General features: G+C 57.9%; 45 protein-coding genes and 1 pseudogene (1 of these 46 running past the window's edge). 21 read left to right on the forward strand and 25 right to left on the reverse strand.

Annotated features, from left to right (window positions below; translation table 11 throughout):
• The 13 genes and pseudogenes from PZA18_RS13435 to PZA18_RS13495 form a co-directional block, all read right to left on the reverse strand.
• A pseudogene (locus PZA18_RS13435) lies at positions 1-347 on the reverse strand (IS481 family transposase); the annotation flags it as partial.
• 69 nt (positions 348-416) lie between these two features.
• Positions 417-1,118, reverse strand: a complete 702-nt coding sequence (locus PZA18_RS13440; protein WP_284101366.1) for a hypothetical protein — start codon at positions 1,116-1,118, stop codon at positions 417-419.
• Between the two features lie 492 nt (positions 1,119-1,610).
• Positions 1,611-2,783 carry a ribonucleotide-diphosphate reductase subunit beta gene (locus PZA18_RS13445; RefSeq protein ID WP_284101367.1) on the reverse strand — a complete coding sequence of 391 codons (1,173 nt, stop codon included), beginning with the start codon at positions 2,781-2,783 and terminating at the stop codon, positions 1,611-1,613.
• Between the two features lie 70 nt (positions 2,784-2,853).
• The gene (locus PZA18_RS13450; protein ID WP_284101368.1) at positions 2,854-3,507 is read right to left on the reverse strand and encodes a methyltransferase domain-containing protein; all 654 of its coding nucleotides are present in this window, start codon (positions 3,505-3,507) and stop codon (positions 2,854-2,856) included.
• Positions 3,508-3,678: 171 nt separating this feature from the next.
• Positions 3,679-6,540, reverse strand: coding sequence for a ribonucleoside-diphosphate reductase subunit alpha (locus PZA18_RS13455; protein WP_284101369.1), 2,862 nt, complete (start codon positions 6,538-6,540; stop codon positions 3,679-3,681).
• Positions 6,541-7,145: 605 nt separating this feature from the next.
• Complete coding sequence (locus PZA18_RS13460) at positions 7,146-7,808, reverse strand: response regulator (protein WP_284101370.1); 663 nt, start codon at positions 7,806-7,808, stop codon at positions 7,146-7,148.
• Between the two features lie 2 nt (positions 7,809-7,810).
• Positions 7,811-9,250, reverse strand: a complete 1,440-nt coding sequence (locus PZA18_RS13465) for an ATP-binding protein (RefSeq protein WP_284101371.1) — start codon at positions 9,248-9,250, stop codon at positions 7,811-7,813.
• A gap of 173 nt (positions 9,251-9,423) precedes the next feature.
• Positions 9,424-10,506, reverse strand: a complete 1,083-nt coding sequence (locus PZA18_RS13470; RefSeq protein ID WP_284101372.1) for a Vps62-related protein — start codon at positions 10,504-10,506, stop codon at positions 9,424-9,426.
• Positions 10,507-10,796: 290 nt separating this feature from the next.
• On the reverse strand, positions 10,797-11,537 hold the full coding sequence (locus PZA18_RS13475) for a flagellar motor protein (RefSeq protein WP_284101373.1): 741 nt from the start codon (positions 11,535-11,537) through the stop codon (positions 10,797-10,799).
• A 64-nt stretch (positions 11,538-11,601) separates the two neighbouring features.
• Positions 11,602-12,345, reverse strand: a complete 744-nt coding sequence (locus PZA18_RS13480) for an RNA polymerase sigma factor FliA (protein WP_284101374.1) — start codon at positions 12,343-12,345, stop codon at positions 11,602-11,604.
• A 416-nt stretch (positions 12,346-12,761) separates the two neighbouring features.
• Positions 12,762-14,732, reverse strand: coding sequence for a hypothetical protein (locus tag PZA18_RS13485; RefSeq protein ID WP_284101375.1), 1,971 nt, complete (start codon positions 14,730-14,732; stop codon positions 12,762-12,764).
• 339 nt (positions 14,733-15,071) lie between these two features.
• Positions 15,072-15,758, reverse strand: a complete 687-nt coding sequence (locus PZA18_RS13490; RefSeq protein WP_284101376.1) for a phosphoadenylyl-sulfate reductase — start codon at positions 15,756-15,758, stop codon at positions 15,072-15,074.
• A gap of 47 nt (positions 15,759-15,805) precedes the next feature.
• Positions 15,806-16,582, reverse strand: coding sequence for a sulfite exporter TauE/SafE family protein (locus tag PZA18_RS13495; protein WP_284101377.1), 777 nt, complete (start codon positions 16,580-16,582; stop codon positions 15,806-15,808).
• Between the two features lie 121 nt (positions 16,583-16,703).
• Here PZA18_RS13495 and cysB point away from each other — a divergent pair, with 121 nt between their 5' ends.
• Positions 16,704-17,636, forward strand: a complete 933-nt coding sequence (gene cysB, locus PZA18_RS13500; protein WP_284101378.1) for an HTH-type transcriptional regulator CysB — start codon at positions 16,704-16,706, stop codon at positions 17,634-17,636.
• 139 nt (positions 17,637-17,775) lie between these two features.
• Here cysB and PZA18_RS13505 read toward each other — a convergent pair whose 3' ends face one another.
• Positions 17,776-18,270 carry a DUF523 domain-containing protein gene (locus PZA18_RS13505; protein WP_284101379.1) on the reverse strand — a complete coding sequence of 165 codons (495 nt, stop codon included), beginning with the start codon at positions 18,268-18,270 and terminating at the stop codon, positions 17,776-17,778.
• A 3-nt stretch (positions 18,271-18,273) separates the two neighbouring features.
• Entirely contained in the window at positions 18,274-18,906 is a 633-nt protein-coding gene (gene upp, locus PZA18_RS13510) for a uracil phosphoribosyltransferase (RefSeq protein ID WP_284101380.1), read from the reverse strand.
• 185 nt (positions 18,907-19,091) lie between these two features.
• On the opposite strand from upp, the gene PZA18_RS13515 reads away from it, so the two are divergent.
• From PZA18_RS13515 to uvrB, 3 genes are all read left to right on the forward strand, one after another.
• Positions 19,092-19,955 carry a head GIN domain-containing protein gene (locus PZA18_RS13515; protein WP_284101381.1) on the forward strand — a complete coding sequence of 288 codons (864 nt, stop codon included), beginning with the start codon at positions 19,092-19,094 and terminating at the stop codon, positions 19,953-19,955.
• A 77-nt stretch (positions 19,956-20,032) separates the two neighbouring features.
• The gene (locus PZA18_RS13520) at positions 20,033-21,250 is read left to right on the forward strand and encodes an MFS transporter (RefSeq protein WP_284101382.1); all 1,218 of its coding nucleotides are present in this window, start codon (positions 20,033-20,035) and stop codon (positions 21,248-21,250) included.
• Positions 21,251-21,543: 293 nt separating this feature from the next.
• Entirely contained in the window at positions 21,544-23,562 is a 2,019-nt protein-coding gene (gene uvrB, locus PZA18_RS13525) for an excinuclease ABC subunit UvrB (protein WP_284101384.1), read from the forward strand.
• A gap of 107 nt (positions 23,563-23,669) precedes the next feature.
• Here the strand turns inward: uvrB and ispH are convergent, their stop codons facing one another.
• The 5 genes from ispH to flgA all read right to left on the reverse strand — a co-directional run bounded on the left by ispH (position 23,670) and on the right by flgA (position 29,880).
• Positions 23,670-24,596 (reverse strand): 4-hydroxy-3-methylbut-2-enyl diphosphate reductase, encoded by a 927-nt coding sequence (gene ispH, locus PZA18_RS13530; RefSeq protein ID WP_284101385.1) that lies wholly within the window; start codon positions 24,594-24,596, stop codon positions 23,670-23,672.
• 20 nt (positions 24,597-24,616) lie between these two features.
• Entirely contained in the window at positions 24,617-25,123 is a 507-nt protein-coding gene (gene lspA / locus PZA18_RS13535) for a signal peptidase II (protein WP_284101468.1), read from the reverse strand.
• Positions 25,116-27,980, reverse strand: a complete 2,865-nt coding sequence (gene ileS / locus PZA18_RS13540; RefSeq protein ID WP_284101386.1) for an isoleucine--tRNA ligase — start codon at positions 27,978-27,980, stop codon at positions 25,116-25,118. Before ileS ends, lspA begins: the two co-directional genes overlap by 8 nt.
• Before the next feature lie 95 nt (positions 27,981-28,075).
• Positions 28,076-29,020, reverse strand: a complete 945-nt coding sequence (locus tag PZA18_RS13545; RefSeq protein ID WP_284101387.1) for a bifunctional riboflavin kinase/FAD synthetase — start codon at positions 29,018-29,020, stop codon at positions 28,076-28,078.
• Positions 29,021-29,181: 161 nt separating this feature from the next.
• Positions 29,182-29,880, reverse strand: coding sequence for a flagellar basal body P-ring formation chaperone FlgA (flgA, locus tag PZA18_RS13550; protein WP_284101388.1), 699 nt, complete (start codon positions 29,878-29,880; stop codon positions 29,182-29,184).
• Between the two features lie 138 nt (positions 29,881-30,018).
• Between flgA and rmuC the strand changes: the two genes are divergently transcribed.
• The gene (gene rmuC / locus PZA18_RS13555) at positions 30,019-31,530 is read left to right on the forward strand and encodes a DNA recombination protein RmuC (RefSeq protein ID WP_284101389.1); all 1,512 of its coding nucleotides are present in this window, start codon (positions 30,019-30,021) and stop codon (positions 31,528-31,530) included.
• A gap of 53 nt (positions 31,531-31,583) precedes the next feature.
• Positions 31,584-32,099, forward strand: a complete 516-nt coding sequence (locus PZA18_RS13560; protein WP_284101390.1) for a DUF4124 domain-containing protein — start codon at positions 31,584-31,586, stop codon at positions 32,097-32,099.
• Positions 32,100-32,592: 493 nt separating this feature from the next.
• Here PZA18_RS13560 and mfd read toward each other — a convergent pair whose 3' ends face one another.
• The gene (gene mfd / locus PZA18_RS13565; RefSeq protein ID WP_284101391.1) at positions 32,593-36,030 is read right to left on the reverse strand and encodes a transcription-repair coupling factor; all 3,438 of its coding nucleotides are present in this window, start codon (positions 36,028-36,030) and stop codon (positions 32,593-32,595) included.
• Between the two features lie 81 nt (positions 36,031-36,111).
• Positions 36,112-36,312: an oxidoreductase-like domain-containing protein gene (locus PZA18_RS13570; protein ID WP_284101392.1), complete on the reverse strand. Its 201-nt coding sequence runs from the start codon at positions 36,310-36,312 to the stop codon at positions 36,112-36,114.
• A 198-nt stretch (positions 36,313-36,510) separates the two neighbouring features.
• On the opposite strand from PZA18_RS13570, the gene PZA18_RS13575 reads away from it, so the two are divergent.
• Together PZA18_RS13575 and PZA18_RS13580 are read left to right on the forward strand one after the other, a co-directional pair.
• Positions 36,511-38,505, forward strand: coding sequence for a DUF1800 domain-containing protein (locus PZA18_RS13575; RefSeq protein ID WP_284101393.1), 1,995 nt, complete (start codon positions 36,511-36,513; stop codon positions 38,503-38,505).
• 7 nt (positions 38,506-38,512) lie between these two features.
• The gene (locus PZA18_RS13580) at positions 38,513-39,904 is read left to right on the forward strand and encodes a DUF1501 domain-containing protein (protein ID WP_284101394.1); all 1,392 of its coding nucleotides are present in this window, start codon (positions 38,513-38,515) and stop codon (positions 39,902-39,904) included.
• 52 nt (positions 39,905-39,956) lie between these two features.
• Here PZA18_RS13580 and PZA18_RS24975 read toward each other — a convergent pair whose 3' ends face one another.
• Positions 39,957-40,931 (reverse strand): GNAT family N-acetyltransferase, encoded by a 975-nt coding sequence (locus PZA18_RS24975; RefSeq protein WP_308447386.1) that lies wholly within the window; start codon positions 40,929-40,931, stop codon positions 39,957-39,959.
• A 250-nt stretch (positions 40,932-41,181) separates the two neighbouring features.
• On the opposite strand from PZA18_RS24975, the gene PZA18_RS13590 reads away from it, so the two are divergent.
• From PZA18_RS13590 to PZA18_RS13640, 11 genes are all read left to right on the forward strand, one after another.
• Positions 41,182-41,430, forward strand: coding sequence for a hypothetical protein (locus PZA18_RS13590; RefSeq protein ID WP_284101395.1), 249 nt, complete (start codon positions 41,182-41,184; stop codon positions 41,428-41,430).
• An 11-nt stretch (positions 41,431-41,441) separates the two neighbouring features.
• Positions 41,442-41,723, forward strand: coding sequence for a hypothetical protein (locus tag PZA18_RS13595; RefSeq protein ID WP_284101396.1), 282 nt, complete (start codon positions 41,442-41,444; stop codon positions 41,721-41,723).
• 500 nt (positions 41,724-42,223) lie between these two features.
• Positions 42,224-42,409: a hypothetical protein gene (locus tag PZA18_RS13600; protein ID WP_284101397.1), complete on the forward strand. Its 186-nt coding sequence runs from the start codon at positions 42,224-42,226 to the stop codon at positions 42,407-42,409.
• A gap of 12 nt (positions 42,410-42,421) precedes the next feature.
• Positions 42,422-43,201, forward strand: coding sequence for a prolipoprotein diacylglyceryl transferase (locus PZA18_RS13605; protein ID WP_284101398.1), 780 nt, complete (start codon positions 42,422-42,424; stop codon positions 43,199-43,201).
• Positions 43,198-44,658, forward strand: coding sequence for a radical SAM protein (locus PZA18_RS13610; RefSeq protein ID WP_284101399.1), 1,461 nt, complete (start codon positions 43,198-43,200; stop codon positions 44,656-44,658). Before PZA18_RS13605 ends, PZA18_RS13610 begins: the two co-directional genes overlap by 4 nt.
• A 120-nt stretch (positions 44,659-44,778) precedes the next feature.
• On the forward strand, positions 44,779-45,306 hold the full coding sequence (locus PZA18_RS13615; RefSeq protein ID WP_284101400.1) for a DcrB/PsbP domain-containing protein: 528 nt from the start codon (positions 44,779-44,781) through the stop codon (positions 45,304-45,306).
• On the forward strand, positions 45,303-46,214 hold the full coding sequence (locus PZA18_RS13620; RefSeq protein WP_284101401.1) for an ADP-ribosylglycohydrolase family protein: 912 nt from the start codon (positions 45,303-45,305) through the stop codon (positions 46,212-46,214). The genes PZA18_RS13615 and PZA18_RS13620 overlap by 4 nt, the downstream gene beginning before the upstream one ends.
• 13 nt (positions 46,215-46,227) lie before the next feature.
• Positions 46,228-49,320 (forward strand): HEAT repeat domain-containing protein, encoded by a 3,093-nt coding sequence (locus PZA18_RS13625; RefSeq protein WP_284101402.1) that lies wholly within the window; start codon positions 46,228-46,230, stop codon positions 49,318-49,320.
• On the forward strand, positions 49,320-50,972 hold the full coding sequence (locus tag PZA18_RS13630) for an SWIM zinc finger family protein (protein WP_284101403.1): 1,653 nt from the start codon (positions 49,320-49,322) through the stop codon (positions 50,970-50,972). Before PZA18_RS13625 ends, PZA18_RS13630 begins: the two co-directional genes overlap by 1 nt.
• Positions 50,973-51,332: 360 nt before the next feature.
• Entirely contained in the window at positions 51,333-53,207 is a 1,875-nt protein-coding gene (locus PZA18_RS13635; protein ID WP_284101404.1) for a reverse transcriptase domain-containing protein, read from the forward strand.
• Between the two features lie 146 nt (positions 53,208-53,353).
• Positions 53,354-53,833 (forward strand): hypothetical protein, encoded by a 480-nt coding sequence (locus PZA18_RS13640; protein WP_284101405.1) that lies wholly within the window; start codon positions 53,354-53,356, stop codon positions 53,831-53,833.
• Between the two features lie 289 nt (positions 53,834-54,122).
• On the opposite strand, the gene yidD is transcribed toward PZA18_RS13640, so the two are convergent.
• Positions 54,123-54,494 carry a membrane protein insertion efficiency factor YidD gene (gene yidD, locus PZA18_RS13645; protein ID WP_284101406.1) on the reverse strand — a complete coding sequence of 124 codons (372 nt, stop codon included), beginning with the start codon at positions 54,492-54,494 and terminating at the stop codon, positions 54,123-54,125.
• Positions 54,495-54,594: 100 nt separating this feature from the next.
• The gene (locus PZA18_RS13650; protein WP_284101407.1) at positions 54,595-55,182 is read right to left on the reverse strand and encodes a phospholipid scramblase-related protein; all 588 of its coding nucleotides are present in this window, start codon (positions 55,180-55,182) and stop codon (positions 54,595-54,597) included.
• A gap of 345 nt (positions 55,183-55,527) precedes the next feature.
• Between PZA18_RS13650 and PZA18_RS13655 the strand changes: the two genes are divergently transcribed.
• Both PZA18_RS13655 and PZA18_RS13660 read left to right on the forward strand, forming a co-directional pair.
• Positions 55,528-56,424, forward strand: coding sequence for a D-hexose-6-phosphate mutarotase (locus PZA18_RS13655; RefSeq protein ID WP_284101408.1), 897 nt, complete (start codon positions 55,528-55,530; stop codon positions 56,422-56,424).
• 25 nt (positions 56,425-56,449) lie between these two features.
• A protein-coding gene (locus PZA18_RS13660) for a sensor histidine kinase (RefSeq protein ID WP_284101409.1) crosses the window boundary here: on the forward strand, positions 56,450-57,671 show its 5' portion. 464 nt of this gene lie beyond the right edge of the window; only the first 1,222 of its 1,686 coding nucleotides appear in the window; the start codon lies at positions 56,450-56,452; the stop codon falls past the right edge of the window.

Genomic DNA, 57,671 nt, shown 5'->3' on the forward strand with positions numbered 1-57,671 from the left:
TGCTTGAGATTGCCGACACCCTCCCGCACCAGCAGCCGGTTGACGCCCGAGCGCGAGGCTTCGGCATGGATGAAACGCCGGGTCACGGCGAGCAGGTCATCCAGCGGCAGCAGCAAGGTGGTGCGCAACGCCAGCACAATGGCTTCCTGGGCGGGCGAGAGTGTGGTCTGCAGCTTATGAGGACGATGCGAACGATCAGCAAAGTCATCACGTTTCTGCCACTTGCGCACCGTATCCTTGCTGATGCTGTAACGCCGCATCAGCTCTACCTGCGGCAGGGTGGAATGACGGATTTCTTCCCGGGTAAGCGGGGTGGTGCGCGCATTGCTGTGCAGGCGGTAACTCATGATCAGGAAGGGTTCTCAAGTTGGGCGATCAGACTACGCAAAAGATCTCTGGCCCGATAGAGCGGCCAGCTACGTCTTGGAATGGAATCTGGTGGAACCCAACAGTTTGGTGAATCTGGCAGGCTTGCATGGCTGATCGATATTGTATTTCTCAGCCAAAATGGCGGCGTAATTGTTCAGCCGCTCCAGCTTCATATCCTGTATCTCCTCGCAAAATTTCCGATGTTTTGCGCTGATCTTGTCATATTGAATAACCAGATAATATAAAACCTGCTCATAAAACATAGCCGTGAATTGCACTTGGTCGCGCGGCGAATCTTCACTTTCCAGTAAATTCAGTATTTTATGGTCGTGAATCATCTGTCGGACCATTTCTTCATCTCGCAGAATAATTGCCGCCACCACGCCGTAGTACCAGATGTGATAATCAAATCGATTTTCTTTCTCGCCTTGCCTGACTTTGAATGTGGTGATTTTATCAAGCCAATGCCCAGAAAAAATTTCCTTTGGCTGAAAATGTAGCCGCATCATATACCAGGACGATTGCGCCATCAGACGTAAGTAATCCAAAGCCCCCTTTGTGTCATCGGGGTAGAGTACTAAATGATTTTCCAGATTTGACTTTGAATATTCATGCGTGATTTGCAGGGCGTAAGGATATTCCTCAACCCTACCCATTTGTTCCCATAGGAAAGCCACGTTCTTTTGATGCTCCTCCGCAGAGTCATCCATCATGGTTATCGGTGATATGTGACGTTTCAAGAAGTTCATGTCAATCCCGCCCTGTCGGACATTTTAAGAGCCCACGATTTTACGCGAGACTGGGTACGAAAGAAGCATGATCCTGCGACAGGATATATTCTGATGATGTAAATGGCTGGTCCGCACTGCCTGTCTTTGTGGGCCCGGAAACAATTAAAATAGAGAAGTAATGTGAAATAGAAACTTGGTGATGAATTATCTGCACTGAGTTGTTAAAGGTAATAATCGGAGATTGCCGGATTTGGGGTGATGACCTGAATCATTGAGAATTCTAATTTGCCATAGCGGCTTTTGTATCCCGGATTGCTTTTTTTGTTGCGCCGTATGAGGTTGCTAAAAGTCGATCCTTTCTGATAAATATAATTATCGCTTTGTCGTGCAATGGGGGTTGCGGGGATTCTCAGGTTTGATAAGAAGTAAAAGATTGGTGTGAGATGGAAAAGCGTGAAAGGTTGAAGGAAATAAAAAAGCCACTTCTTTTAAAAGTGGCTTTTTCTTTTTTTAATCCCAGCTCAATGCTCCGCCGGATTGGTATTCAATGACTCGGGTTTCGAAGAAATTCTTTTCTTTCTTCAGGTCGATCATTTCGCTCATCCACGGGAACGGGTTGGTCGCGCCGGGGAACATCGGCTCCAGGCCAATCTGCTGCATGCGGCGGTTGCAGATGAAGCGCAGGTAGTCTTTGAACATGCTGGCGTTCAGGCCCAGCACGCCACGTGGCATGGTGTCTTCGGCGTAGGCGTATTCAAGCTCCACCGCTTTCTGGAACAGCTCGTTCAGGCTTTGCTTGAATTCTTCGGTCCACAGCTGTGGGTTTTCAAGCTTGATGGTGTTGATGAGGTCGATGCCGAAATTGCAGTGCATTGACTCGTCACGCAGGATGTACTGGTATTGCTCGGCGGCGCCAGTCATTTTGTTTTGGCGGCCAAGACTCAGGATCTGCACGAAACCGACATAGAAGAAGATGCCTTCCATGATGCAGGCGAATACGATCAGGCTTTTGAGCAGGGCCTGGTCGGCCTCGGGGGTGCCGGTCTTGAAGTTGGGGTTGGTCAGCGTGTCGATGAACGGTATCAGGAAGTCGTCTTTGTCCCGAATCGACTTGATTTCGTGGTAGGCATTGAACACTTCGCCTTCGTCGAGGCCGAGGCTTTCGACGATGTATTGGTAGGCATGGGTATGAATGGCTTCTTCAAATGCCTGGCGCAGCAGAAATTGGCGGCATTCCGGTGCGGTGATGTGGCGATAGGTGCCAAGCACGATGTTGTTGGCAGCCAGACTGTCGGCGGTAACAAAGAAGCCAAGGTTACGTTTGACGATGCGGCGCTCGTCTTCGGTCAGGCCATTGGGGTTCTTCCACAGTTCGATGTCGCGCTGCATGTTGATTTCCTGCGGCATCCAGTGGTTGGCGCAGGTGGCGAGGTACTTTTCCCAGGCCCATTTGTATTTGAAGGGCACCAGTTGATTGACGTCGGTAGCGCCGTTGATGATGCGTTTGTCTACCGCTGAGATCCGGCCCTTGTTGGCGGAGCTCATGCTGTTGGGGTTGTAGTCAGCGCTGGCCGGTGCTGCCTCGAAGCTGTACTGCGGCTGAGGCGCGGCGGCTGTGGGGGCTGCTACGGGTGCAGGGCGGGCAGCGGGTTGGGGGGTGGGTTCGTCGTCCCAGTTCAACATATTGGTTTCCTTGCTTAATAGTCATTGCCAATCCGCTCGGGAGCACCTCCTGCTTGGAGGGCTGCCGGGCTTATTGGTTTAGTATTTGTATCTCGGGTGCTGAAGCCTTGAGTGCGGGCAGTTCGTCGCTGAAGGTGGGCCGCTTTTGCAGTACGAATTCAATCGCGCATTCCGCAACGGGCGTCAGCGTTTGGTCAAAATTGGCCTGGGCCAGCACTTTCCGGAAGAAGTTGTTTTGCAGGCAAACGCGTTCTACCCCAACCCGGTCGCCGACTTCGCGCAGCAGGTCGAGCACATTGATGGACTTGGGCATCGTGCTTTGTGGCTTGTAGATGGTAAAGCTCCACTTGTGGTCGCTATTACGCTGGCTGGGCCAGTCGCCCAGTTCGTAGTAGTCCTCATCCGGCACGGTGATGATCAGGAAGCCGCCGGGTTTTACCACGCGAATCCAGTTATCAAGTGCGACCCGCACATCAACCATGTGCTCAAGGCAATGGCTGGAGTGGATGAAGTCAACACAGTTGTCCGGCAGGGCTTCCAGATACTGGGCATCGCCCTGTTCCCTGTCCCAGGTCATGACTTCCTGCATCAGCGGGAAAACGCCTACATATTGGCCCAAAGGGTCCGGGCCTCCGCCAATATCAATGCCACGGCCTACAAAGTAACGATTCAGAAATGCACCATCCGAGTGACGACGTACAGCTGCCTTGCTTTGCTCGTTCATTGTTTGTCCTTGAGGCTTTGCTGGCCAATAGTCAACAGAGCCGGGCTAATGGGTATTTTGATAGGCGCCTGCTGGAGGGGCGTGGCCATGACCACGCCCGCTTTCAGTTTTCAGAGAGGCTCCAGCCTATTGCTTGGGTATAAGCAGGGGCCAGACCCGTGCCGTGCCAAATTACTGGCAGGCTTCGCACTCGGGGTTGTCGATCGAGCAGAACTTTGCTTCTTCTGCTGCGCCTGCGGCCACGATGCCACCGCCTACCGGTACTGCGTTCAGCTCGCCGCCACGGCCGGTTGATTTTTCGGCGCTGGTGGCTGCCAGGGTGCGCAGATAGTAGGTCGTCTTCAGGCCACGGGTCCAGGCGAGCTTGTACAGCTCGTCCAGGCGCTTGCCGCTGGCGCCGGCCATGTAGATGTTCAGACTCTGTGCCTGATCAATCCACTTCTGGCGGCGAGCGGCGGCTTCGACCAACCAGATCGGGTCAATCTCGAAGGCGGTGGCATAGGTTTCCTTCAGGTCTTGCGGAATGCGGTCGATGCGGGCCAGCGAGCCATCGAAATACTTGATGTCGCCGATCATTACGTCGTCCCACAGGCTGCGTGCCTTGAGGTCGTTGACCAGATGCTCGTTGATGACTGTGAACTCACCCGACAGGTTCGATTTGACGAAGATGTTCTGGTAGTTCGGCTCGATACTGGCAGATACCCCAACGATATTGGCGATGGTGGCGGTCGGTGCAATCGCCAGACAGTTCGAGTTGCGCATGCCATAGGTTGCAATGCGGGCGCGCAGTTCGGTCCAGTCCAGAGAGGCAGAACGATCCACATCCAGATAGTCGCCACGCTCTTGTGCCAGAAGGTCAATGCTGTCCTGCGGCAGAATACCCTTGGACCACAGGCTGCCGGCGTAGCTGGGGTAACGGCCGCGCTCTTCGGCCATTTCGGTCGAAGCGAAATAAGCGTGGTAGGCCACAGTTTCCATCGACTTGTCGGCAAACTCGACAGCAGCGGTCGAGGCGTAAGGTACGCGCAACAGGTGCAGGCAGTCCTGGAAGCCCATGATGCCCAAGCCAACCGGGCGGTGACGCAGGTTGGAGTTGCGGGCTTTCTTCACCGGGTAGAAGTTGATGTCGATCACGTTGTCGAGCATGCGCATCGCCGTTTTGACGGTACGTTTGACCTTGTTGCTATCCAGCGTGTACTGGCCGTCTTCACCCTTCACCATGTGGTTGACGAGGTTGACCGAGCCCAGATTGCAGACGGCGATTTCGCTCTCGTTGGTATTGAGGGTGATTTCGGTACACAGATTGGACGAGTGCACCACGCCCATGTGCTGCTGCGGGCTACGGATGTTGCAAGGATCCTTGAAGGTGATCCAGGGGTGGCCGGTTTCAAACAGCATGGTCAGGATCTTGCGCCAGAGCTGGGCAGCCGGCATGCGCTTCCAGACGCGCATTTCACCGCGATCTGCCTTGGCTTCGTATTTGACGTAAGCGGCTTCAAATGCTTTGCCATACAGATCGTGCAGATCCGGGCACTCGGAAGGCGAGAATAGTGTCCACTCGCCACCTTCCATCACCCGTTTCATGAACAGGTCGGGAATCCAGTTGGCGGTATTCATATCGTGGGCACGGCGGCGGTCATCGCCGGTGTTCTTGCGCAGTTCGAGGAACTCTTCGATGTCGGCATGCCAGGTTTCGAGGTAGGCGCAAACCGCCCCCTTGCGCTTGCCGCCCTGGTTGACCGCCACGGCTGTGTCGTTGACCACCTTCAGGAAAGGCACCACGCCTTGCGACTTGCCATTGGTGCCCTTGATATGCGAACCCAGTGCACGGACAGGCGTCCAGTCGTTGCCAAGGCCGCCGGCGAATTTCGACAGCAGGGCATTCTCCTTCAGCCCTTCGTAAATGCCATCCAGATCATCAGCGATCGTGGTCAGATAACACGATGATAGCTGGCTGCGCTGAGTGCCCGAATTGAACAGGGTTGGCGTGGAGGACATGAAGTCGAAGCTCGACAACACGTTGTAAAACTCGATGGCGCGGTTCTCGCGGTCGATTTCACGCATGGCCAGGCCCATGGCGACGCGCATGAAGAAAGCTTGCGGCAGCTCAATGCGCGAGCCGTGCACATGCAGGAAGTACCGGTCATACAGGGTTTGCAGGCCCAGGTAATCAAACTGGTAATCGCGCTCGTATTTCAGCGCTGCGCCAAGCTTTTCCAGATCGAAATTGGCAAGTTCGGCATCCAGCAACTCGGCTTCGATACCGCGCTTGATGAACTGCGGAAAGCTCTCGGCATAGCGGCTTGCCATGTCTTCGTGAGTGACTTCTTCGCCCAGCACCTCACGGCGCAGGCTGTGCAGCAACAGGCGGGCCGTTACGCGGCTGTAGGCAGGTTCCTTCTCGATCAGCTGGCGTGCCGACAGGATGGCGGACTTGCGTACTTCCTCGGCGGGAACGCCGTCGTACAGGTTCTTCAGGGTTTCTTCAACAATGTGCTTGGGTTCGGTAACCGCTTCGAGACCTTTACAGGCAGAGGCTACCAGCGCCTCAAGACGGGCAACATCCAGCGGCTTCATTACGCCGGCATCATCGATATTGATGCCTGCCTCGATATTGGCGGCCCGCACGGCCTCGTGCTTGGCGGCCCGCTCCTGCGAGCGCTTTTCGCGGTACAGCACATAGGCGCGGGCAACATCGTGCTCACCCGAACGCATCAGGGCCAGTTCAACCTGGTCTTGAATATCCTCGATATGGATGGCCCCGCCTTCCGGTTTGCGACGCATCAAGGCATTCACCACCGAGTCCGTCAGCGACTGCACTGTCTCGCGCACTGAAGCGGACTGCGCTGCAGCGGCACCATGCACGGCAAGAAACGCCTTGGTCATGGCAACAGAAATCTTCATCGGTTCGAACGATACGACAGCACCGTTGCGGCGGATGATCTTGTATTGGGCAATCACGGAAGCGGATGCCTCACCCTGGCTGGCAGCCGGGCTCAGGCTGGCGTGGTGAGAGCTGGTGGGGGTATCCATGGTTGTATGCATCGAGGATGGGTCCTTGTTCTCGGGTTGGACAGGAAAGTTCATTTTTTGTGCACGGGGTTCAGGTTGCCGGTGATATGCCTTGTCAGACGATCGGCAAGGCCGATTCCGACTGTGGATTACTCCGGGGGTAACTTGTGGAAAAACACTAGATGTTGTGTTCTTTCATCACCCAGACCACCGTATCTAGTAGATAGGTAACTGGTGCGACTTTATCAAGAAACACCCACAACGAGCTAGCCATTGACTTTTTTACGAATTGGGCATGCCCATTCCAGCTCCTTGTTTTGGCTGAACTTTCGCCGAAAATTGCCAGGTGCGTGTTGTGTCGCAAAAGTGGCCTGCTGCCAGCAAATAAAGGCTTTGGATGGACGTGAACTGGCCATTGCGCCGGTTATCTGCAGGCGACGAATGAGGCTTTTACAACGGTCGATAGGCTTTCGCGCGGACGAGCACGCCCATTGCTCGGCTGCCGGTCTGGTATCGGCCAGGGCAAATGGGTGTGCAGGATGAGGGGGACGTGGGCGGTTCCGAATCGAAACGGGCGGGTTCGGGGAGGAGGCTGGCTGGTGCTGAATGGTCTTACCGCAGGCCGCTCATTCGAATTTGTACCCCGCGCCGTAGACGGACTGGATGTATTCGTGATCCGGGTCTACATCGGCCATCTTGCGGCGCAGTTTCTTGACGTGGCTGTCTACCGTGCGATCTGCAACAACGCGGTTGTCTTCGTAGATCTTGTTCATCAGCATGTCGCGCGAGTAGATGCGGCCTGGGTGTCTGGCCAGGAGCCGCAGCAGTTGATACTCGATCTGGGTGAGATCCAGTGTCTGGCCCAGCAGCGTGGCGCGCAGCTTGTCGTCTTCGAACTGGAGCGGGGTGTCGGCTGGCGCTGGGCCGGGGCTGCGCCGACGCAGCACGGCTTTTACCCGTGCAACGGCCTCTCGCATGCTGTAGGGCTTGCAGATGTAGTCATCTGCGCCCAGCTCCAGGCCGAGCAGGCGGTCGATTTCTTCGACGCGTGCTGTGGTGATCAGGATCGGGATGTCGCTGTGGCGGCGCAGCTCCCGGCAGATACTGAGCCCGTCTACGCCGGGCAGCATCAGGTCCAGCATGATGGCGTCCGGCGTGTTGGCGGTAACCCAGGGCACGACAGCATTGCCATTATCCAGCCAGTGGGTGTCGTAGCCGGCTTGACGCAGGAAGTCCTGCAGAAGTCCGGCCAGACGTTCTTCGTCTTCAACGATCAATACGCGCTGCATGATCAGCTTTCCAGTGAGGGCAGGTCGATGGTGATGCAAAGTCCACCCAGCGGGCTGTGGCTGGCGGAGACTTTGCCATTATGGGCATGGACAATATTGGCGACGATGGCAAGCCCCAGGCCAGTGCCACCCGTGGCGCGCTGCCGGCTGGCATCGACGCGGTAAAAGCGCTCGAACAGGTGGGGCAGTGCGTCATCCGGTACGCCGGGGTTGCTGTCCTGCCAAAGCAGTCGCCAGCCATCGCTACTGCGACGCAGCTGGATGGAGACCTTGCCCGGTGCATCGGTATAACGCAGGCTGTTCTGGGCCAGATTGGTGGTCAGCTGGGCCAGCTTGTCGGCATCGCCTTGCAGGCGGGCATGGGCAGGGAGGTCGAAAGTGAATTCGATACCGGCCCGTTTGAAGCTGGTGCTGAAGCCTTCCAGCTCATCCTGCAGTAGCTCGGCCAGATCAACCGGACGGAATTCATAGCGCATGGCGGCGCGCTCGCTTAGCAGCAGTTCCTTGAGCTCATCGACGAGGCGGGACATGCGCCCAACCTGGCCCCCCAGCTGCAGGTTGGTGGATTGATCGTAGCTGCGTACCCCCTCGCGCAATGCTTCCAGCTCGCCCTGCAGGACGCTCAGCGGCGTGCGCAGCTCGTGGGCCAGATCGGTCAGCCATTGGCGTTGGGCATCGGAGTGTTCCTGCAAGGTGGCGGCGAGCAGATTGACGTTGACGGCCAGCCGGCCCAGATCGTCGTTGCTGCCGGTGGGCAGGCGCACGCTATTGTCGCGGGCGGCCAGGCGGGCCAGTGCTTCGTCGATTCGTTGTACCGGTTTGAGCAATATGCGCGAAAGCGGCCAGGACAGGACCACGGCCAGAATGGCGGCGACGCCACAGCCGACCAGCAGCAGCTGCTGCAGGCTGCGAAAGAAAATATTGTCGGCACTGTTGAAGGTCGCATCATTTCGTACTGGCAGACGCGCCAGATAGCCGAAAAGGCGGCCATCGGTGCCGTGAATCGGATATTTTTCCAGCAGATGCGGTGGCAAGCGTGGCCCGATGATGACTTGCCCCTGCTCGTTCAATAGCACGATCGGTATTTGTGGGCGACGGTCAACACTCATGCCGGGCGGTAGCGGGTCACGGTCCGGGCCGGCATCAGCTCCGGCGGGTGGCAGGTCGATGGTGGTGGTGGGCTGGGGGGGCAGCATGGTTTCCAGCGCCTTGTTCCAGACGGGCGGCGAGTCGATGAGTAAGCGCCATTTCTCCGGCGTGGCAAAGCGTGCCTGCACCAGATACTGCAAGCCCAGAACCATCTGTCGCTGGCCTTGATCGACAAAAGTGGTGAAACCCTGCTCAAAACCCAGTCTGACGGTCAGGTACAGGGCGGCGACAATCACCAGCCCGAAGCTGGTCAGGGCCAGCATCAGTTTTGTTCTCAGACCCAGTTGAAACATGCACTGCTCTCCGTGTCGATGCGTCGCAAAGCCCAATGGTAACCGCTGCGGGTTACCTCCGGGCTTGGCATCGGTTCAAGATCGGCCTGACAGCAGCTGAGGGCGGCGAGGTGGCTTGCCTCCCTCAGTGTGACCGGCCCGGCCTTGAACCGACTGCTTTCAGGTGCGATCGGTTAACGGTCTTCGCCTTTCCACCAAGGGTTTTGCCAGGGGCCGATCGGGCCGGTGCCCAGACGGTAGTCATCAAGCAGATTGGTGTATTTGAAGAGCGTGGTGGCCAGGTTGGCCAAGTCGGCATCTTCTACGTAATAAATGTTGCCTTCAGGGTCTTGAACCTTGGTGTTGTCAACATTGATCCGGCCCCAACGGCCCGGAAACTGGGTGATTGGATGGGTAGGGGTGCTGCCGTCTGTGGTGGCCAGTACACGAACGCGGCCGAAGGTGTCCCAGGTCTTGCCATGATTGTCCGTGACATCGCCGACATACAGTTCATAGAGACCGGCAGGGGTGACGATGCCGCGCGAAGTCCAGCTCCAGTCATCGTTGATGATGGTACTGCTGGAGTAGAACCGGTCCTCAGAGTGGGTGCCGTGTGAATTGCGTGCAACGTAAACCCTGGGTCGGTTGTAGGACCAGTCGATTTCATTGGGCGACAACTGACCTTGCTTGCCATGCGCATTCAGGAAAATATCGGTGACTTCACCGCTTTGGGCATCGATGCGCACGCTCATGTGCTCCCAGTCACCCGGATGGCGGCCGAAATTGCACCATTCAAAATTGGTCTTGGTCATGCTGTCCCACGTGTAGCGCTTGGTGTGGGCACGGAACATCTCGCAGCCGTTGTAGCCGAAGAGCATTGAGTAATGCACCTCGCGATAGGCGTGGCCATCTTTGGTGTAACTGACTACGTTGGCGTAGATCGGCGCATTGGCATCATAGGTGGTGCCGTAGGTGGTCGCGTTATTGTCGAGGTAGAAGTCATCCTTCCGGCGCAGATCGGTGCCGGTGATCGTGGTTATTTCAGCCACAGTCTTGGGATAGGCTTTCAGGACGTTACCGTTCTTATCCTTGAGTATCGAGTTTTGATAGAAGGTCTCAATCGAAACCGGGAAGTTGGTTTCTTCGCTGGCAAATCGCATGATGGGAGCCAATGCGTTGGCAAGCTCGGTATCGTTCATGCCGGGGTTCACGGTAACGGCAGCAGCGGGCAAGGCGGCGACAAGTGCGGCAAATACGGGCAGTTGCTTGAATTTCATGATTATTTTCCTGTGGTCAATGAAGGATGTTGTCTGGCGGGCAGTGCAGAGCAACATCCGATGTCGTGCAGACTACAGGGGCATTTCGCAGAAATTCGGGACGAAAATGTCAAAAAAATGACACGCTTTCAGGCATTGCATAAGAGACAGCAGGCTGTTGCCATCAGCAATCATGTAGAAGGTCGGCGCAGGCAAGCAAGGCGACTGGGTCGGGCGCTGCCTGCGTTGCGTTTGCAGGCGCGCCGGGAGATGTGTGCGGGGGTGGGTCAGATATTTGGCGGGGCGCCTGGTCACGAAATAAAGCCGCGCAGCTTGCTTTCGACGATGCGCGGGTTTTCGCCGCTGGCGATGGCGAAGATGCCCTCAATCAGCATTTCCCGACGTTTGACTTCCATTGCGATCAAGGTCTTCAACTTGTTGGCGATCGGCAGGAACAACAGGTTGGCCGAACCTACGCCATAAATCGTTGCGACAAAAGCCACGGCGATACCTGACCCGAGTTTGGAGGGGTCGGACAGGTTTTCCATCACATGAATCAACCCCATCACGGCGCCAAGAATGCCGATGGTCGGGGCGTAACCGCCGGCGGCTTCCCAGATTTTGGCGGCAGCACGGTGCTTGTCTTCGTAGACGTCTATTTCGACTTCCATCATGCGGCGGATGGCTTCGGGCTCGCCGCCATCCACCAGCATCTGCAAGCCGCGTTTGACAAAGGGGTCGCGCTCGGCCTGCATCGGCCCTTCCAGCGCCAGCAGGCCGCCTCGACGCGCGGTATTGCTCCAGCTCACCACCACTTTGATCCAGGCTTCGTAGTCGCTATTCGGGGGCTGGAAAATCCAGCGTGCCATCCTGACGCCCGCCAGAAACTGGGGTCGGGTGCTTTGCAGCAAAACGGCCCCCAGTGTGCCGCCAATGACGATCATGAAGGCGGTTGCCTGCAGCAGGGAGCTGATGTGACCGCCTTCGAGGACCTGGCCGACGATGATGGCGATCAGGGCGGTCAGAATGCCGATTAGGCTCAGGATGTCCATGAATGGGTGTTGGGCTTGTGTTTGTATTGGGTAAAGAGATGGGCTGGCTCACCATTTACGGTGCTTACCGGCCCACCCAGTCTTTCAGCCGGACTCTGAGCCGGCCGATGGCCTGGCTGTGTAGCTGACAGACGCGCGATTCCGACACGCCGAGCACAGCGCCGATTTCCTTCAGGTTGAGTTCCTGTTCGTAATACAGGGCCATGACCAGCTTTTCGCGTTCGGGCAAATACTCTATTCCTTCGATCAGTATGCGGCGAAAGTCCGTGTCAGCCAAGGTGTTGAAGGGGTTGGCATCGTGGTCGGCCACCAGCTGGTCGAGCCGTTCGCCGTCGTCATCGCCATCGAAGTCATCGTAATAGATGAGCTGATGGCCGCGACATTCGCCAAGCATTTCCTGATAGGTCGCCAGCGGGATGCCCATGGCGTGGGCCATTTCGCTGTCATTGGGCTGTCGGCCCAGGGTCTGAGAGGTTTTCTGCAAGGCCGCTTCGATGTCACGCATATTGCGGCGGATATGCCGGGGTAGCCAGTCGGCATCACGCAGCTCATCCAGCATGGCGCCGCGAATACGCTGGCTGGCATAGGTCTCGAACTGGACTCCGGCCGTGGGGTCGAAATTGCGGGCAGCATCCATCAGCCCGATCAGGCCCGCCTGGACCAGATCGTTGACCTCAACGCTGGCGGGCAGCTTGCTGACCAGGTGATAGGCCATCCGCTTGACCAGCGGCGCGAATTCATCAACCCGTGCTTCAATCGGATCGACGGCATGCTGGCGGTAGAGGTCGATAGCTCGGGTAGGCGTCATTACATGAAATCGGTTGAGGCGCCTGCATGGGGGCAGGCATTGCTTCTAATCAGGTTAGCAAGCAGCAAGCCCGGCGACAATCAGCCTTTGCGTAAGATTTTCAGTCGCTCGGCCTTCATCAGGCTGACGACGCTGCATTTTCCAGAGCCTGCTCTGTCGGGTTTCTGGCGGATACACGGCAAAAGCCGCACGGCGGGGAGATCAAGCCGTGCGGCCTTCAAGGGGTTGGGGGAGGGGGAATTTGCCATGCAGTTCAATTGCTTGGCAGATATTGCCGGAGTGGCTGAGTAGTGATTGCCCGGTCTGGCCGGGCAATCCTTCCACGCAACGCTCTGGTTTGCTCAAAGAGCAAACCGGGTGTGGTCGCGATTATTTTGTCAGCCGACTTCCTGCCGGTGAGACTGAGCGTCCGGGGATCAGGGCACGCAGCCAGCCCACCAGCAGTCTCCCTTGCGATAGGGCTGTATGGCTTTCCACTTGACCCAGTCATTGCTGAACTGCTGCTCCTTCAGACCCCAGGCGCCATATTGGCCGGGGGTGCCGATATGGTTGAAAAACAGATAGGTCTGCGCTTTTTCGTCGATCCACTTCTGCATGAATCGCGTATACGCTTTTGCCATGCGGGGATCTCGATTGGCGGCAATCAGTAAGGGTACCCAGTTCTGGTCATTTTCAAGGGCGTTGGCATCTTCGTATTTGCCGCAGCTATCGCTATCTTGTGTTCCTGAGGCAACGCAAACCCATTCGCTGGGGATTTTAACCAGATGCTGTCCGCCTTCGTAGGCGAACAAGGACAATCCTCTACTTTGGGCAAGAGCATAGCTGCTTTCGGTTCGCTTTCGCGATAGCTCAATCGCGCCGCCTTTCACAGAATCTTCAATCTTGCCAAGCAAGGGAGGGTCTATCGCATTACCTTTGGCATCTTCTCCCAGCAATTCTTCAAACACTTTGCTCAGGCCGCCATCTTTTTGGGTGTACCAGGTTTGACGGGCAGCTCGGACATCAGGATTGATACTGCTCAGATAGTCACCAAAGTAGGGGGCGATGGCCAAGGCGTCCATATAGTCGCTGCAGGGTTTGCCGCCTAAATCGGATTGGCTGGCCATGCTGCAATCCAGGTACTGACGAGCGAGGTCAGTCCACGATGCCTGGCCATTCATGACGCACTTCACCCGCTTTGCCTCGGTGCCGAACTGGGACTTAACCAGCTGACAAACCTGGGTAGCCCGCAGCGCATGCCAATTCATACCGAGTTCCCAGGCTTCGTGCTTGTCGTCCCACTCTTTTCGGGCGACCTTGGCTTGGCCTTGTTCTACGTACCAGCCTGTGGCTGGGAACATGCCGTTCCAGGGTTCATTGCCATATTCAAGGATCAGATCATGGCCGGGTGCCAGCATACGCTTGGCCAGCTGACCAAACTGGATGGCGAAGTCATCATCAATCTGCGGCGGGAGATTGATCCAGGGGTCGGCGCCCGCGCTAGCGGCAAGGTCAAACATGGCGGTATAGGGGGCACCTTTGTTGCTTGCCCAGAAGGCGTGGCTATCCTGTGGCCGGTCTGCCCAACGGATCAAGGGCTGCACTTTAGGCGCCCAGGTCGCTGGATCGACATAACCATTGGTCATCCCCCAATCCATGAAACGCAAGGTGCGAAACCCCTTCAGATCGGCCAAAAATGCTGGATGCCAGGTTTTCTGGCCCACGGTATCGGTAAATGGGACGAACGGCCCCGTCTTATCTGTGCACTTTGCGGCACTGTCCGCATAGACCTCGGGCTTCTTGGCGCAGACGCCCCCTGGTGGTATGACACGGATATTGCGGAGGTAATTGGTCGGGTCGGTTTGGGTGATGCTGATGAGCAAGCCTTCGTCACGGGTATTGCTGACGGTCACGACGTCTTTTCCTTGCTCCTGGCTGACAACGGTGAAATTCAGCCCATAGCTGATCTTGCCTTTGCCGTCATAAAGAATGGTGTAATTGCCTGCAACATGAGAGCGGTTGTTTTCCTGAAATAATAAAGCTGAAACATAGCGATATTTATCGGATGAGTTAGCAGTGGGCAGGCGTTTTACCCAGCCATTCTCATCGAGGTCCAATTTGTTTTGTTCGCCGGTATCCCAGTTCGCAATGACCTTGTTTTGATCACCTTCTGGTGCGCATTGAATTTCAACGGGCTGCCATTCTCCCCCGCATTGCGTTAACCATTTATCGGTCAGTTTAAATTGATCAATCGTCGGCAGAGCGGGGGAGTAATAGGCAATGCCCGAGAGATTCAACCCAACACCAGAGCGCGTCTGGGCGTGTGCGGAATTGCTGCCAAGACAGAGACCTGCCATGGCGAAAGCAATGCTGATGGCTTGGCATAAACGGCTTTCTGCTAAGAACACTTTTGCCTCCTTGGTGAAAAATCAGACAATTTGGTCAAATCAAATAAAAGTCGTGCTGAACAGCTGCTTGTATCAATTTGTAAAAAGTGTTTTCTTGGGGAAAAATTCTTATTGTGATCCGGTCTGAATTTTCAGTGGCTAATCATATTGGCAAGGATTTATCCTGAAAACACCGCTCTGATTATTCAGTTGATAAAAAGTGTAAATACTGCAGAAAAGTTGGAGTCACGGGTAAGCCGGGGGACAAAAAAACGGCCACCCTGTGACAGGTGGCCGTTTCTTGATGGACGATGATCTGCCACACCGGCGGCGGGCGCCACCAGCGCAGATTGTTGCCAATCAGGCTTTCTTGATGTGCAGGCCGCACTCCTTGGTGTCCGGGTTCTCCCACCACCAGCGACCGGCGCGCACATCTTCTCCGACGGTGATTGAGCGGGTGCAGGGCGCGCAGCCGATCGACGGGTAATTGCGATCGTGCAAGGCGTTGTAAGGAATGCCACGCTCGCGGATATAGGCCCAGACTTCCTTCTCTGTCCACTCAATCAGCGGGTTGAATTTGTCGAGGCCGTTGTCCTTGTCGTACTCGTGATCGGTCAGATCGGTGCGGGTCGGCGATTGTTCGCGACGCAGACCGGTGATCCAGGCTTTCTTGCCGGAGAGCGCACGCTTGAGCGGCTCGATCTTGCGGATGCGGCAGCACTCTTTGCGCAAATCTACCGACTGATAAAAGGCATTGATGCCACTGCGGTTGACGAAGGCCTCTGTTGCCGCCGTATCGGGGAAAAACACCTTGATCGGTTGGGCGGGGTAACGCTCGCCGGTTTGTTGCATCAAGGTGTAGGTCTCGGCCGGCAGGCGGCCGGTATCGAGGCTGAAGATGTCAATCTTGACGCCCGCCTGGGCGATCAGGTCGGTAATGACCATGTCTTCGGCCCCCAGCGAGTTGGCGAATACGGCGGGGCTGAACTCGCTTTCGATCTTGCGTAGCAAGGTGATGGCAGCTTCGATTTTCAGATCAAGACTCATGGTACTTACTCCATATCAATCAATAGTCGAGGTTGGGTGGGCTCGAATCAAAAAGCCAGTCGGGCGCCAACGGTGGCGAGCATGACCGCGATGATCGGGCGCAGGGCCTGATCCGGGATGCGGCCGGTAAGATGGCTGCCCAGATAAATGCCAGGCAGGGAACCGCCAATCAGGTTGAGTAGCAACATCCAGTCAATATGGCCTAACGTGGAATGACCCAGTCCCGCTACCAGCGTCAGCGGTACGGCGTGGGCAATTTCGGTGCCGACGAGGCGGGATGCCGGTAATAAAGGAAACAGCAGGAACAGGGCCACGGTGCCCAATGCACCTGCACCGATCGACGAGAGCGTCACCAGCACGCCAAGAAACACGCCAGTGATGAGTGTTGCGGCGTTGCGGCCAGCGGGTGACAGCAGGGAGCTGGCGCCTGCGTGTTGTTTGGTGAAGCGGGCAATCGGACCTTTGAAAATAATGGCCAGGGCAGTCAGCAGCAGGGCGATGCCCAGCGCGTGCTTGATCATGCCATCGAGCACGGCATTTGCCGGTTGCAGCAGGTGCATGCCATACAGCGTCAGCGCGGCGGCAGGTACGCTGCCCGCTGATAGCCAGGCAGTGATTCGCCAGTCGATATTGCCACGGCGATGATGGACAAAAACGCCACCCGCTTTGGTAATCGCGGCGTAGAGCAGATCTGTGCCGACGGCCTTGGCAGGGGAGATGCCGAAGGCGAGCAGGATGGGCGTCATCAGCGAGCCGCCGCCGATACCGGTCAGACCAACAATGAAGCCGACCGCCAAGCCTGCAATGATGTAACCGATATCCATGATTGATGTGCCAATTCAGGGCGAATTCGAAGAGTGCCCATGATAGCAACGGGGTCATATAATCCAGAAAGACTGATGTGTTAGACTTTTATAATGATCGGTTATTTAAATTGAGGAAGTCATGAAGTTACAGCAGCTTCGTTATCTGGTTGAGGTCTCGAAACAAGGGCTCAACGTTTCTGATGCGGCTGAAAAGCTGCATACCTCGCAACCCGGCATCAGCAAGCAGATTCGGTTGCTTGAGGACGAACTGGGCGTCAAGGTCTTTGTGCGCAATGGCAAGCGGGTGGTGGATGTAACCGAGCCTGGCCGACATATCCTGGAAATTTCGGAACGTATCCTGCGTGAAGCCAATAATCTGCGCCGGGTAGCAGAGCAGTTTGTGCAGGAGGAAGAAGGTAGCCTGACCATTGCGACCACGCATACCCAGGCTCGGTATGCCTTGCCGGATACCATCCGCAGCTTCTGCGAGCGCTATCCCAAAGTTCGCCTGTCGATCAAGCAGGGTAGCCCAACCCAGATCTGTGAGCTGGTGGTGGCGGGCGAGGCCGATATTGCGATTGCGACGGAAGGCATTGGCCAGTTTCCCGAGTTGGCGGCGCTTGATTGCTATCAATGGAATCGCAGTATCGTGGTGCCGGATGGGCATCCACTGTTAGCGCTGGATCGGCCGATTACCCTGGCAGATGTCGCGGCCTATCCGATTGTGACTTATGACTTTGCATTTGCGGGCCGTTCCAAGATCAACCAGGCCTTCGAGAAGGAGGGGTTGACGCCGAATGTGGTGCTGACTGCGATTGATACCGACGTTATCAAGACCTATGTGAATCTGGGGTTAGGGGTGGGCATCATTGCCACCATGGCGTTCGAGCCGTCGCGCGATATCGGGTTGAAGGCCATTGACGCATCCCACTTGTTTGAGGCTTCCACAACGCGCATCGGTCTGCGACGTGATGCTTATCTGCGTGGCTATACCTATGGCTTCATCGAACGTTTTGCCCCGCATCTGAAACGCCCGCTGGTCGAGGCCGCTCTCGGGCAGGATGAAGATTGATTGCAGCACCTGCTGATTAATTGTTGCAAGTGGCTGACTTGGGCTCTGTAGATGTTTTGCTTCCGATCCGAAGACAAAATGTCAACAGCGCCTTGGTTTCCAGATCCTCCTTGATAATCAAATTGGCGGGCCCGGATTGTTAGCTAAGCCCAGAGTCCAGAAACATCGCCAGCTGTTCCAGCTGGTGTTCATCGAATACGGCGATGCCGTGGGCACGTAGCAAGGCTGCAGTGACACCATCGCCAGCAGTCTTGCCACCGCTAAAGCTGCCATCGTAGATCTGACCTTGTCCGCAAGACGGGCTGCCTGACTTGAGCACCGCCGCCCGGCAGCCATGCAGGTGGGCGAGTTGCAGCGCCTGATTTGCGCCGGCCTGGAAAGCGGCGGTGAGGGCATTGCCTGTTTTGTCCACAACCCTGGCCTGACCTGCCCACACCGCAACGCCCCCGCCGCGACCGATGATCTCGGCCGGTTCTCGCGGGACTGGCAGGCCGCCGGCCATTTCCGGGCAGATGGCAATCAAGCGTCCTTCCTCCCACCACCGTTGCCATAGCGGATGCGGTACCGGCACTGCTTGCGCGTTGTAGCGAACCGGCAAGCCATATAGGCAGGCGCTGACCAGGATTTTTTCCATCAATCAGCGCTGCTTGGTGCCGAAGATCTTGTCGCCAGCATCGCCCAGCCCCGGGATGATGTAACCGTGCTCGTTCAGGTGGGAGTCGATGGCTGCGGTGTAAATGTCCACCTCCGGGTGGGCGGTTTCAACTGCCCGCAGCCCCTCTGGCGCAGCAACCAGTACCAGTGCCCGGATTGACTTGCAGCCAGCGCGTTTGAGCATGTCGATGGTTGCCACCATCGAGCCGCCGGTGGCCAGCATCGGGTCGATAATCAGCGCCATGCGTTCACCCAGATCGCCAACGAACTTTTCAAAATACGGCTCTGGCTGCAGGGTCTCCTCGTTACGGGATAGACCGACCACACTGATTTTGGCGCTGGGGATCATGTCCAGCACGCCGTCCAACATACCGATCCCTGCCCGCAGGATCGGTACTACCGTGACTTTCTTGCCCTTGATCTGCTGAATGGCCACCGGGCCGCACCAGCCTTCGATCGTGACCGTCTCCAGCGCGAAATCCTTGCTGGCTTCATAAGCCAGCAGGCGACCGACTTCGCTGGTCAATTCACGGAATTTCTTGGTGCTGATATCGCCTTCGCGTAGCAAACCGACTTTATGCTGGACGAGGGGGTGGCTGACGAGGTGAACGGCCATGAAGGTCTCTCTTGGAATGTTGGGGGATGGGCTTGACGGCTAGAGGAGATCTAGGCGCTGTTGACGGGTTGTTTCGCAATCCGGAAACAGCAGGTCAACAGAGCCTAGTTTGCCATACCGGCGGTCGGTTTACTGTGCATGCTGGTTTGCCGGCATACTGGCAGGGATAACAAAGGGAGCTCACTATGCACAAACAACTATTTGGACTCATTGCTGCAGCGCTGGCAGTGGGAGGGTGTGATATCAACGTCCAGAAAAGTGAGGCGGACGGCAAGGTCAACATCACGATAGGTAGCGATAAAGGCGATAGCGAAGTCAAGCAGGAGAAACGACAGCTGGCTGAATTCGACAGCATCGAAAGCAAGGGGCCGGTAGATGTGACGGTTGAGATCGGGGATGCCCAGAGTGTCATCGTCGAAGGAAACCCCAAGTACCTTTCGCAAATCACGACTGAGGTAAATGGCAAGACACTCAAAGTGGGTCTGGAAGGCGTTGTGGTGAATAGCCGCAACAATCTGGTGGTCCGGGTGGTCATGCCACGCCTGAATGCACTAAGCCATCTGGGGTCGGGCGACGTGCTGCTAAAGGGCTTGAAAGGGGATTTGCTCGCCGTTAATACCACGGGTTCGGGTGATATCACCCTTGCCGGGCAGCTCAAGCAGCTGAATGTCGAGATGACAGGCTCTGGCGATCTGGATGGCAAAGGCTTGGCTCTGGCGGGGGTCATGGCAAATCTGCGGGGCTCCGGCAGTATGGAGTTGGGCGCGCTGGATGCCGAGAAGGCCGAGTACGAGTTATTGGGCTCAGGGGATATCACCACCGTGGGCAAAACCAAGCAGCTCAAGATCAACCTGCAGGGGTCCGGCACGGTGGACGCGGGCGGCTTGCAGGCTGATAGCGCCAACCTGTCCCTGACCGGGTCCGGTGATATTCAGGCCGCTGTTAAAAATAGCGTCGAAGCGCGCAGTACGGGCAGTGGGGAAATCTCGATTGCAGGCAATCCTGCCGAGCGTAAGACCAGTGGCAAGGGCATTAACTTTGAAGGCTAATATGTAAACTTTTATGTTTACATAAAGGAGCGAGGCTGCTAATTTGTAATCAAACTTGATTACAAATGGTGGCCTCCATGCATTTTCCCCGATCCAAGCTCATATTCATCGCCACCTGCGCCATTGCGCTGATTGCCAACACCGGCGCGGCCCTGCCGTACCCCATACTCGCCCCGCTGTTTGTTGATGTGGCACCCAACGGGTTCAACCATTTCTGGGGCATCGAGCCGAAGTTCTTGTTTGGTCTGGCTCTGGCCGTCAACCCTATTGGTATTCTCATTGGCAGCATGGTGCTCGGGCCGCTATCCGATCGGCTTGGCCGCCGCCCCTTGATCATGCTGACCCTCTGGTTGGCGTTGGGCATGCAGTTGCTGGCTGCCTGGGCTTTGAGCATTCAGAACTACCCATTGTTTTTGCTGGCAAGACTGGCGCTCGGGTTCTCGGAAGGCAATATTGCGGTGGCTCGGGCCATCGTGGCCGATGTTGCCGATGAACTACCCTCAGGTCGCGCCTTTGCGTGGTTCAATACGGCCGCTTATGGCGGCTGGATGCTAGGGCCGTTGATCGGTGGTTTTGGCGCTTTGTGGGGTATGCCGGCCCCTTTCTTGTTGGCAGCTGCCGCGACTTTGCTTTGTCTGGCGCTGACCATAGCCTGTCTGCCGGCAACGGTTGCATCCGCTCCCCAGGCTGCCAGCCAGTCGGGTAGCCTGCGTCAGCTGAGGCAATTACTTGGCGTGACGGAGGTGCGCAAAGTATTTCTGATTCAATTGGCGTTCACTCTCGGGGTTACAACCTACTATGAGTTCAGCCCGATGTGGTTGAGCGAGTTCATGCGTCATTCCCCGGCTCAGATCGGGGTGGTGATTGCCCTGCAGTGCCTGATCATGACGCTGACCAGTGCCAATGTGGCTCCGGACGTGCAACGCCTTCCTGCTTTTACTCGCCGTCATGCCACCTGGTTTGCGCTGGGCATGCTGGCCTTTGCCCTCATGCCATCCTGGCCTGGCGTCGCGCTGATGCTACTGATTGCCATGCCGCTAGCCAGCTATAGTGCGGCCATGCATGCGCTTTGCGCTCAATGCTTTGCCGAGCACGGCAATGGTGCTGTCATGGGCTTGTTGAGCTCAGTATTTGCAGTGGCCAACCTGCTGGTTGCGCTGGTTGGAGGTGCAGTGTCGATGCTGGATACCCGGCTGGTGATTGGGTTGGGCGCGCTGGCATGCCTGGGGGCAGCCTTTGCTTTGCGGAAGCTCGAGCAAGGTGAGCAGCAACCGCTGGCACTGGCTTCGCCTTGATTAGCATTACCCCGGCTTTTGCCAGCAAGACCTGCCGGTAACCTGGGGCCGCAAGGATCCATTGCAATGTTGCGGACGCCGGGGCCGCGAAATTGACAGAGCCAACTGTGCCAGAACGTACCCGCCCGATGGTTCATGTGGCGCGTTCCACGCCTTGATCCGGATCGCTGTACCTCAACACGCCCCACAAACCCAATACCGGTGGAGGCGAGCCCGTGCGATGAGTGGCCATTTCAATAGGCTTGGCGATGTTCAGGCTAGAATAGCCGGCTACTCTTTGCTGGAGCGTCACTGTGATCGTCACTTTCCCTGATAGCCCCTATCGCCTGCATCAGCCATTTCCGCCCGCAGGTGATCAGCCTGTTGCCATCGATAAACTGGTGGAGGGGCTGGAGGATGGTCTGAGTTTTCAGACTTTGCTCGGCGTGACGGGCTCCGGCAAAACTTACACCATGGCCAACGTCATTGCCCGCACTGGCCGTCCGGCTATCGTCATGGCCCCCAACAAGACGCTGGCTGCCCAGCTCTATGCTGAGTTTCGCGAGTTTTTCCCGGAGAACGCCGTCGAGTATTTTGTTTCGTACTACGACTACTACCAGCCCGAAGCCTATGTGCCGTCGAAGGATCTGTTCATCGAAAAGGATTCGAGCATCAACGAACATATCGAGCAGATGCGGCTGTCGGCCACCAAGGCCATCCTGCAGCGCCCTGATTGCGTGATTGTGGCTACCGTTTCAGCGATTTACGGTATCGGCGACCCATCTGACTACCATCAGATGATCTTGCACATCAAGGAAGGCGACAAGCTGGACCAGCGTGACATGGTGGCTAGGCTAGTGGCCATGCAATATGAGCGCAATGACATCGAATTCCGGCGCGGGGTGTTCCGGGTACGAGGAGATGTCGTTGATATTTTTCCGGCCGAGAATGCCGATCTGGCATTACGGGTATCTTTGTTTGACGACGATATTGAGTCCTTGCAGCTGTTCGACCCGCTAACGGGCCACATCAAACAGCGGGTGGGACGCTTCACTGTTTTCCCGTCCAGCCATTACGTCACGCCGCGAGCGACGGTGGTGAGGGCGATTGACACCATCAAGGAAGAGCTGCGTGGGCGGTTGGCGTTTTTCCACCAGAACCACAAACTGGTGGAGGCACAACGGCTGGAGCAGCGCACCCGGTTTGACCTGGAAATGCTGCACGAGATGGGTTTTTGCAAAGGCATTGAAAACTACTCACGCCACCTTTCTGGCCACGCACCGGGGGAGCCTCCCCCAACCTTGATCGACTATCTGCCCGAGCATTGCTTGATGATCATTGACGAGTCGCACGTCACCATTCCGCAAATCGGTGCGATGTTTAAAGGTGATCGTGCCCGTAAGGAAAACCTGGTCGATTTCGGGTTCCGTCTGCCTTCTGCGCTGGATAACCGGCCGCTACGGTTCGAGGAATTCGAGCAGATGATGCCGCAGACGGTGTTTGTTTCGGCGACGCCCTCCGAGTATGAAGCCAAGCATCAAGGGCAGGTGGTGGAGCAGGTGGTGCGGCCGACAGGCTTGGTCGATCCGATCATCGAGGTGCGGCCGGTCGGCACGCAGGTAGACGACTTGCTGAGCGAAATCCATAAGCGCACTGCAGTCGGTGAGCGGGTTCTGGTTACCACGTTGACCAAGCGCATGGCCGAGCAGCTGTCTGAGTATTTTGCCGATCATGGCGTGAAAGTCCGCTACCTCCATTCTGATATCGACACCGTAGAGCGGGTCGAGATCATCCGCGATCTGCGACTGGGGCAATTTGACGTGTTGATCGGCATTAACTTGCTGCGTGAAGGTCTGGACATCCCCGAGGTGTCGCTGGTAGCGATTCTGGATGCGGACAAGGAGGGCTTTTTGCGTAGCGAACGCAGCCTGATTCAGACCATCGGCCGCGCTGCACGGAACTTGAACGGCACGGCGATTCTTTACGCGGATACCGTAACCCGCTCGATGAAAGCGGCTATCGACGAAACCGAGCGCCGCCGCGCCAAGCAAGTGGCCTTTAATACTGCGCATGGCATCACACCTCGTGGCGTGGTCAAGCGGATCAAGGACATTATTGACGGCGTATACAACGAGGAAGAGGCCCAGGCCGCCAGACTGGAGCAGAAGCGCCAGCGTCAGCTCGAAGAACTCGACGAAAAGCAGCTGGCCAAGGAAATCAAACGAATCGAAAAAGAAATGCTGGAAGCGGCCCGCAATCTGGAGTTCGAGAAAGCGGCAGTCATGCGCGATCAACTCAAGGCACTACGCGAAAAGGTCTTTGGCGCGAGTTAGGCGCTATTGCCGCCCATGAGCCATGCTTTGAATGAGGTCTGAAAAATCAAGTGAAAAAAGAGGCGGGAGAAACCCCGCCTCTTTGCTTTGGCAAAAGCATTTGCCAGTCAGGCCAAGCCTTTGGGCAAGGAGAACACAATGTTCTCCTCAATCCCTTTCATCTCGTTGACCCGTTCTGCCCCCAGCTGTTTGACGCGCTCAATGACTTCGATCACCAGCACTTCCGGCGCAGAGGCCCCGGCGGTCACGCCTACCGATTGATGCCCGGCAATCCATTCGGGCTGCAGCTCGTCGGCGTTATCCACCAGATAGGCTGGAATGCCGAGATTTTCAGCGACCTCGCGCAGGCGATTCGAGTTCGAGCTGTTGATGGAGCCGACGACAATCATTACATCTGCTTCGCGAGCCAGTTGCTTGACCGCATCCTGCCGGTTTTGGGTGGCATAGCAGATGTCATCTTTCTTGGGGCCGACAATATTCGGAAAGCGCTGTTTCAGTGCATTGACGATCGCAGCTGCGTCATCCACCGACAAAGTGGTCTGGGTGACGTAGGCAAGCTGTTCGGTATTTTCCACCTGCAGCGTGGCAACGTCGGCCACGGTTTCCACCAGATACATGCCGCCGCTGGATTGCCCCATGGTGCCTTCGACTTCAGGATGGCCCTGGTGGCCGATCATCACGATTTCAAAGCCGGCTTCGCGCATTTTGCGCACTTCAACATGCACTTTGGTCACCAAAGGGCAGGTCGCATCAAAGACCTTGAGGCCGCGTGCTTCGGCTTCCCGCCGGACCGACTGCGGTACGCCATGGGCCGAGAAGATCACGGTGGCGCCAGCGGGCACAGCGTCCAGGCTTTCGACAAAAACGGCTCCTTTGTTGCGTAAATCCTCCACAACAAATTTGTTGTGTACGACTTCATGTCGAACGTAGATAGGTGCGCCAAATTGCTCAAGCGCCCGCTCGACGATGGCGATGGCGCGATCAACGCCGGCGCAAAAGCCACGGGGATTGGCGAGTACGACTTGGATCGTCATGTCTGCTATTCCAGTAAAACTTATTGAGAAGCGGGTTTGGGCTTGCGAAAACTGTCCCACACCATCAAGGCCGCGCCAACACAGATTGCAGAGTCGGCAATATTGAAGGCGGGCCAGTAGAAGTTGCCGTAGTAGAGCTGAATAAAGTCGATGACGTGACCAAGATAGCCACGGTCAATCAGGTTGCCGATAGCGCCACCCAGAATCAACGACATTGCCCAGCAGAACAAGGTTTCCGCACGGTGTTTCAGCAACAGCCGCCCGATTACGCCGGATACGACAATCGCCAGCAGCATGAAGAACCAGCGCTGCCAGCCTCCGGCGCTGGCGAGAAACGAGAAGGCGGCGCCGGGGTTGTACGCCAGTACCAGATTGAACGACGGCATGATGGGGATGACATCGCGTGGGCTCAAAAAGTGCTCGGCAGCCAGCTTGGTGGCCTGGTCGAGCACTATGACCATGAAGGCAATGACAAACCAGCGGACCGCCCCGCCCAGGGCGCCCGTTGGTTTGACGGGATCAGGCATGGACACGCGCTTCACCTTCACCGAATAGATTGGCGACGCAACGTCCGCACAGCGTGGCGTGGTTGGTATCACGGCCCACGTCTGCCCGGTAGTGCCAGCAGCGTTCGCACTTGGTGTAGGTGGAGGCGCTGACGCTTACCCGGCTTTCGGCACCGGCCTTCAGGCTGGCGCGCGAGGTGATGGTGACAAAGCGCAGGTCGTCACCGAGCGCCGCCATGGCATCGAGCGCATGGCCGGTCGCTTCGATATCGACTTCTGCCTGCAAGGAAGAGCCGACTGCGCCTGCGGCACGTGATTCTTCAATCTGCTTGAGTACCAGCTTGCGTGCCTCGCGGATGGCCGCCCAATCCTGGGCAAGGGATTGGCTGTCCGCCGCCACAGGCAACTGATGCCAGGTGTGCAGGAATACGCTGTCGTCGCAGCCTTCGCCGATAAAGGCCCAGGCTTCGTCAGCGGTAAATGACAGGATTGGCGCCAGCAGTAAGGTCAGGCTGCGACTGATATGCCACAGCGCAGTCTGGGCCGAACGGCGGGTTTTGGCATCTGCGGCGGTGGTGTAGAGCCGGTCTTTCAGGATGTCGAGGAAGAAGCCCCCGAGGTCTTCCGAGCAGAAGTTGTGGATTTCCTGCACGGCACCATGGAAGTCATACCTTTCATAGGCTTTGGTAACAGCCTGCTGGCATTGTTGGGTCATGACCGATACCGCATACCGGTCGATGGTCAGCAACTCATCGACAGGCAGAAGTTGGGTCTTGGCGTCGAAGTCGGCGATGTTTGCCAGCAGGAAGCGCATGGTGTTGCGGATGCGGCGATAGGCTTCGATTACACGCTTGAGGATCTCATCCGAGATCGACATTTCGCCAGAGTAATCGGTCGATGCGGTCCACAGGCGCAGCACGTCGGCACCGTACTGGTCGATGACCTTTTGCGGCACGATGACGTTGCCCAGCGATTTGGACATCTTGCGGCCCTGGCCGTCCACCACGAAGCCATGGGTCAGCAGCTGGCGATACGGCGCATGCCCATCCGTAGCGCAGCCGGTGAGCAAGGAGGACTGGAACCAGCCGCGATGCTGATCCGAGCCTTCCAGGTAGAGATCTGCCGGGTGGGCAAGCCCTTCACGGCTCTTCAAGACGGCGTAGTGCGTCGAGCCGGAGTCGAACCAGACATCCAGGGTGTCGGTAAGTTTGACGTAGTCGCGCGCTTCCTCCCCCAGCAACTCTTCTGCCTGCAGGCTGAACCAGGCTTCGATCCCGGCGTTCTCGATCTTCTTGGCCACCGCTTCGAGTAGTGCTTGCGAGCGTGGATGCAACTCGCCGGTTTCTTTGTGCATGAAGAAGGTCATCGGCACGCCCCAGTTGCGCTGGCGGGACACACACCAGTCGGGACGGTTGCCGATCATGGCTTCAAGACGGCCACGGCCCCATTGCGGGAAGAACTCGGTGGCATCAACCGCCTGCTTGGCAACATGACGCAGACTGTTTCCGGCGTTGCCGGGTTTGTCCATGGAAATGAACCACTGCGCGGTGGCACGGAAGATGATGGGTGACTTGTGTCGCCAGCAGTGTGGATAGCTATGGCGCAGCTGTGTGTTGCACAGCAGTAATTCCTTGGTTTGCAGGGTTTCGAGCACAACGGGATTGGCCTGCCATACCGTCTTGCCGGCGAGCATGGGCACGGAAGGCAGGAAACGACCGTCATTGCCAACGGGATTGTCGATGGCCAGCCCGTAATGCAGGCCGACGTGGTAGTCATCCAGGCCGTGGGCCGGTGCGGTATGGACAAGGCCGGTACCCGCGTCGGTCGTGACGTGCATGCCGAGTACGATCTTGACCTGGCGATCAATAAACGGATGTTGCAGGACCAGATGCTCCAGATGTTCGCCTTTGGTCTGGGCGATGACCTCGACGCTTTCGAAACCATAGCGCTGGATGGCCTGTTCGGCCAGATCACGAGCCAGGATCAGCAGCCCTTTGGGGGTCTGGATCAGGTCGTAAGTGAGTTCAGGATGCACGCACACTGCCTGGTTGGCGGGCAGAGTCCAGGGAGTGGTGGTCCAGATGACGGCGTAGGCAGGCTCTCCGCCAAGGCTGCCGCCACCAAAGGCTTTTTCCAGTGCCGCGTTGTCGCATACCTGAAAGGCGACGTCGATTGCCGGGCTGTTTTTGTCCTCGTATTCAACTTCAGCTTCCGCCAGGGCAGACCCACAATCGACACACCAGTGCACGGGCTTTTGCCCTTTCACCAGATAACCGTTTGCGTGGATGCGACCCAGCGTGCGCACAATGTCAGCTTCGGTCTTGAAGTCCATGGTGCGATATGGCTGATCCCAGTCACCAAGACCGCCCAGACGCACGAAATCAGCCTTTTGGCGTTCGATCTGGCCTTGCGCATATTCGCGGCACAGCTCGCGAATGAAGGCTGCTGGCAGGTGGATCGCATCGGCAGGCAGGTCGTTGGCTTTGCGATAGGCGACGATGCGTGCATGGATATCCGGCCAGCGCTTCACGGCATCTTTATCTGATTTCACCAGTTTTTCGATCTGGTGCTCGATTGGCAGGCCGTGGCAGTCCCAGCCCGGCACGTAAGGCGCATCGAAGCCCGCGAGGGTTTTCGACTTGATGATGATGTCCTTCAGAACCTTGTTGACTGCGTGACCGATATGGATATCGCCATTGGCGTAGGGCGGGCCATCATGCAGGATGAATTTGGGGCGACCCTTGGAGACAGAGCGTACTTTGTCGTAGAGCTTTTTGCTTTGCCAGGTGGCGAGAAAGCCGGGCTCACGTTTGGCCAGATCGCCACGCATCGGGAATGGAGTGTCTGGCAGATTCAGGGGATATTTATTGTCGGACATGGAAATTTTCTCGAAAAAGCATCAATTCTGTAGGTCGGCTGCACCAGGCTGGCCGTGTCGTGTGCGGGGCGACTCACCCTCGCTCGTGCCCCGCGTCAGGCCGAGCGAGGGGAGCTAATTCGCTCCCCGAACCAACGGCGAATAGCTTCGACGTCGGCACCAATCTGTGCTTTCAAGGTTTCGAGATCAGGGTATTTGGCTTCATCGCGCAGTTTGTGCAGGAAATCGACCCTGACATGGCGGCCATACAGATCTCCCTCGAAGTCCAGTACATTGACTTCCAGCGCCATCTGGCCATTGCTGATGACAGTAGGACGTATGCCGAGGCTGGCGGCTCCCAGGCGCGGTTCGCCTATGCCATGAAACTCCACGGCAAAGATGCCTGTCAGCGGTGGGCGATTGTGCTTTACCTGGATATTGGCCGTTGGAAAGCCCAGTTGCCTTCCGAGTTTCTGGCCGTGAACAACCCGGCCGCTAATGCTATAGGGTCGGCCTAGCAGGGTGTTGGCGAGTTCGATTTTCCCTGCGGCCAAGGCATCGCGTACCGCCGTGCTGGAGACCCGCATGCCTTCAACGGTAACGCTATGCATGGCATCGACTTCGAATCCAAGTGACTGGCTGGCAGCGGTCAGGCTATCGACGTTGCCACTGCGGCCTTTGCCAAACCGGAAGTCATCGCCGATCAGCACATATCGGGCCTGAAGCTGGGTTGCCAGAATATCGGCAGCGAAGGTGTCAGCGGCGAGCGAGGCGAGCTTGCGGGTGAAGTGGCAGACATAGACGCGATCAACTCCGGCATCGCGCAGTAATTCGAGCTTTTCCCGCAGGCTGGTCAGCCTTGCGGGGGCAGATTCCGGGGTAAAGAGCTCGCGCGGATGGGGTTCGAAAGTCATGACAGCCATAGGCAAGCTACGGCGTTGTGCCTCCTGCCGTAGGCGCGCAAGCATGGTGCGATGGCCGGTGTGCAGGCCATCGAAATTACCAATGGTCAGTGCGCAGGGGCCAGACGAATGAAAGGGAATACCGCGAAATACCTGCATGGTTTCAATAGATAAGGCCCGCTGTAATGGGCCTCGGTCAAGTCAGGGCCAATCTCCACACCAGTAATGCGGGTGGTTTTTGGCCGGGAAACAGGTGATTCTAGCGGAGGGGGGCAGGGTGGTCTAGGAATGAACGGCCTTTCCATGCCCACATAGGTTGATCAGTACTGTATTTCCACCACACCTTCCGACTTGGCCACACCATGGACCGTAGAGCCGGATGCCATCTTGACTGACACCTTCTGCCCTTCCGCCGCATTGGTCAGCGCACGGCCCTCGCTGGTGACTTCGAAGCCATTGCCATGGGCAATTACTTTGACGAATTCATTGGCCTTGACTGCAAATGCGGCGCGCAACTGATCTGAGCGCAGGGGGGCGCCGACTGCCAATCCTCCAACCAGAGTCCGGCCGATTGCCAGTTGCGGATCCAATACCACCGTCGGCGGAAGTTGGGACAACTCGCCTTCGCGCTTCTGGAAGTCGGCTTCTGTCATGACATGGCCAGAAGGCAAGGGACGGCTCGCAACCAAGTAGGGGGCCGTCAGCGAAATACTGACGGGGACGTTCACCGCCCAGTTGGCGCCTTGGGCGCAGCGAACCTTGACCGAGCTGTTGCCGACCAGGCGGTTGCCGGAAGGCAGGCTGACTTCAATCTTTTCACAGCGGGGCAAGATCAGGCGCTGGTCAATTTTGCCGATCTGAAACTGGGCTTTATTGCCATAAGTTCGCAGCTCGTTTGCGAGGTAGTCGTTGGCAGCCGCAACGATGGCGGCGACGTCCTGTTGGTCATCGGCGTGGGCAATCGGGCTGGCGAGCGCCATCAGTGCCGGCATCACAAGTGCAAGGGATAGATTTCGCATGCCCCTATCATAGCCCAAGCGGCAGGTTTTTTTCAGTCGGGCCCATTGCCTTGTGGTGATTTATGGTCGCCGTGTCGCCCGGTGCGGTCTGTGGGCGCTATCATTGGAAGCTGTACAGGCAACAAAAACGGAAAAACCATGCTGGAAATGCTGTTCGGGATCGTCGCAATCGTCGTGTTACTAGCCGGGATGTTGGTCTGGGTCAGGCTGGGGCAACTTGCCAATGCCCAGAAGTTGGTACTGGAAACCATACAGTTGCAACTGGAGGAAAAGCATCGGGCCGTGCTGTCCAGCATGCATGAGGGGATGACGCGGCAGGCAGAGTCGATGACCAATGCGTTTGGCCAGCAGAGTGATCGCCTGCGCAATAGCCTTACCGAATCGAATGACCGCTTGCGGGAAGGGGTAGCTCAGGCTTTTGACCGCCTGCGAGAAGCGGTAGCGCACGAATTGCGAGATACCCGGCAAGTGCTGGATCTGGCTCGCAACAGCCAGACTGATGCCATGCAGGCATTGCAATTGTCGCAGACGCAGTCCTTGGCCGAGAGCCGGGAGGCGATCCTCAGACAGCTTGCGGAGATTTCGACAGCCATCCAGCAACGGCAGGATCAGGCACGCAGCGATACGGTCGAGACGGTCGGCCGGGTGCTGGCCGAGCAAGGGGCTGCGCAGCAGGAGCTGCTGCTGACGACGTTAAGGCAGACGACTCAGCAGCTGACCCAATCAGTCGGAGAGCAGACGCAGAAGGTCGATGAGCGGCTGGAGCAGATTTCCGGCAAGGTCAGTGAACGCCTGGAAGAGGGGTTCAAGAAGACCAATGAGACCTTCACCAGTGTCATGGCTCGCCTGGCGACTATTGATGAGGCCCAGAAGAAAATTGATGGCTTGACCACCAACGTGGTGAGCCTGCAAGAGTTGCTGGGCGACAAGCGCTCCCGTGGGGCGTATGGCGAGGTGCAGCTGGAGCATCTGGTACGCAATGTCTTGCCCGAGGCCGCTTTCCGCCTGCAGGTGACACTGTCGAATGGCACTCGTGCCGACTGTCTGTTACAGCTGCCCGAACCGACCGGCAAGGTCGCAGTTGATTCGAAATTCCCGCTTGAAAACTACCACCGCATGTTCGGGCCGGATGTGACCGAGACCGAGCGTGCTCTGGCCCAGCGCGCTTTCAAGGCCGATGTGAAGCGACATATTGATGCGATTGGCGATAAGTACATCGTGCCGGGCGAAACCTCTGACGGCGCAGTTATGTTCATTCCGGCTGAGGCGGTATTTGCAGAGATCCATGCCTATCACCCCGAACTGGTGCAGCACGCAATGAGCCGGCGCGTCTGGATTGTTTCGCCAACAACCATGATGGCGGTGCTGAACACGGCGCGCGCCGTGATCAAGGATGTTGAAACCCGGCGGCAGGTGCATATCATCAAGGATGCATTGGGCAAACTGGGGCGTGAGTTCGAGCGCTTTGATGTGCGTATGAAAAAGCTGGCGGATCACATTCGCCAGGCGCATGAAGATGCCCTGCAGGTGCAGATAACGAGCGACAAGATCAGCAAACGATTTACCGAGATTGAGCACGTACGATTGGACGGCGAAAATCAGCAGTCACTTCCTGAGCCTGTTACGAGCGAGACTGGTTTGCTTGTATGACGTGAGAATATTAGAATCATCCCTTATTACCACTTGCAAAAAGGAAGTCCGCCATGCGTAACAATCTTTGCAAAGCCTTGATGGTTTTGGCTGTAGCAGGGCTGGCTGCGCCAGCGTTGGCCGAGGTCTACAAGTGGAAGGATGCTCAAGGCAACGTTCATTTTTCAGATCAGCCACCGCCGACGACCGAAGGGAAAGCCGCTGTTACGCAGATCAAGCCCGCATCGGGTCGTACTATGCCAGTGGGACAGCAGCCTGCTGCGACAGAACCCGGCAAAGGGGCTGAGAATATGACCAAGCAGGCCGCCGCTAATGGCCCGGCGGGTGACAAGGATCTCGAAGCCAAGCGTAAGGCTGCCGAGGCAGCGCAAACCAAGGCGCGTGCCGATGAAGAGGCCAAGATCAAGCAGCAGAATTGCGCAACGTCGAAAGCTTGGCTAGCCAAACTTGAGGATCAAGGCCGTGTGATCAAGCCTGGCGCGAACGGCGCGCCGGAGTTCATCAGCGACGAAAACCGTCCGGCAGAAATTGCCAATGCCCGCCGCGAGGTGGCTAAGTACTGTAAATAATTACGTAAAAGACCCGCTTTCCGGGTTGCTTTAGTCAGCAAGTACCAAACAAAACCGGCAACCCAAGGGTTGCCGGTTTTGTTTGGGGTGGTGGGCTTGGTGACTAAGGCAGCCCAGGCTCTGTTGACATTTTATTTCCGGATCGCGTTTCGTTGGATTTGGGCCTGATGCAAGGTGAAAAGCGCGCCGCTTAGTGGTAAGCCACGTGGTTTCCCGTCTGGGCGCACAGGCTGTAAGGTTTGCATGGCAAGCCAACAGCCTGGTAGTCAACGCGGCCGCAGGTCCAAACCCGGCGAAACCCTCCGTCCCCGCAAGGGGATGCCGTGGCCATAAGCCGCTTTGCGGCAACAGCCACGCAAGCCCGAGGTCGATTTTTGGGGCATGGCGTCGTTAGGGTCCGTCTATGTCGCTCGCTAAACCGCACTCACCCTGTCTCGCCCTGCCCCAAAGCTCAGCCCGGCGCGATCGGAAACAAAACGTCAACAGAGCCAGCCTAGCGTAGCTCTCCAAGTAACTCTTTCACGCGGGCTGCGCGCAGGGCAGGATCGGGCAGGTTACTTTCCACCCGCAGCCGGTCTTGGCCAGCCAGCTTGTAGTTCCGTTTGGTCTGAATCAGCTGGATGATTTTCATTGGGTCAACGCTCGTTGTCTTTGCGAATTGGATGACGATGGCGGAGTCCGACGCATCCAGTTTGGCCACCCCCATGGGGCGGGCTACCATGCGCAGGCGGTGGCAATCGAGCAGGATCTTTGCAGGCGCCGGCAGCAGGCCAAAGCGGTCGATCAGTTCCTGTTGCATATCATCCAGTTCCTCGGCGCTTTCACAGTTGGCAAGCCGCTTGTAAAGCACCAGCCGCTCATGAACATCGGGGCAATAGTCATCAGGCAGCAGGGCAGGGGCGTGCAGATTGATCTCCGTGGCTACGCCAAGCGGCGCATTCAGATCTGGCTCGACCCCTTTTTTCAGAGCCTTGACGGCTTCGTTCAGCATCGCCGAGTAGAGTGCGAAGCCTATTTCCTGCATTTCTCCAGATTGCGAATCCCCAAGTACCTCGCCTGCGCCGCGAATTTCCAGATCGTGCATGGCCAGATAGAAACCGGAGCCCAGCTCTTCCATCATCTGGATGGCTTCCAACCGCTTCTGGGCGCCCGGTGTCAGGCTTTTCAGGTCTGGCACCAGCAAATAGGCGTATGCCTGATGGTGCGAACGACCGACCCGTCCACGCATCTGGTGCAGCTGTGCCAAGCCGAATTTATCGGCGCGGTTCATGAGGATGGTGTTGGCATTGGGGATGTCGATGCCGGTTTCGATGATCGTGGTGCATAGCAGCAGATTGAAACGTTGCTGATAGAAGTCCCGCATCACGTGTTCCAGCTCGCGTTCACGCATCTGACCGTGGGCAATGCCGATGCGGGCTTCGGGTAGCAGATTGGCGAGCTTCTCGCGCATGTTGTCGATGGTATCGACCTCGTTGTGCAGGAAGAACACCTGGCCACCCCGTTTGAGTTCACGCAATACCGCTTCGCGGATCACGCCATCACTCCAGTTGGCGACAAAGGTCTTGATAGCCAGACGCCGGCTTGGGGCGGTGGCGATTACCGAAAAGTCGCGCAAACCTTCCAGGCTCATCGCCAGCGTGCGTGGGATCGGGGTGGCGGTCAGAGTCAGGACATCTACTTCATTGCGCAGGGCCTTGAGCTGTTCCTTGTGCCGTACGCCGAAACGGTGTTCTTCGTCGATGATCACCAGTCCAAGCCGCGCGAACTTCACCCCATCCTGCACCAGCTTGTGCGTGCCGATCACGATGTCGATCTGGCCTTCCGCCAAACCTTGCATGGCGGCGTCGATTTCCTTTTTTGAACGGAAGCGCGACAGCTCGGCGATTTTTACCGGCAGATCGGCAAAGCGATCAGAAAAATTCTGGAAGTGTTGTTCGGCGAGCAAAGTGGTGGGCACCAGCACCGCCACCTGTTTGCCATCGGATACGGCTACGAACGCCGCCCGCAAGGCGACCTCGGTTTTGCCAAAGCCGACATCGCCGCAAATCAGCCGATCCATCGGCTGGCCGGAGGTCATGTCAGCAACCACGGCTTGAATAGCCGAGGCTTGATCAGGGGTTTCCTCAAAGCCGAAGCCCTCACAGAAGGCTTCGTAGTCATGCGGGTTGAAGCCAAAGGCGTGGCCTTGGCGCGCAGCGCGTCGGGCGTAGAGATTCAGCAGTTCGGCTGCGGTATCGCGTACCTGCTCGGCTGCGCGGCGCTTGGCTTTTTCCCAGTTGCCGGAGCCCAGTTTGTGCATCGGTGCTGCATCGGGCGAGCCGCCCGAGTAGCGGGAAATCAGATGCAGCTGGGCAACGGGAACATACAGCTTGTCATGGCCCTGATACTCGATCAGCAGCATTTCGGTGCTGCCTTCGCCGAGGTCCATGCTGACCAGCCCCATATAGCGCCCGATGCCATGTTGCTCGTGTACAACCGGATCCCCGACCTTCAGCTCGGACAAGTCGCGCAGCATGCCCTCAGCACTCGACCGCTTGCTTGCCTTGCGACGGGAGGCGCCGACCGGACTGCCATAGAGATCGGCCTCGGTGATGACTGCAACACCGTTCTTGCTGACGAAACCGACCGCCAGCGGTGACACCGCGAGTGCGATGTGGGCCTGGCTGGTTTGAAAGTCGGCCCAACTTTCCACTGCAGAGGTATCGAGGCCATATTCGGCAAAATATTGGGAAAGCGTCTCGCGTCGTCCCAGGCTTTCCGCCAGCAACAGTACCCGCCCTGTGTGATGGTCGATAAAGTGCGTCAGCTTGCCGACGGGATTTTCGGCCCGGCGATCCACACGGATATCCGGCAATACCGACGTGGCCGCCTTCCAGCCCGACTGCACAATGTCATCAACACTGGCGGTAGCCGTTGTCAGTTCGATGCGACGGTAGGGTTTGAGCCCGCCAAACAGGCGGTCTGTCGGCAGGAACAGGTCGGCAGGCGGCAGCAAGGGGCGATCCTTATCGCCGGCCAGCATCTGGTATCGGCTCTGGGTATCCGCCCAGAAGCGTTTCGATTCTTCTTCGATTTCGCCATGCAAGACCATCAGCGCGTCACCCGGCAGATAGTCAAACAGCGTCGCGGTCTGGTCAAAAAACAGGGGCAGGTAGTACTCGATGCCGGCGGGCGTCACGCCGGACGAAATGTCCTTGTAAATGCGCGAGCGGGAGGGATCCCCTTCGAATACTTCCCGAAAGCGCGAACGGAATTTGCTGCGGCCTGCGTCGTCGAGCGGAAATTCGCGCGCGGGTAGCAGGCGGATCTCCGGCACCGGGTAGATGCTGCGCTGGGTATCGACATCGAAGGTGCGGATCGTTTCGATTTCATCATCAAAAAGGTCGAGCCGGTAGGGCAGGGCTGACCCCATCGGGAAAAGATCAACCAACCCACCACGAAACGAAAACTCCCCCGGACTGTATACCTGATTGACGTGGCTATATCCGGCCAAGGTCAGATCAGCCCGCAGCCGGTCGCCATCAAGCCGGGTTTTCTGCTTCAGGAAAAAGGTGTAGGCACTCAGGTATTCGACGGGGGGCAACACCATCAATGCCGTGGTCAGCGGGATCAGCACGACGTCCGCCTGGTTTTGCCGGATCTGCCACAAGGTCGCCAGACGCTCCGAGATCAGGTCGTGGTGCGGAGAAAAACTGTCGTAGGGCAGTGTCTCCCAATCAGGCAGCAGGGCGACCGCCAGTTCAGGGTTGAACCATGCCACCTCGTCTTTCAGGCGCGAAGCGGTCTGTGCCGTTTCGGTCACCACAACCACCGGGCGGGCCTGCGTGGCGAGGTCGGCAATCAGGCGGGCATCGGCAGAACCCGCTGGCAGGGCGAGAGACAGTCTCTGGCCGGCTGGCGGCAGAGGAATGGACGGAAGCAACGAAGACATGGCGGGTTTTGTTGACACGGTTGGGTTGGACTTCGCTCTATTGAGGGTTGAACCCGGCCTGCAGCAGCGGCGGTGGGCCGGTCAGGCTGGCGGAATGTGCGGCTCCCCCTGTATTGGGGAAGCAAGACGACCGCCATAGCGGGCCTCCCACTCTGCCAGCGCCTGGCGATATTGGGCGACTTCCTCGTTGTACAAATCCCAGATGCAAGGTTGACAGCCCGAGTCACAACACTGGGCTGGGTCGGGGGCAACGGGCGGTTCTGGGCGTGGTGGAATCTGCATGAAACGATTGTACTCCGCAGATGGGCAGAATGAGAATCGGCACGGTACGCACCAGGGCCATCTCATTGTCTTGTGGATTATTTTTGGTTATCCACAGCCATGCTTCTTGAGCCTGAAGCCTGAAAGCCCAGATAAGGGGCGGCATACAGACAAAGTGTGAAAAATTACCGGAAGTAATTTACTGGAAAAATTACGCCGATGTCATGGAAAATGGGTGGTCAACCCAATTTCCCGGAAGGGCCGCAGATGGCACTCTGTCGCAAATGGTGTTCCTCATGGTTGCTGGCTGCAGGTCTGGTGCTGGTCAGCAACTGGGCGAGTGCCGCTGATTTTACGCCTCGCGCAGTACCTGTAGGCAGTGTGGAGAAACTTTCACTTTCTCTGGGTTTGTCAGTGACCGGCCCAGACCGGGGGCAGACTGGTGTGGTGATGGTTGCCGCCTTGTTGCCCAATGGCAATCTGTATGTCTTGACACCCAATGGCTGGTCTCCTTTCGATGGCAAGCTACCCGCCCTCTTCAAAGGGGTTCTGGGCGAGCACGAATTTCCGCTGTTTTCAAATACGGATCTGACCCCGTATGTCGGCACCACGGTGTACATCGGTTACGGCAAGACAGAGCAGGACATGCTGGCCCGTCGGCTCTACTCCGGGATTTATACCGTCCCCGCTGCGCCGGCATCGGCGGCGAGCAAATCAGCCCGATTTCTGGCCCAGGCGACATTTGGCCCCCGGCCTCAAGACATCGAACAAGTCGCTGCGACAGGTTACGAAAGTTGGCTCACAACACAGTTCAATACGCCAGCGACCTTACTGCTGCCAAAGATGCTGGCCAGTGCAGAGCCGGATGCCCGCAATACCCGGATGGAGACTTGGTGGCACATTGCCCTGACCGGGCAGGATCAGTTGCGGCAGCGCGTGGCGCTGGCCTTGAGCGAAATCTTTGTCGTATCGGATCGTGGCAATAATCTTGGTGATCATCAGGCCATTGCCTACTACCACGATCTGCTGGCCAAGGATGCTTTCGGTAATTTTCGAACCCTGCTGGAAGACGTGACCCTGAGCCCGGCCATGGGGCTCTACCTGAATATGCTGGGTAACCAGAAGCCGGATCCGGAAAACAATATCCATGCCGATGAAAACTATGCGCGAGAGCTGATGCAGCTGTTTTCGATCGGTTTGGTACAGCTCAATGCGGATGGCACTATCAAAACCGATGCACAAGGCAAACCGCTGCCCACCTACACCCAGGCGGATGTCACGAATCTGGCGCGCGTGCTCACGGGTTGGAGTTGGAATCGGGCCGGTTTTTATGATGGTCCGGAGAATAACCTTGTACAGATGGTACCGTTTGCCGAATACCACGATACCGATGCCAAGACCATCATCGGTGGGGTTCGGATTCCGGCTGGTAAAGATGCTCGCAGCGAGTTGAAAGTTGCGCTCGATACCTTGTTCAATCATCCGAACGTCGGGCCGTTTATCGGCCGTCAGCTGATTCAGAGACTGGTGACCAGTAACCCGACTCCTGCCTATGTTGGCCGTGTTGCGCAGGTTTTTGCCAACAATGGCAAAGGGGTACGAGGGGATATGCAAGCCGTGGTGCGCGCCATTTTGCTGGACCCGGAAGCCCGGGATACTGCACCGACCAATGCCAGTTTCGGAAAGCGCCGTGAACCTTTGCTCATGGTCAGTCATGTCTGGAGGGCACTCAATGCCTCAGCAGGTAACGGTAAATACCAGTTCTGGTATCCCGACTGGGACCTGGGCCAGGCGCCTTACAGCGCACCTTCGGTTTTCAATTTCTATAAGCCGCGCTATGTGCCGGCAGGCCCGCTCAAGATGGCGGGTTTGGTCGGGCCTGAATTTCAGCGGGTGGATGCTTCGTCGATCGTGCAGCTCAGTAATTGGTTTTCCTACAACGTGTTCGAGCACGAGAAAGGGAATCCGGAAGCGCGGCCAGAAGACATCCTGCTCGATTTCGAGCCCTTGCGCGCACTGGCAGGAAACCCGGATAGCGGGCCCTTGGTGGACCGTTTGAATCTGTTACTGCTAAGTGGGCAGATGACGGCGACCAGTCGCCGGTCAATGGTGAACTACCTCAACACGCTGGATACGGATGATCGTGGCAAGAGCCGGATTCAGGAGGCGCTGTTCCTGATCATGACGTCGCCTCAATACCAGATCCAGAAGTGAGACCCGCATGAAGCGTTCATTACTTGAAGCCAGTATCAATCGACGTCAACTCCTCAAATGGGCCTCCGGGGCATCGCTGGGCGGTAGCTCGCTGACTGCAGCACTGGGCGGCCTGTCTGCATTGGGGACTTCTTCAGCATTGGCGGCAGGGCCGGACAGTAGCTATCGGGCGCTGGTCTGCGTATATCTGCTGGGAGGAAATGATGCCTTCAACATGCTGGTACCTAGCGACGCAGCTGGATACAACCAGTATCAGCAGGCGCGGGTGCGACTGGCGGTACCGCAGGCAGGACTGTTGCCCATTCGTCCGCGCTCCACGGATGGCCGTAGTTTCGGTTTCCATTCCTCCATGACTGAAATGCAAAACCTGTTTGGCCTGGGGCGCCTGGCGGTTGTTGCCAATGTCGGTACATTACTGGCGCCCACCAGCAAGGCCGAATACGAGTCGGGTCATAACCTGCCACCCCAGCTGTTTTCGCATTCTGATCAGTCCGATCAGTGGATGATGGGACGTCCGGAAGGTTTGGATCTGCAGGGTTGGGGAGGGCGATTGGGAGACCTGCTACAGGCTCAGAATCAGGCGAATGGTCTCTCGATCAATATTTCTCTGGATGGCGACAATGTGTTCCAGACCGGGGGGGCGGTGGTGCCGTATTCACTCGATGTGAATGGTGTGCAGCAATTCAACCGTCTGAATGAGCCGCACGAGGCCGGCCGGATAGCGGCCTTTCAGGCGATGCTGGACGAGGGCTTGGCCAGTAGCAATCTGCTGGAGCGGCAGTCTGCGGAAGCGACAAGATTGTCGCGTAGCCTGAGCGAGTTGATGCGTAATTCCTTGGCGCAGGCGGGGGGCTTTACGGCATCGTTTCCAGATACGCCACTTGGCAATCAGCTGAAAATGGTCGCCAATTTGATCTCTGTTCGTAGTCGTCTGGGGGCAAAGCGGCAGATTTTCTTTGTGTCGATGGGCGGATTTGATACCCATGACCAGCAGCCAGAGGTACAGCCAAGGCTGTTCAGTGAGGTCAGTCAGGCGCTCTACGCCTTTTATCGGGCCACGGTTGAATTGGGTGTCGCAGAGTCCGTTACCACCTTTACCCAGTCGGAGTTCGGCCGGACACTGACCAATAACGACAATGGAACCGACCACGGCTGGGGCTCGCACCACATGGTCATGGGCGGTGCGGTGCAGGGCGGCGACATTTACGGCCGTATGCCGCAACTCTCGATCGGTGGGCCGGACGACACGAGCGATGGCCATGTCATCCCTACCACCTCCACCTACCAATATGCGGCGACGTTAGGGCAATGGCTCGGAGCAAGTGCTGCCGATGTGGCCACCCTCTTTCCCAATCTCAGTCGCTTTGACCGTCCAAATCTCGGTTTTCTGTCACCGTAAGTGCGGGTCACCCGTACGGTAGACCTGACCAGGCGAAGCCGAAATAGAAGCCTCAACAGGCATGGCATCCCGTTTGTTTGCTGTACGCGATATAGACCGCATCCAGTGTCCAGCCTTGTGCCTGATACAAAGCCTGTGCCGGCAGGTTGGTGCGGGCAGTGGTGAGGTCGAGGCGTGCATAGCCGTTTGTGCGGGCATGCTGCTCGGCGGCTTCCAGTAAGGCGGCGCCCAGCCCGAGGCGTCGGGCAGTCGGGGCAACATACAAGTCATACAGCACATAGACGGGCGCTGCCAGAATCGAGCAGAAGCTTGGATACAACTGGCAGAAGCCGGCGGCTTCGCCGTTGTTGAGTTCCGCCAGCAAGATCTCTGATTGATTGGCCTGTAGCCGTTCGGTAATGAAATTCCAGGCCAACGGCAGATCGGGCGCTTGCTGGTAGAACTGCCGGTAGGCGTCAAACAATGGCGCAATGCGGGCGGCATCGGCCAGGGTTGCCAGACGGATATGAAACGGCGGCAGCGGTCGTTGTGCTTCTACCCAATAAAGCTGCTTATGCCCCAATGATTCATAGTGTTGCCGATAAAATTCGGCGACGCGCCGACTTTCAAAATGGCGCATCAAGATCATATTCCCATTGTCGTCCTGCCGGAATAAATCGGCGTCGCACAAGTCGGCGGTAAATGCCGGATGCTGTTGTCGGCAAATTGCCAGAAGTGACTCATTCAGGTGCGTGGGCCAGTTCTGTAATTCGAGATATTCCAGTGCGGCGTTAATTTCTGCCGTTGCAAAATGAATCAGGCATTGTGTACCGGGCAAGGGGTATTCAAACCCCATCTGCTGGCCCCAAGGCAGTTCAAAGAACCACCAATGCACCGCGTCGGCAGACGCTTCTTTGGCCGTGGGGGCTGCGTGCGGTTCGCCCAGTTTTTGGACCAGATCGGAATACGCAATATCGACACAAATAATAGGGGCCGAAAAAGAAATGGTGGCAGCGGGAATGATTTTGAGGCTGGCGGGTATCGACATTTTTTTGGCGAAGGGGTAAACGTATTTGTATATTTTAAATTCTATTGTGGGTTAGGTGTGGGAATGTGGGTGGCCTGTGTGCCCGATTTAAATGGGTAAATGCGGGTTTCAGGTTCGAGACGGGTATTTTGCAAACGTGCAGGATTCTCTTTGGGAAATGTGGGTCCAAGTGGAAATGCTCCGGCGGATTTTCACCGACAAAGGCGGGCTATCTGAGCTGTCTTAAAGGAAGCGGCCCTTAAGGAAAAAAGTGAAAACACTCGTCATCCTGTTGAAAGTGCTGTTGATCAGTGTTTTGTCGATTCTGGCAATCGGTTTCGGGTTATGCGGGGCACTGGGCTTGTCTATCGGGCAATGGGAAACCGTTGGGCTGGGTGCTGGCGGTGTCGGGATTGCCACAGTGCTTGGCTGGCTCGTTGTGTTGCTGGCGCGCTCGTTGAACCCGGCGCATCCCCCCAAGCCGCCGGAAGATGAGAGCTCCAGTCCGCCGCCCACCTGAGTGAGGAAGCCATGTTTGCTGGCTGTCGCGTTACCGACGTGTTGAAGGTGGTCTGGCAGACCGTGTCGATGTTGCTTCTGACGATTCTGGCTGTCAGCTATGGCGTCATGGGCTTGCTGGTGCTGGCCGGGGCCGCAGGAGGCAATGGGATCGCCGGGGGGCTGGTGTTGCTGGCGGCGTGTGGGTTGTGCCTGTGGGGCCTGTTTTGTATCGCCCACCGCGTGAGTGCAAAGATGCCGCCGATGTGGACGGAGCACTCCGGGGCGGCTGGCAAACCCGACTCGATGAGGTGAGCGGGTGCAGACCCTGATGAAGGCGGTCAAGATCGTCGTGGCCTTGTTTCTATTTCTGCCAGCGTGTGGTTTAGGTTCTGTTGACGTAAGGTTTGCAGATCGCGTTTCACCGGAAAATGGCCTGGAACAAGGCGCAGAGCGCGCCGCATAGTCATTCTATGCAAGCGCTCTGCAACACAGGGCCAGGCCGTTTTCCGGTGAAATCCTGCGTCCCCGCCAGGAGGATGCCGTGGCTGTAAGCCGCTACGCGGCAACAGCCACGCAAGGCCGGGGTCGATTTTTGGGGCAGTGCGTCGTTAGGGTTCGCTTATTTAGCTCGCTAAACCGCGCTTACCCTGCCGTGCGTGGTGGTTGGGGCTTTAGCCCCTTACCATCCACGGCCTACTCCTTGCGGGTATAGCCCTGCCCCAAAACTCGGTCCGGCGCGACTGTAAACCTTACGTCAACAGAACCTAGGCTTATGTGGCGCCATTTTCACTTTGGGCAATGCCGAGGCGTTAATGACCGAACTTTCCGGAGCGAATGTCTGGAATTTGCTGTGGGACTTGTCTTTGGTAGGCGTGTCACTTTTACTGTTCTTCATGATTCATCATTTGCTCAAGTCTGCGCAGCGATCGTCCCCTCAAGTCATCCCGCCCTCTGCCGCCAAGTCGGACAGCCACGGCGATGGCAATCCCCCTAACTGATCTTGCCGATTCATGACTTTTCATCTGGCCCTGTCTGCTCAGCATGCGCTGATTGCCCATCAACTGCTTGAGTTTCTTGGCATGGCCATTGGAGCCCGCTACTACTTGCGGCTGCGCCGGTGTGGTGATGGCCAGTCGGTGCTGGCACCGACCCATTACGCCGTGCTGGTGGGTTGTCTTGCCGGGGCTGCACTGGGCAACAAGTTGGTGTTCTGGGTGGAAAATCCACAGTTGTGGGCGGTTTATGGTCAGGACTGGCGCAATTGGCTGGGTGGGCAGTCGATGGTGGGTGGCTTGCTGGGTGGATTGCTTGGGGTGGAACTCGCCAAATGGCTGACCCACCAGACCCGTTCGACCGGCGACTTTTTTGTTTTCCCGCTGCTGCTGGGGTTGATGATTGGCCGCGTCGGCTGCTTTCTGGCGGGGTTGCATGATGGCACCTATGGCGTGCCAACCAACCTGCCCTGGGGTGTGGACTTTGGGGATGGCCAGCCACGGCACCCAACCCAGCTCTACGAGATCATTTTCTGCGGCCTGCTCTGGCGGGGGCTGCGGCTCTGGCAAGCCGCACTGGCTACGGTACCGGGGTTGCTGTTCAAAAGCTGGGTGGTGGCGTATCTGTTGTGGCGACTCCTGGTCGATGCCATCAAGCCGGTGCCGTATGGGTATCCGGGTGGTTTGTCGGGAATCCAGTGGATCTGCCTGCTGGCGCTCGCTGCTTATCTTCCATTTGTCTGGCGGGCGTGGCGGCTGTGGCGCACGTCTGCATCACTAGAAAGTGCCTCCTCATGAGCCGCAAGAATCGGCCCTACCTCTTCTACGACACCACAACGGCGCTGTGCGGCCAGTGCTATCGCACGGTAGAGGCCAAGATCATCGAGAAGTCCGGCGCTGTTTATATGGATAAGTGGTGCCCGGCGCATGGCAACGAGCGGGTGCTGGTCAGTGACGATGCCGACTACTACCGGCAGTGTCGCGAGGTCTACCTCAAACCGCCGGAGATGCCGCAGCAGTTCAATACATCGATGACTTATGGCTGCCCCTATGACTGCGGTCTCTGCCCTGATCATATGCAGCACTCCTGCCTGTCGATCGTCGAGATCAACGATCATTGCAACCTGCAGTGCCCGGTTTGCTATGCCGGTTCCGGGCCTAAACGCAGCGAGCATCGCAGTCTGGCCGAAATCGAGGCCATGCTCGATGCGGTGGTTGCCAACGAAGGTGAGCCCGATGTGGTGCAGATTTCCGGTGGCGAGCCGACGCTTCATCCCGACTTCTTTGCCGTGCTGGATCTGGCCCGTGCCCGGCCGATCCGTCATCTGATGATCAACACCAACGGCATTCGCATCGCCCAAGACCCGGACTTTGCCGAAAGACTGGCCAGCTATGCGCCGGGGCTCGAAATCTATCTGCAGTTCGACTCGTTCCGCCCCCTGGCGTTGCAGGCATTGCGGGGCGCCGACCTCAGCCGAATTCGGGAGCAGGCCATATTGCGCTTGAATGCGCTCAATCTTTCGACCACCTTGGTGGTGACGCTGAAGCGTGGGCTGAACGATGACGAAATCGGCGACATCATCCGCTATGGCTTGCAGCAGCGCTGCGTCCGGGGAGTGACGTTGCAGCCGATTCAGGAGGCCGGCCGGCTGGAAGGCTTCGATGGCAAGCGCCACCGTCTGACGGTCAGCGAGATTCGTCGTGCGATTGCCGCGCAGAGCGGGCTGTTCAGCCTGGATGATGTACGGCCCGTCCCCTGCAACCCCGATACCCTGGCCATGGCTTACGCCATCAAGCTTGAGGATGAGGTGGTGCCGCTGACCCGTTATCTAGATGCCGACACTCTGCTGGCGGGGGAGCGCAGCACGATTGTGTTCGAACGCGACCCGGCACTCAAAGCCAGTCTGTTCAAGCTGTTTGCCACCAATCATTCGCCGGAATCGCAGGCCAGTTGCCTGTCTGAACTGATGTGCTGCCTGCCCAGCGTTGAGGCGCCACAGGCGCTGACCTACGCCAACGTGTTCCGTGTGCTGATCGTGCAGTTTATGGACGCCAGCAACCTCGATATCCGGGCACTGAAGAAGTCGTGCATCCACTTCGCCCGCCCCGACGGCCGACTGATCCCGTTCGAGGCGTACAACCTGTTCTATCGGGATGACCGGGCGGGGTTGCTGCAAACCATACAGGATGAGATTGCGCAGACCACCAGACAGCGGCAGCGGGTGATGTCGTTGCGGCCGATTTATGGAGAGTAAATATTTGCTTCTTACTTTGCGCTTTGATTTTTAAATGCTTTTGTTTGAGGTGGATGAGTATTTATTCAAATGTGGCGCCTAAATGGATAAACTGGATTTCTCTTCCTGATGGTGACATCAATGAAAAATATCCTGCTGGTAATTTTTGCTGCACTGACGGTGGCCTTGCCGGCAATGGCCAAGCCCTATTCCTTGCCCGGAACTGGTATTCATTTTGATGCCCCCGAAGGCTTTACCGCCATGACGGCAAAAGAAATCGCCGTCAAATTTCCCGTCGCCAATCCGCCTGCGACAGTGGTCGCCAATAAGGCCCGCACGGTTACGATTGCGTATGAAGTGAGGCCACAAGCCCTGCCGGTTGAGATGCTGGAAACCGCTTTGGGTGCTTTTGAGAAGGCTTTCGAGCAAAGCGTGCCAGGGCTGGAGTGGAAAGCCCGTAAGGTGATTGCATTGCAAGATAGAAAATGGATCCAGCTGGAATTTATTTCAAACCGGGATGGTGTTGATATTTATAACATCATGCTGATCACGCCGTTTGACCAGAAAATGCTGGCATTCAATTTTAATTCCATCCGTCATGAATTTTCCAAAATAGAGCCTGCATTGCGAAAAAGCATGCAAACTATTGTTTTGCCAGAAAATAAATGAGCTTTTCCAATTTGCAAAATCGCTTCCGGGGCTGTCTGCTTGGTCTGGCCTGTGGCGATGCTGTCGGCACTACGGTTGAGTTTTCCCCGCGCGGCAGTTTCGAGCCAGTACGGGATATGGTTGGCGGTGGCCCGTTCAATCTGCCAGCCGGTGCCTGGACTGACGACACGTCTATGGCGCTGTGTCTGGCGCATAGCCTGCTGCATTGCCAGGGATTTGATGCGCGAGACCAGATGAATCGCTATACCAACTGGCAACAGCATGGCTATATGAGCAGTACCGGTAGCTGCTTTGATATCGGCGTGACGATAGCGCGGGCCCTGCAGCGGTATCAGCTTTCCGGCAACCCGTTTGCGGGGGTGCCCGACCCACGTCAGGCCGGCAATGGCAGTCTGATGCGACTGGCGCCCGTGGTGCTCTACTACTTCGATCAGCCTGATCAGCTGCCCGGCATGGCAGCGGAGAGTGCCCGCACTACACATGGCGCCGAGGAAGTGCTGGCGGCAACACGCCTGTTTGCCCGGCAGTTACGCGCTGCGCTGGCTGGTCAGAGCAAGGATGCCATCGTGCAGGGGCTACAGGATGAGCCGTGCCCACCCAAAGTGGCGGCCTTGGCCCGAGGCGACTGGCGCGACAAGGCCGAGAGCGAGATCAAGGGCAGTGGGTATGTCATGGAATCGCTCGAAGCGGCGCTTTGGTGCTTCTGGCATACCGACAGCTTCGAGGCGGCGATCCTGCGCGCGGCCAATCTGGGGGATGACGCAGACACCACGGCCGCCATCTGCGGTCAGCTGGCGGGCGCTTACTATGGCGTCGAAGCGATTCCACTGCCCTGGCGGCAGCGGCTGGTGATGGCGCAGGAAATCACCGCCCTGGCCGATCAGCTGCTGGCGCAGCGCAGACATTGAACAAGGATCAAGCATGAACCACCGCGCAGACCTCTTGCTGCTGCATCGGCCGGGTACGGAAGGGGGCAATTTGCGCCTCTGTCTGGAGGCGGAACCCGCCGGCCTTGTCGGATTGAGACTGATGTGGCAGCCGGCCGGGCAAGACTGGCAGGATCTTCACTATTTCGGCGGCTTGCCGGACCGCAGTGCCGCTGAAACCCTGGCCCAGAAGTTGGCCATGCAGAAACAGACGGACGGGTTTTTGATGGCAGGGCAGACGGTGCCTGCCGTTGAGCCCACTGCGCTGAGCCTTGGCGAGGCGAGGCAAGCCCGCTTGCTGAGCCGATTGCAGGCCGATGACTGGCGTTTGCTCGCACCCGGCAAACGGACGCGGCTGGTATGGCAGATCGGTGAATTGCGGCTGAAGCCAGCCGTACCCCGGTTGGTTACCTTGCTGGAATCCGGCGATGACCGGCTCGACTATTGTCTGGCGTGGGCGATTGGCCGGTGTGGCGATACCGGCGCCCGTGACGCCATGCACCATCTGGCGCAGCGCGGTCGTTCCGAGGCGACCCGGCGACTGGCGCGGTGGGCCGAACTGGCGCTGTCCGACTCCGCCGAACGGGATGCCTGGGCTGAGCGTCTGATCGCCGATTGGCCAGCCACCCTGCGCGAAGCCTGGGCCACGCCCTCGATGACACACATCGACGCAGTTCTCTCCGAACTGGCGAGCCAGAAGTCATTCAAGGTTGCCGACTGGCTGGAGCAGTTGGATGAAGTCGCCCAATGCCAGCCAACCGCCCGACCCGTCTTGCTGGCGCAGCTGGCGGATATGCCCTTGGCTGCTGGTAACTTCCGGGCGCTGCGCCACCTCTACAAGGCTGCCGAGTTCCGGGGGGATGCGGACATCTGGGCCTTGCTGCAGCATCGGTTTGAGCAAACGGGCCACAATTTCTACTATGCCTACCCCAATCAATCGGTTTACCTGGGCCGCAAGTGGGTAAAAGTCTGCGACGAGTTACCGCGCAGCGACAGCCGACTGGCGTATTCCAACCGCACCCGCAACTACCTGTTACGCCGGGGTTGGCGCAGTCTGCGACGGCTTGGCGCCTATGGCAGCCCGGAATTTGCCCCCCTGGCCTATGCGGCACTCCGTAGTTTTGACGATGCCAGCGCCCCGGCCCATCAGGTGACCGTTTCAACCTGGGATCGCGGTTACAGAACACATATCGAATACCGGCATGCCCATGCGCGTTCCCCCTTGTTCAACCGCTTGCTGTTCCGGCCGGATGGCCCGATCCACTTCCGGCGAAATGGTGCGCCTGCCTATGCCCTGAGCCTGCTGCCGGCACAACGGCCTGAACGCTATGAACCCTATGCCAAGCTATGGGATACCCGGCCAGATTTGCTGCTGCAGCTGGCACTGGCCAGCCATGCCGAGTGGGTGCAGGCGTTTGCCGTGCGGGCGCTGGCTGATCTGCCGGCCTATTGCGCCCGGATGCAGGACGTGCATTGGCGCAGCCTGTTGGGAAGCCCGTTCGCAGTGACAGCGACATTTGCCAGCCAGCACATCACCCGTCTGCTGGCTGCCGAGACGTCGCCCCTGCAGCGCGAACCCTGGCTGGTGCTGCTGCTGGGCAGTCGTCACGCCGAGGTGGTGCAGGCCGGGCTGGCCCTGTTCGAGCAGGATCCGGCAGCATACGCCCACAGCACACCGCTGGTGGTAGGGGTGCTGACCGCACGCCATGCCGAGGTCAGGCGCCACGCCCGCCTGATCTGCCAGGTGGCGGCAGCCGATTCCGCTGTGGCCGGGCAGATTGTCACGCAGCTGCTTGAATGGCTGACATTGGCCGACACGCTCACCGAGTCGCTGGAGGCCATTGTCGAAAACATCGGCTGGGCTGTCGCCCAACCCTTGCGGCAGGCTGCTGCGCTGGCCGACTACCCGGCCCTGTTGGCGCTGACTGACCACACGCTGCTGGCAGTGCGTTGCCTGGCCGTGGATTGGCTGATTCTGCATCAACAACCCGTGCAGACCTTGCCACCCACCTTGTTCCGGCAGTTGCTGGAGAGTGACGAGCCGCGTCTGCTCGCTGCCGGGCTGCGCCTGTTGGCGGCGATGCCCTTGCCCCTGCTGCTGGCCCAGGCCGAGCTGGTGGGCATGTTCTGCGTTTCACCGCACACAGTCGTGCGCGAGCAGGCGCTCCTGACTGTAGAAAAGCTGCTGACACATGATCCGGCCTTCGCCAATGCCCTGCTGCCGAAGCTGCTGTCGGTGTTGTATCGCACCGAGCAGGCTCCCGGCATGCATGATGCGATTCACGGCTTTCTCACCCAGACGCTTGCATCGGCCTGCCAGAATCTGCCAGTCACCCACATCCTGAGCCTGTTGCAGGCGCGAAGCACCGCTGCACAGCGTTTTGGGGCATGGCTGCTGCCGCAATGGCCGGATGAGAGCCTGTCGGTAGCCGACTGGGTGTCGCTGGCGCGTTGTGATACCCAGGATGTGCGCCAACGTGCCATGGCGGTGCTCGACCGTCTGTTTGCCGGGCTGGCCCCGGCGACCCTGCTGCCGATTCTCGATGGGCGCTGGGACGATAGCCGGCAGCAGCTCCTGAGCTGGCTGGCGCAGCGCGTGCCCAATCGGCAGTGGCAGACAACCGAACTGATCACCCTGGCCGACCATGCCAACCCCTCGGTGCAGGCATTTGGTTGTGCCCAGCTCGCTACCCGTCTGGCTGAAGGCCAGGATGCGGATTGCCTGCTGGCGCTGGCCGAACACCCTTCGCTGGCCGTGCAGGGCTTCGTTGCCCACTGGCTGCAAACCGTGCTCAGCCAGCATCCCGAGCGATTGCCGCAGTTTGCTGCTTACTTCCGGCTGGTGTTGTCGCAGGTCAACAAGGGGCGGCAGATCAAGCGCACTTTGCATGCGCTGCTGCGGCAGCAGGCCATGCATTCCGAAGCGCTGGCGCGGGAAGTGGCGAGTCTGTTCGAGTGGCTGGCTGTGACGGTGGCCATTGGCGACAAGGCCCAGTATGTGGCGGGCCTGTATGAAATCCGCCGACGTTTTCCCGGTATCGAAACACGCCTGACGATTGCGGCACCGGCGGTGCGAGGGGAGGGATAATGCAGTTCGAGTACCGCTATTACGGTGAAAGCCAGGTGCGCCACGATGATCAGGGCACCGGCATCAGCTTTGCCCCCGACACCCTGCGCCAACCCGTGCACTTTGTTGCCGACATCAGCCGCCATCTGCCTTTTCGCGAGGCCATATCGGCCTTGCACGATGTGGTGGTGTCGGATTTGCGCACCAAGCAAAGGGATGTCAGCGCCTACAAAGCGTGGCTGGCGGGGCAGGAACAGGTGATGCTGGCCGAGTTCATGGCGCAGGCGTCATCGCTGCGAGGACAGGTGGAAGCGCTCAGCCAGCAGATCGCCGAGGTACGCACACAGCGCGTGGCTATGCAGGCCCCTTATCTGAAAGCCAAACAGCGCTATTTCAACCATATCTACCAACACAACCGCGACCTCTGGTTTGTGTTGGACCCGGTGATCACCGTCCACCCGGATAGGGTGTTCTTCGAGTGCTTCAGCCAGGATGAATCAACCTACGCCAACTTCAGTTGCGGTCACGAGATGTTCAGCCATCACGGCGACTTTGCCTGTGGCACCACCAATATTGATTACTCGGCGCCGCTGTATGCCGAGTTCCAGAAAATCCGCCAGTACAAGCCCACCCGGCTGACCGTGGAGCCGGCCGGCTTTACCGTGCAGACCGGTGTCGATGACGGTTTCGTCGAGGAAAAAATCGACTTGCCCGAAAGCTGGGTTCGGGGCTTTTTGCAGGTCAGCGCTGCGATGGCCTTGCCGGGCCGGCGTCTGCAGCTGCACCCGATGGATTTGCATAACTTCTGCCTGATTCTGCGCTGGCGCAAGGAACGGGTCGGCCCCCGTTCGATCCGCTTCGAGCTGGTGCCGGGTCAGCCGGTCAAGGCGGTGTTCGAACCCTGGGGGCAGGAGGTAGTCTGCCTACGCTCCAGCCACGATGCGCCAGCGGCCGAGAGCATCCGCATCTGGGGGCGTCGTCGCCTGCTGACGCTGGAGCGGCTGACAGGGGTGGCCGAGCGGGTGCAGGTGCATCTGCTGGGCACCGGCCTGCCTAGCTTCTGGATGGTCTCTGGCGCCGACTGGCAGTACACGCTGGGCCTATCTGGCTGGACGGCGAACGACTGGTCGCGCAATGGACAGTTTGATCTGTTCGGCCCGCGCCAGCAGGTTGATACCGCGACCCAGGCGCAGGTATTCCAGGCCCTTGCGAGTGATTACAAGGCGACCGCTGCGCAGCTTGGCCTGCGCCTTGGCCTGCAGCCATCGCTGGTTGAGTCGAGCCTGCTGGCGTACACCCAGGCCGGGCGGGTGGTTTACGACTTGGCTGATGGCTGCTATCGCCTGCGCGAATTGTCTCGCGAGCCGCTGCCGCTTGAACGCCTGCGCTTTTGCAATGAGCGGGAAGAGCAGGCCTCGCAGCTGGTGTCGCGAGGCAAGGTCAAGGGCCTGAGCATCAGCGCCAGCGACGCGGGCCGGCAGATCTCGGCACAGCTGCAGGATGGCGATCGTCGCCATGGCGTGACTTTGCAGATCGACCTTGATGAGCGCATGGCGGCGGCCCGTTGTGATTGCGACTACTACGTCCACAACAAGCTGTATCGAGGGCCGTGCGCGCACATTCTGGCAGCACGCATGGCGGCCGACCTGCAGGCGCGCCAGCAGCGTGGCTGAGCGCAGGCTCGATACCCAGGGCAACCAAACCGAACTTTTGATTGAGGAGATCACGCCGGGTTGTTAGACTCGGGAATGTGTGAATTTGCCACAGCAGCTGTGGCAGATTCTGGGTGGCAGGGAGGCTCTTGCAACCCGGACGGTGGATCGCCGTCCTTGTACCAAGCTCTCCCACGCGCCACTGGCCCGCTCTTCACTGGGCCGGGGCTCCCTACCTGCTGCATGACGGTGTGGCTTGTTCCAAGCCCGATGCAGCAGGTAGGGGCCCCGGCTTTCGAGTGGAGCGGTCCAGTCTACAAGGCTCTTCGATGAGAACCCTGCCACCCGCACACTCCCGCCTCCGCTATCCGGCTTGCCATCATGAGCAACGCCACCCCTACCAGCCGTGAAGCCGTTCTCGCCCGCATTCAGGCCAGCAGCAAAGAAGAAGTCATTCTTGAAGAAATGCAGCGCCAGGGATTCTGGTCTGCCGATGCGGCCGCCCCCGAGCAAGCCAAACTGACCGAGCTGATGCAGCAAGAGCACACGCTGCTGCGTGAGCTGAGTGCGTTGAATGAACAGCTGCGGCTCGCCAGCGATCCGGAAGCTGCCCTGCAGGCCATGCGCAAGCAACGCATGGCCGATGCCAAGGCGCGGCGTGAAGAAACCCGGCAGAGAGCCGCCCAGCGCCGTCACCAGAAAGCCTTGGCTTGGCACGCCCTGAGCGGCAGGGAGATTTTTTACCTGGGCGAAGGCGTGTCGCAGGGGTTGGCCGATGGCCGGCTGGATGCCGACAGACTCATCGCCAAAGGGCTGCCGGTGCTGGAGGGGCCGCTGGCCCTGGCGACGGCCATGGACATCCCCCTGCCGGAGTTACGCTTCCTGGCCTTTCAGCGCAGCGTCTCGCGCATCAGCCATTACCGCCGATTCGGCCTTCCAAAAAAAACAGGGGGCTTGCGGCTGATTTCCGCACCCATGCCCAGACTGAAACGTGCCCAGTACTGGGTGCTCGACAATATTCTGGCCAAGCTGCCGGTGAGTGAGGCCGCACACGGATTCGTACCGGGGCGGTCCATCGTCAGCAATGCCGCGCCCCATGTTGGGCAGGCCGTGGTCGTTAACTTCGACCTCAAGGATTTTTTCCCGTCAATCCGCTACCAGCGGGTACGTGGCCTGTTCCAGTCGTTTGGCTATTCACGCCAGCTGGCAACGGTGCTGGGACTGCTCACCACCGAGTTGCCGACCGAAGCAGTGGAGATCGACGGCATGTGCTTTCAGGTGCAGAGCGGTGAGCGACATCTGCCGCAGGGGGCGCCATCGAGCCCGGCCATCACCAATCTGCTATGCCGACGTCTGGATAGGCGTCTGTCTGCGCTGGCGCAGCGGCTGGGTTTTCGCTACAGCCGCTATGCCGACGATATGACATTTTCTGCTGACGCGGCAGGCGCCGCGAATCTGCCGCGCCTGCTGTGGCAGGCCAAACGGGTGATTGCCGATGAGGGATTCGTGCTGCACCCGGACAAACAGCGCGTTATGCGTGCCAGCTCAAGGCAGGAAGTGACGGGTGTCGTGGTCAATCACCATGCAACCGTGTGCCGTGCCACCTTGCGTCGTTTTCGAGCGACCTTGCATCAGGTCGAGAAAGACGGCCCGCCGGGCAAGAGCTGGCATGGGAATCCCGATGTGCTGAATGCGCTGGCCGGTTATGCCCGGTTTGTGCGGATGGTCGATCCGGCCAAGGGTGACCTCATGTGCCGTCAGGTGGCGCTGTTGCAAGCCCGTTGGGGCGGGGCGCCAGCCCGGACGCATGGCGACTATTTCCGTCGGTTCCGCGCCGCCAGCGCAGCCGGTCAAGCCTTGCCGGGCAAGATCCAGCTGGCCAAGCCCAAAGCCGCACCTCAGCTCGAAAAGACGGCCATCCAGCTGCAGAAAGCCAAGGAAACGGTTGCTTCGGCAGCCACGCTTACCGTTGATCCGACCCTTGATGCGGCTAGTCAGCCGGCGGTTCCGCCGCCCCAGGTAGCGCAGGCCGAGGCACCTGCGGCAAACCCCCACGAGGCGATGCCTGCCTCGCTATACGTGAATCTGGCGGTGCAGTTTGTGCTGATGCTGGTGGGGGGCATGTTGTCCGGCAATCTGTTGCTGCTATTCGGCAGCGCTGGCTGGGCCTGGTATGCGATGAACAGTCGCAAGGCCAGTTGGTGGGTCTGGCTGGGCGTGGTGGTGGTGTGCCGCTTGCTTTGGCGAATGCGATAGATGGGATGACTTTGCCGCCGGACGATGTTTGCGGTGGTTTGGTCATGTAATTAACTTCCTGATGGCCTGGCGTTGGAAGGTAGGTGCCACACGTTGTTTTGTCGTGGATTTCTGGTTTGATTTCTTTTTGTTTAGAGGGTTTTTAAATGAAAAAGATGTTGGCACTGCTATTAATGCTACCCGCTGTTGCCCTAGCGGACTCCTATGATCCAGTAACCAATCAGCTGACGATTGATACGGTGTCCCTGCCGGGTGATCCAGATGTCGTTTACAAGAATGTGGTTGTCACTCTTGGAAATGTTGTCAGTCCCGGACAGATGGTTTCGATGCGGGGAGCAAGACCCATCCAGTGCAGCGAGAAGAATTTTTCCAATGCCATTGTCAGTGGCATCAAGACTGGCATGACCTTGAGCCAGGTGAACGCCGTCATGGGTTGTACCGCGACAGCGGCACCCCTGATGTATAACACCCCCCAAACCATCTGCTACACATGGTCGATCGGCCCGTTTTCACAGCAGTACTCGGGCCGCGCAGCTTGGGTATACATTGACCGCACCACACAAAAGGTCGGACCGATGTTCGGGGAAGAAGGAGGGGGCTTTTATGCGGGTTGGGCAGGCTTTTAGGCTTTGTTGAGTTTTGTTTCCAGATCACGTTTCGTCGGATTTGGGCCTGATGCAACGCGACGAGCGCGCCACTTAGGTGGTAAGCCACGCGAGGCCGGGATCGGCTTTTGGGGTATGGCGTCGTTAGGGTTCGCTTATTGGGCTCGCCAGGCTGCACTCACCCTACCCCAAAACTCGACTTGGTGACCGGAAGTGTAGCCGGCAGGTGTCGACGGATATGTCGAGGCCAGTATCAGAGTCAGTGGGGCGTTAACGAACGCCCCATTTTACCTTTGGCGGAAGGGGTTGCTTACCACGAGCAATCGCAAGGTGCATCACAAGGTACATCTGGTAGGTGGTTGCAGTTGAGGAATGGATCTGCGCATTCGCAGGCGCCTTTTCCCGCATTACAACCAGACAAGCGTGGTGACTTGTTTTTATCCCGCTTCTTGTTTTCGGTAGGCATGGCAAGCAGGGTGGCATAAGCCATGCGACAGCGCTCGAACTGGCGGGGCAAGGCAACCCAAAGTGCCAGTGCGCCTTTGCGCTGTACGATACGGCGGGCGTATTCCGAGCAGGAATGGTGGCCAGTAAGGTGGCGATACGCACAGCAAAAGCCTTTGTGCGGCGACAGGTAGCGCTGGTAAGCGACGATGGCGCCAAGAACTGCGTAGCGGAGCATGGCCTATCCTGGCTGGTGGATGACAATGCAGGTGTAATCCTGGGGCGGGGCTCTGTCAATTGCCGGGCGTGGCTTATTGCTACGCCCGGTGCCCGTCGGGTTATTCTTTGTAGACGATATCAATGGCCAACCCTGCGGCCAGTAATAGCATGGAAATGTTTTTATCGGCCTGATCGGGCAGGGCGATTACATAGTTATCCGCTGAAGTAAATAGTTCTTTGCCGACGCCGGCCCATTTTTTGGTAACACTGCCAATTTCCTTTTCGTTTTTATCCAGTAATTGGAAGTTCCAGCCTTTCCAGTCGCCTTTGATTTGTGCGACTTGATTGTCTGCCGTATCAAATACCATAAAGGAAGGGCCAATTGAAATCAGCTTGCTTTTAAAGTAACCAATCTTGTTACCCTGGCGGTCGAGAATTTCCACTTTGGGTCGGATCAGTGAAAAGCGACGTTTGATGCTGAATAACCGTTTGCTGTCATTTTCATGGCTGTCGCCCTCAAAGACATTGACGGTGGTGGGGAGCATGCGTTTATTGACAATCAGCCGCAGCACATGAATCAAAGCCCCCGGTTTTTCTTTGGCAATTCCCAGCTGTGCCTGAGTGGCCGGATCGAGAATATCGTAGGTGTCGGATAGTTTGAGCATTCCTACATGCTCACGAATAAAAAAAGTGGTTCTATTGAACATGAATGATTCTTCCTGATAAGGATAATGCGGATTCTGTTTGGATAAGCGCACAATAAAGTTAATACACGAACTGAAAAAGGTTTTTCAAACAGCTCTTATGCGTCAATGATGTGTGTTGAGAATTTACGACTTTAGCATATTTAATGAATTGACCGAAACCCGTCAGGCAGATGGGGAGCAATCGTTGTGACGGGGGTTTACCAGGTGGGACTGCTGGTCAAACATCGCTGAAATCGTCTAGGCTGAAACGGGAGGTCCGCGTTATTGCGGCAAATGCAGGTTCTTTCCATGAGGACTAACCTGAGGCGGAATGCGGGCAAATATAAGATGTGCGAGGAATTGATAGTGAAGAATGCCAGTGCGGGCCTGTATTTTTTACGGCTGCCCGATGGAGTACGAATTGAGCACCTGCCGCGAGGGCAGGCAGTGGTCGAAGTCGAAACCAGGCTGTGCCGGGCGACTTTGAGCGTGCAGGGAGCTCAGGTGTTGAAGTTCGAGTCTCGCGCATCGAATACGCCGATGCTGTGGGTGTCGCGTGATGCGCTGTTTGAGCCGGGCAGGGCGATACGTGGCGGGATTCCGCTATGTTGGCCCTGGTTCAATGCCCATCCGGATAACCCTGGCCTGCCTTCTCATGGCTTTGCCCGAAATCTGGACTGGCGACTGGAGTCGGCCGACATCCTGCCAAGCGGCGAAGCACGGGTCGTCTTTTGCCTCGAAGATTCGGAGCAAAGCCGCCAATGGTGGCCGCATGCGTTCAAGGCGACCTTGGTGCTGACCCTGGGACTGCAGCTGCAGTTGGCTTTTTCGGTGAGCAATACCGGCGACGATGCCTTTGACATGAGTTACGCCTTGCATAGTTATTTTCCGGTTTCTGATCTGAACAATGTCAGGGTTGAGGGGCTGGATGGCCGCTGTTTCATAGATCAGCTTCAGGGCAACGCGCGGCGTATGCAGTCGGGGCCGGTGCAGATTGCTGGCGAGACGGACGCGATCTATCTGGATGTGCCGGATACGCTGATTCTGGTGGATGGAAACCGCATGCGGCGGGTAACGGCCGACAATATGCCCTGTGCCGTGGTGTGGAACCCAGGCCCTCACAAGGCCGCGCGTATGGCGGATTTGGGGGACGATGAATACGCAGGCATGTTGTGTGTTGAACGAGGTCGGCTGGCTGATGCGGCGATACGGTTGGACGCGGGTGCCAGCCATCGTTCGTTGCTGACGCTGGCAGACTTTTAGACTTTTAAAGAGTGAGCAGGCAGCCATGGCCGATTCGCCAGATTCCCCCAATATGAGCGAGCTGATCCAGCGGGCCGAGCAATACGATGATTCAGGCGTGCTGGCCCGGAGTCTGCTGCAGGCCATCCATTCCGGACATATCGGCGTCTGGGTATGGCAGGCGCAGACCGGCACCATGCTGTGGAATGACTGTATGTATGACATCTACGGTCTGGATGCGGCGTCGTTTGCCGGGACGCTGGAAGCGTGGAGTGCGACGGTCCATCCGGACGATCTGGCGCGCGTCAGTGCCGATGTGACCGCAGCGCTGAAAGGGGAGCGCCCTTACAACACCATCTTCCGCATGGTGCGGCCTGATGGCGGAATCCGCTATCTGCGCGGCACAGCCTGGGTGGAGCGAGACGAAGCCGGCAAGCCCTTGCGCATGTGCGGTATCAATGAGGATGTGACCGAGCGCGAGCGCCTGATCAATCTGCTGGCAGCCGTACAACAAAGTACTCTGCGCAATGTGGGGGATGAGTATTTTCAGGCGCTGGTGGCCTCGCTGGTCCGGGTGCTGGGGGTGCGGATGGCCCTGGTGGCGCGGCGCCTGCCACCCGAGCTGCCGGCGTGCTGTTGCAGCATGGCCTTGCTGGATGGCGGCCGGTCGCTGCCGATGGAGTACTTTCCGGTAGACGGTTCGCCGGCTGCGGTGGTGCTAGCGAACGGCAGTTTCGCGACCGAGCGCGGTATTTGCACACAGTTTCCGGCTGATGAGACGTTGCAGCGCAGTCAGGCTGAAGCCTATCTGGCGGTGGCGTTGGAAAACGATAGTGGGCAACACATCGGCTATCTGGCGGTGATTGACGATAAACCGATGCCTGATGTTGCGCACAACCTTGAGCTATTGAAGCTGTTGGCCGGACGCGCCAGCGCAGAGTTGCAGCGCATGCTGGACGAAGCCGAGATCCTTCGCCTGAACTCTGAGCTGGAGCGGCGTGTTGGCGAGCGCACGGCCGAGTTGCGACGCACGCTGAAGGAGCTGGAGACGTTTTCCTACTCGGTTTCGCACGATCTGCGGGCGCCGCTGCGGGCAATCAGCGGATTTGTAGGCATCCTGCAGGAAGAGTACGGGGAAGGCCTTGATGAAACGGGTCGAGACTACATGCGCCGCGTGGTGACCGCTACCGACCGGATGGGGCGACTGATAGACGATCTGCTGAGTCTTTCACGTATTTCTACCCGCAATCTGCATCTGCAACCCGTGA

Origin of the sequence: Parachitinimonas caeni (assembly GCF_030129945.1) — a bacterium.
Lineage (GTDB): Bacteria > Pseudomonadota > Gammaproteobacteria > Burkholderiales > Chitinimonadaceae > Parachitinimonas > Parachitinimonas caeni.

Excerpts from the sequence above, each read along its gene's own strand:
- PZA18_RS13440 (WP_284101366.1), bottom strand. The coding sequence starts at position 1,118 with ATGAACTTCTTGAAACGTCACATATCACCGATAACCATGATGGATGAC.
- PZA18_RS13445 (WP_284101367.1), bottom strand. The coding sequence starts at position 2,783 with ATGTTGAACTGGGACGACGAACCCACCCCCCAACCCGCTGCCCGCCCT.
- PZA18_RS13450 (WP_284101368.1), bottom strand. The coding sequence starts at position 3,507 with ATGAACGAGCAAAGCAAGGCAGCTGTACGTCGTCACTCGGATGGTGCA.
- PZA18_RS13455 (WP_284101369.1), bottom strand. The coding sequence starts at position 6,540 with ATGGATACCCCCACCAGCTCTCACCACGCCAGCCTGAGCCCGGCTGCC.
- PZA18_RS13460 (WP_284101370.1), bottom strand. The coding sequence starts at position 7,808 with ATGCAGCGCGTATTGATCGTTGAAGACGAAGAACGTCTGGCCGGACTT.
- PZA18_RS13465 (WP_284101371.1), bottom strand. The coding sequence starts at position 9,250 with ATGTTTCAACTGGGTCTGAGAACAAAACTGATGCTGGCCCTGACCAGC.
- PZA18_RS13470 (WP_284101372.1), bottom strand. The coding sequence starts at position 10,506 with ATGAAATTCAAGCAACTGCCCGTATTTGCCGCACTTGTCGCCGCCTTG.
- PZA18_RS13475 (WP_284101373.1), bottom strand. The coding sequence starts at position 11,537 with ATGGACATCCTGAGCCTAATCGGCATTCTGACCGCCCTGATCGCCATC.
- PZA18_RS13480 (WP_284101374.1), bottom strand. The coding sequence starts at position 12,345 with ATGACGCCTACCCGAGCTATCGACCTCTACCGCCAGCATGCCGTCGAT.
- PZA18_RS13490 (WP_284101376.1), bottom strand. The coding sequence starts at position 15,758 with ATGAGTCTTGATCTGAAAATCGAAGCTGCCATCACCTTGCTACGCAAG.
- PZA18_RS13495 (WP_284101377.1), bottom strand. The coding sequence starts at position 16,582 with ATGGATATCGGTTACATCATTGCAGGCTTGGCGGTCGGCTTCATTGTT.
- cysB (WP_284101378.1), top strand. The coding sequence starts at position 16,704 with ATGAAGTTACAGCAGCTTCGTTATCTGGTTGAGGTCTCGAAACAAGGG.
- PZA18_RS13505 (WP_284101379.1), bottom strand. The coding sequence starts at position 18,270 with ATGGAAAAAATCCTGGTCAGCGCCTGCCTATATGGCTTGCCGGTTCGC.
- upp (WP_284101380.1), bottom strand. The coding sequence starts at position 18,906 with ATGGCCGTTCACCTCGTCAGCCACCCCCTCGTCCAGCATAAAGTCGGT.
- PZA18_RS13515 (WP_284101381.1), top strand. The coding sequence starts at position 19,092 with ATGCACAAACAACTATTTGGACTCATTGCTGCAGCGCTGGCAGTGGGA.
- PZA18_RS13520 (WP_284101382.1), top strand. The coding sequence starts at position 20,033 with ATGCATTTTCCCCGATCCAAGCTCATATTCATCGCCACCTGCGCCATT.
- ispH (WP_284101385.1), bottom strand. The coding sequence starts at position 24,596 with ATGACGATCCAAGTCGTACTCGCCAATCCCCGTGGCTTTTGCGCCGGC.
- lspA (WP_284101468.1), bottom strand. The coding sequence starts at position 25,123 with ATGCCTGATCCCGTCAAACCAACGGGCGCCCTGGGCGGGGCGGTCCGC.
- ileS (WP_284101386.1), bottom strand. The coding sequence starts at position 27,980 with ATGTCCGACAATAAATATCCCCTGAATCTGCCAGACACTCCATTCCCG.
- PZA18_RS13545 (WP_284101387.1), bottom strand. The coding sequence starts at position 29,020 with ATGCAGGTATTTCGCGGTATTCCCTTTCATTCGTCTGGCCCCTGCGCA.
- flgA (WP_284101388.1), bottom strand. The coding sequence starts at position 29,880 with ATGCGAAATCTATCCCTTGCACTTGTGATGCCGGCACTGATGGCGCTC.
- rmuC (WP_284101389.1), top strand. The coding sequence starts at position 30,019 with ATGCTGGAAATGCTGTTCGGGATCGTCGCAATCGTCGTGTTACTAGCC.
- PZA18_RS13560 (WP_284101390.1), top strand. The coding sequence starts at position 31,584 with ATGCGTAACAATCTTTGCAAAGCCTTGATGGTTTTGGCTGTAGCAGGG.
- mfd (WP_284101391.1), bottom strand. The coding sequence starts at position 36,030 with ATGTCTTCGTTGCTTCCGTCCATTCCTCTGCCGCCAGCCGGCCAGAGA.
- PZA18_RS13570 (WP_284101392.1), bottom strand. The coding sequence starts at position 36,312 with ATGCAGATTCCACCACGCCCAGAACCGCCCGTTGCCCCCGACCCAGCC.
- PZA18_RS13575 (WP_284101393.1), top strand. The coding sequence starts at position 36,511 with ATGTCATGGAAAATGGGTGGTCAACCCAATTTCCCGGAAGGGCCGCAG.
- PZA18_RS13580 (WP_284101394.1), top strand. The coding sequence starts at position 38,513 with ATGAAGCGTTCATTACTTGAAGCCAGTATCAATCGACGTCAACTCCTC.
- PZA18_RS24975 (WP_308447386.1), bottom strand. The coding sequence starts at position 40,931 with ATGTCGATACCCGCCAGCCTCAAAATCATTCCCGCTGCCACCATTTCT.
- PZA18_RS13595 (WP_284101396.1), top strand. The coding sequence starts at position 41,442 with ATGTTTGCTGGCTGTCGCGTTACCGACGTGTTGAAGGTGGTCTGGCAG.
- PZA18_RS13600 (WP_284101397.1), top strand. The coding sequence starts at position 42,224 with ATGACCGAACTTTCCGGAGCGAATGTCTGGAATTTGCTGTGGGACTTG.
- PZA18_RS13605 (WP_284101398.1), top strand. The coding sequence starts at position 42,422 with ATGACTTTTCATCTGGCCCTGTCTGCTCAGCATGCGCTGATTGCCCAT.
- PZA18_RS13610 (WP_284101399.1), top strand. The coding sequence starts at position 43,198 with ATGAGCCGCAAGAATCGGCCCTACCTCTTCTACGACACCACAACGGCG.
- PZA18_RS13615 (WP_284101400.1), top strand. The coding sequence starts at position 44,779 with ATGAAAAATATCCTGCTGGTAATTTTTGCTGCACTGACGGTGGCCTTG.
- PZA18_RS13620 (WP_284101401.1), top strand. The coding sequence starts at position 45,303 with ATGAGCTTTTCCAATTTGCAAAATCGCTTCCGGGGCTGTCTGCTTGGT.
- PZA18_RS13625 (WP_284101402.1), top strand. The coding sequence starts at position 46,228 with ATGAACCACCGCGCAGACCTCTTGCTGCTGCATCGGCCGGGTACGGAA.
- PZA18_RS13630 (WP_284101403.1), top strand. The coding sequence starts at position 49,320 with ATGCAGTTCGAGTACCGCTATTACGGTGAAAGCCAGGTGCGCCACGAT.
- PZA18_RS13635 (WP_284101404.1), top strand. The coding sequence starts at position 51,333 with ATGAGCAACGCCACCCCTACCAGCCGTGAAGCCGTTCTCGCCCGCATT.
- PZA18_RS13640 (WP_284101405.1), top strand. The coding sequence starts at position 53,354 with ATGAAAAAGATGTTGGCACTGCTATTAATGCTACCCGCTGTTGCCCTA.
- yidD (WP_284101406.1), bottom strand. The coding sequence starts at position 54,494 with ATGCTCCGCTACGCAGTTCTTGGCGCCATCGTCGCTTACCAGCGCTAC.
- PZA18_RS13650 (WP_284101407.1), bottom strand. The coding sequence starts at position 55,182 with ATGTTCAATAGAACCACTTTTTTTATTCGTGAGCATGTAGGAATGCTC.